57 protein-coding genes (2 of these 57 only partly in view) are annotated in these 57,671 nt (G+C 40.1%); 43 read left to right on the plus strand and 14 right to left on the minus strand.

Features of this window, described 5'->3' with window-relative positions; all coding sequences use genetic code 11:
- Positions 1–1,021 carry the end of a BglG family transcription antiterminator gene (locus tag FR7_RS01150; protein ID WP_017531288.1) on the plus strand. 1,046 nt of this gene lie to the left of the window's left edge, so only the last 1,021 of its 2,067 coding nucleotides appear in the window; its start codon lies beyond the left edge, outside the window; the stop codon is at positions 1,019–1,021.
- Positions 1,022–1,179: 158 nt separating this feature from the next.
- Here FR7_RS01150 and FR7_RS01155 read toward each other — a convergent pair whose 3' ends face one another.
- Positions 1,180–1,446, minus strand: a complete 267-nt coding sequence (locus FR7_RS01155) for a helix-turn-helix domain-containing protein (RefSeq protein WP_007937994.1) — start codon at positions 1,444–1,446, stop codon at positions 1,180–1,182.
- A gap of 289 nt (positions 1,447–1,735) precedes the next feature.
- Between FR7_RS01155 and FR7_RS01160 the strand changes: the two genes are divergently transcribed.
- Together FR7_RS01160 and FR7_RS01165 are read left to right on the plus strand one after the other, a co-directional pair.
- Positions 1,736–2,080, plus strand: coding sequence for a hypothetical protein (locus FR7_RS01160; RefSeq protein ID WP_007937996.1), 345 nt, complete (start codon positions 1,736–1,738; stop codon positions 2,078–2,080).
- A gap of 120 nt (positions 2,081–2,200) precedes the next feature.
- Positions 2,201–2,701 (plus strand): YbhB/YbcL family Raf kinase inhibitor-like protein, encoded by a 501-nt coding sequence (locus FR7_RS01165; RefSeq protein ID WP_007937998.1) that lies wholly within the window; start codon positions 2,201–2,203, stop codon positions 2,699–2,701.
- 75 nt (positions 2,702–2,776) lie between these two features.
- On the opposite strand, the gene FR7_RS01170 is transcribed toward FR7_RS01165, so the two are convergent.
- The gene (locus tag FR7_RS01170; protein WP_007937999.1) at positions 2,777–3,676 is read right to left on the minus strand and encodes a DMT family transporter; all 900 of its coding nucleotides are present in this window, start codon (positions 3,674–3,676) and stop codon (positions 2,777–2,779) included.
- A 305-nt stretch (positions 3,677–3,981) separates the two neighbouring features.
- Here FR7_RS01170 and FR7_RS01175 point away from each other — a divergent pair, with 305 nt between their 5' ends.
- The 3 genes from FR7_RS01175 (at position 3,982) to FR7_RS01185 (ending at position 6,915) form a co-directional block, all read left to right on the plus strand.
- Entirely contained in the window at positions 3,982–4,893 is a 912-nt protein-coding gene (locus FR7_RS01175) for a hypothetical protein (protein WP_007938001.1), read from the plus strand.
- Between the two features lie 87 nt (positions 4,894–4,980).
- Positions 4,981–5,211 carry a GlsB/YeaQ/YmgE family stress response membrane protein gene (locus tag FR7_RS01180; protein ID WP_007938003.1) on the plus strand — a complete coding sequence of 77 codons (231 nt, stop codon included), beginning with the start codon at positions 4,981–4,983 and terminating at the stop codon, positions 5,209–5,211.
- A gap of 228 nt (positions 5,212–5,439) precedes the next feature.
- Positions 5,440–6,915, plus strand: coding sequence for an alpha-amylase (locus tag FR7_RS01185; RefSeq protein ID WP_007938004.1), 1,476 nt, complete (start codon positions 5,440–5,442; stop codon positions 6,913–6,915).
- Positions 6,916–6,981: 66 nt separating this feature from the next.
- Here the strand turns inward: FR7_RS01185 and hsp18 are convergent, their stop codons facing one another.
- The 7 genes from hsp18 to FR7_RS01220 form a co-directional block, all read right to left on the minus strand.
- Positions 6,982–7,425, minus strand: a complete 444-nt coding sequence (gene hsp18, locus FR7_RS01190) for a heat shock protein Hsp18 (RefSeq protein WP_007938006.1) — start codon at positions 7,423–7,425, stop codon at positions 6,982–6,984.
- 184 nt (positions 7,426–7,609) lie between these two features.
- Positions 7,610–7,891, minus strand: a complete 282-nt coding sequence (locus tag FR7_RS01195; RefSeq protein WP_017531290.1) for a PDC sensor domain-containing protein — start codon at positions 7,889–7,891, stop codon at positions 7,610–7,612.
- A 125-nt stretch (positions 7,892–8,016) separates the two neighbouring features.
- A complete protein-coding gene (locus tag FR7_RS01200; protein ID WP_007938008.1) occupies positions 8,017–8,982 on the minus strand; it encodes an L-lactate dehydrogenase in 966 nt (321 codons plus the stop codon).
- 253 nt (positions 8,983–9,235) lie between these two features.
- Positions 9,236–10,012 carry an NRDE family protein gene (locus tag FR7_RS01205; protein WP_007938010.1) on the minus strand — a complete coding sequence of 259 codons (777 nt, stop codon included), beginning with the start codon at positions 10,010–10,012 and terminating at the stop codon, positions 9,236–9,238.
- A 255-nt stretch (positions 10,013–10,267) separates the two neighbouring features.
- A complete protein-coding gene (locus tag FR7_RS01210; RefSeq protein ID WP_007938011.1) occupies positions 10,268–12,847 on the minus strand; it encodes a heavy metal translocating P-type ATPase in 2,580 nt (859 codons plus the stop codon).
- A gap of 10 nt (positions 12,848–12,857) precedes the next feature.
- Complete coding sequence (locus tag FR7_RS01215) at positions 12,858–13,226, minus strand: ArsR/SmtB family transcription factor (protein WP_007938012.1); 369 nt, start codon at positions 13,224–13,226, stop codon at positions 12,858–12,860.
- Between the two features lie 138 nt (positions 13,227–13,364).
- Complete coding sequence (locus tag FR7_RS01220) at positions 13,365–14,102, minus strand: GNAT family N-acetyltransferase (protein ID WP_007938013.1); 738 nt, start codon at positions 14,100–14,102, stop codon at positions 13,365–13,367.
- Positions 14,103–14,321: 219 nt separating this feature from the next.
- On the opposite strand from FR7_RS01220, the gene FR7_RS01225 reads away from it, so the two are divergent.
- The 3 genes from FR7_RS01225 to FR7_RS01235 are packed head-to-tail and all read left to right on the plus strand — an operon-like array spanning position 14,322 to position 18,372.
- On the plus strand, positions 14,322–14,798 hold the full coding sequence (locus FR7_RS01225) for a complex I 24 kDa subunit family protein (RefSeq protein ID WP_007938014.1): 477 nt from the start codon (positions 14,322–14,324) through the stop codon (positions 14,796–14,798).
- The gene (gene nuoF, locus FR7_RS01230) at positions 14,799–16,673 is read left to right on the plus strand and encodes an NADH-quinone oxidoreductase subunit NuoF (protein WP_007938015.1); all 1,875 of its coding nucleotides are present in this window, start codon (positions 14,799–14,801) and stop codon (positions 16,671–16,673) included.
- Positions 16,674–16,677: 4 nt separating this feature from the next.
- Positions 16,678–18,372 carry a [FeFe] hydrogenase, group A gene (locus tag FR7_RS01235; protein WP_007938016.1) on the plus strand — a complete coding sequence of 565 codons (1,695 nt, stop codon included), beginning with the start codon at positions 16,678–16,680 and terminating at the stop codon, positions 18,370–18,372.
- A gap of 83 nt (positions 18,373–18,455) precedes the next feature.
- Here the strand turns inward: FR7_RS01235 and FR7_RS01240 are convergent, their stop codons facing one another.
- Positions 18,456–18,956: a hypothetical protein gene (locus FR7_RS01240; RefSeq protein WP_007938017.1), complete on the minus strand. Its 501-nt coding sequence runs from the start codon at positions 18,954–18,956 to the stop codon at positions 18,456–18,458.
- 508 nt (positions 18,957–19,464) lie between these two features.
- On the opposite strand from FR7_RS01240, the gene FR7_RS01245 reads away from it, so the two are divergent.
- The 15 genes from FR7_RS01245 to FR7_RS01315 all read left to right on the plus strand — a co-directional run bounded on the left by FR7_RS01245 (position 19,465) and on the right by FR7_RS01315 (position 36,502).
- A complete protein-coding gene (locus tag FR7_RS01245) occupies positions 19,465–19,770 on the plus strand; it encodes a PTS sugar transporter subunit IIB (RefSeq protein WP_007938018.1) in 306 nt (101 codons plus the stop codon).
- 74 nt (positions 19,771–19,844) lie between these two features.
- Positions 19,845–21,119, plus strand: a complete 1,275-nt coding sequence (locus tag FR7_RS01250) for a PTS transporter subunit IIC (protein ID WP_007938019.1) — start codon at positions 19,845–19,847, stop codon at positions 21,117–21,119.
- 173 nt (positions 21,120–21,292) lie between these two features.
- Positions 21,293–21,766, plus strand: coding sequence for a PTS sugar transporter subunit IIA (locus FR7_RS01255; RefSeq protein WP_007938020.1), 474 nt, complete (start codon positions 21,293–21,295; stop codon positions 21,764–21,766).
- A gap of 25 nt (positions 21,767–21,791) precedes the next feature.
- A complete protein-coding gene (locus FR7_RS01260; RefSeq protein WP_007938021.1) occupies positions 21,792–22,892 on the plus strand; it encodes an NAD(P)-dependent oxidoreductase in 1,101 nt (366 codons plus the stop codon).
- A 53-nt stretch (positions 22,893–22,945) separates the two neighbouring features.
- Positions 22,946–23,779, plus strand: a complete 834-nt coding sequence (locus tag FR7_RS01265) for a class II fructose-bisphosphate aldolase (protein WP_007951693.1) — start codon at positions 22,946–22,948, stop codon at positions 23,777–23,779.
- A gap of 240 nt (positions 23,780–24,019) precedes the next feature.
- A complete protein-coding gene (locus FR7_RS01270) occupies positions 24,020–26,920 on the plus strand; it encodes a sigma 54-interacting transcriptional regulator (protein ID WP_007938023.1) in 2,901 nt (966 codons plus the stop codon).
- Positions 26,921–26,982: 62 nt separating this feature from the next.
- The gene (locus FR7_RS01275; protein WP_007951696.1) at positions 26,983–27,288 is read left to right on the plus strand and encodes an antibiotic biosynthesis monooxygenase; all 306 of its coding nucleotides are present in this window, start codon (positions 26,983–26,985) and stop codon (positions 27,286–27,288) included.
- A gap of 353 nt (positions 27,289–27,641) precedes the next feature.
- Entirely contained in the window at positions 27,642–28,061 is a 420-nt protein-coding gene (locus FR7_RS01280; protein ID WP_007938029.1) for a MarR family winged helix-turn-helix transcriptional regulator, read from the plus strand.
- Between the two features lie 2 nt (positions 28,062–28,063).
- Entirely contained in the window at positions 28,064–29,965 is a 1,902-nt protein-coding gene (locus FR7_RS01285) for a heavy metal translocating P-type ATPase (protein WP_007951697.1), read from the plus strand.
- Positions 29,966–30,186: 221 nt separating this feature from the next.
- On the plus strand, positions 30,187–30,858 hold the full coding sequence (locus tag FR7_RS01290) for a Crp/Fnr family transcriptional regulator (RefSeq protein WP_007938032.1): 672 nt from the start codon (positions 30,187–30,189) through the stop codon (positions 30,856–30,858).
- Positions 30,859–31,020: 162 nt separating this feature from the next.
- On the plus strand, positions 31,021–32,982 hold the full coding sequence (gene cooS, locus FR7_RS01295; RefSeq protein ID WP_007938034.1) for an anaerobic carbon-monoxide dehydrogenase catalytic subunit: 1,962 nt from the start codon (positions 31,021–31,023) through the stop codon (positions 32,980–32,982).
- Entirely contained in the window at positions 32,979–33,791 is an 813-nt protein-coding gene (locus FR7_RS01300; RefSeq protein WP_007951700.1) for an ATP-binding protein, read from the plus strand. The genes cooS and FR7_RS01300 overlap by 4 nt, the downstream gene beginning before the upstream one ends.
- A gap of 262 nt (positions 33,792–34,053) precedes the next feature.
- Positions 34,054–35,007 (plus strand): ABC transporter substrate-binding protein, encoded by a 954-nt coding sequence (locus FR7_RS01305; protein ID WP_007938039.1) that lies wholly within the window; start codon positions 34,054–34,056, stop codon positions 35,005–35,007.
- Positions 35,007–35,759, plus strand: coding sequence for an ABC transporter ATP-binding protein (locus FR7_RS01310; protein WP_007938040.1), 753 nt, complete (start codon positions 35,007–35,009; stop codon positions 35,757–35,759). Before FR7_RS01305 ends, FR7_RS01310 begins: the two co-directional genes overlap by 1 nt.
- Positions 35,756–36,502, plus strand: coding sequence for an ABC transporter permease (locus FR7_RS01315; protein ID WP_007938041.1), 747 nt, complete (start codon positions 35,756–35,758; stop codon positions 36,500–36,502). Before FR7_RS01310 ends, FR7_RS01315 begins: the two co-directional genes overlap by 4 nt.
- 222 nt (positions 36,503–36,724) lie before the next feature.
- On the opposite strand, the gene FR7_RS01320 is transcribed toward FR7_RS01315, so the two are convergent.
- Together FR7_RS01320 and FR7_RS01325 are read right to left on the minus strand one after the other, a co-directional pair.
- Positions 36,725–37,645: a response regulator gene (locus FR7_RS01320; RefSeq protein ID WP_007951702.1), complete on the minus strand. Its 921-nt coding sequence runs from the start codon at positions 37,643–37,645 to the stop codon at positions 36,725–36,727.
- Between the two features lie 4 nt (positions 37,646–37,649).
- Positions 37,650–38,942: an ATP-binding protein gene (locus tag FR7_RS01325; RefSeq protein ID WP_007951703.1), complete on the minus strand. Its 1,293-nt coding sequence runs from the start codon at positions 38,940–38,942 to the stop codon at positions 37,650–37,652.
- Between the two features lie 221 nt (positions 38,943–39,163).
- Between FR7_RS01325 and FR7_RS01330 the strand changes: the two genes are divergently transcribed.
- From FR7_RS01330 to FR7_RS01360, 8 genes are all read left to right on the plus strand, one after another.
- The gene (locus FR7_RS01330; RefSeq protein WP_007951704.1) at positions 39,164–40,429 is read left to right on the plus strand and encodes a cation:dicarboxylate symporter family transporter; all 1,266 of its coding nucleotides are present in this window, start codon (positions 39,164–39,166) and stop codon (positions 40,427–40,429) included.
- 163 nt (positions 40,430–40,592) lie between these two features.
- Positions 40,593–41,153, plus strand: coding sequence for a hypothetical protein (locus FR7_RS01335; RefSeq protein ID WP_007951705.1), 561 nt, complete (start codon positions 40,593–40,595; stop codon positions 41,151–41,153).
- Positions 41,154–41,203: 50 nt separating this feature from the next.
- A complete protein-coding gene (locus FR7_RS01340) occupies positions 41,204–41,698 on the plus strand; it encodes a hypothetical protein (protein WP_007951706.1) in 495 nt (164 codons plus the stop codon).
- A 317-nt stretch (positions 41,699–42,015) separates the two neighbouring features.
- A complete protein-coding gene (locus FR7_RS01345) occupies positions 42,016–43,014 on the plus strand; it encodes an NADH:flavin oxidoreductase (RefSeq protein ID WP_007951708.1) in 999 nt (332 codons plus the stop codon).
- A gap of 320 nt (positions 43,015–43,334) precedes the next feature.
- On the plus strand, positions 43,335–43,496 hold the full coding sequence (locus FR7_RS23750) for a hypothetical protein (protein WP_007938049.1): 162 nt from the start codon (positions 43,335–43,337) through the stop codon (positions 43,494–43,496).
- A gap of 38 nt (positions 43,497–43,534) precedes the next feature.
- The gene (locus tag FR7_RS01350; RefSeq protein WP_007938051.1) at positions 43,535–44,665 is read left to right on the plus strand and encodes a sodium ion-translocating decarboxylase subunit beta; all 1,131 of its coding nucleotides are present in this window, start codon (positions 43,535–43,537) and stop codon (positions 44,663–44,665) included.
- A 128-nt stretch (positions 44,666–44,793) separates the two neighbouring features.
- A complete protein-coding gene (locus FR7_RS01355) occupies positions 44,794–45,078 on the plus strand; it encodes a hypothetical protein (RefSeq protein WP_007938054.1) in 285 nt (94 codons plus the stop codon).
- A gap of 45 nt (positions 45,079–45,123) precedes the next feature.
- Positions 45,124–45,486, plus strand: coding sequence for an acyl-CoA carboxylase biotin carboxyl carrier protein subunit (locus FR7_RS01360; protein WP_007938056.1), 363 nt, complete (start codon positions 45,124–45,126; stop codon positions 45,484–45,486).
- Between the two features lie 240 nt (positions 45,487–45,726).
- Here FR7_RS01360 and FR7_RS01365 read toward each other — a convergent pair whose 3' ends face one another.
- A complete protein-coding gene (locus tag FR7_RS01365) occupies positions 45,727–46,146 on the minus strand; it encodes a thioesterase family protein (RefSeq protein WP_007938059.1) in 420 nt (139 codons plus the stop codon).
- Positions 46,147–46,577: 431 nt separating this feature from the next.
- On the opposite strand from FR7_RS01365, the gene FR7_RS01370 reads away from it, so the two are divergent.
- The 7 genes from FR7_RS01370 (at position 46,578) to FR7_RS01400 (ending at position 50,673) form a co-directional block, all read left to right on the plus strand.
- Positions 46,578–46,877, plus strand: coding sequence for a LysO family transporter (locus tag FR7_RS01370; protein ID WP_007938061.1), 300 nt, complete (start codon positions 46,578–46,580; stop codon positions 46,875–46,877).
- Complete coding sequence (locus FR7_RS01375; protein WP_007938063.1) at positions 46,874–47,479, plus strand: LysO family transporter; 606 nt, start codon at positions 46,874–46,876, stop codon at positions 47,477–47,479. The genes FR7_RS01370 and FR7_RS01375 overlap by 4 nt, the downstream gene beginning before the upstream one ends.
- Positions 47,480–47,712: 233 nt before the next feature.
- A complete protein-coding gene (locus tag FR7_RS01380; protein WP_007938065.1) occupies positions 47,713–48,246 on the plus strand; it encodes an RNA polymerase sigma factor in 534 nt (177 codons plus the stop codon).
- A gap of 12 nt (positions 48,247–48,258) precedes the next feature.
- On the plus strand, positions 48,259–48,642 hold the full coding sequence (locus FR7_RS01385) for a hypothetical protein (protein WP_007938068.1): 384 nt from the start codon (positions 48,259–48,261) through the stop codon (positions 48,640–48,642).
- 9 nt (positions 48,643–48,651) lie between these two features.
- A complete protein-coding gene (locus tag FR7_RS01390; RefSeq protein WP_007938071.1) occupies positions 48,652–49,032 on the plus strand; it encodes an HsmA family protein in 381 nt (126 codons plus the stop codon).
- A 50-nt stretch (positions 49,033–49,082) separates the two neighbouring features.
- On the plus strand, positions 49,083–49,274 hold the full coding sequence (locus FR7_RS01395) for a hypothetical protein (protein ID WP_007942515.1): 192 nt from the start codon (positions 49,083–49,085) through the stop codon (positions 49,272–49,274).
- Between the two features lie 274 nt (positions 49,275–49,548).
- Positions 49,549–50,673 (plus strand): DUF362 domain-containing protein, encoded by a 1,125-nt coding sequence (locus FR7_RS01400; protein ID WP_007938074.1) that lies wholly within the window; start codon positions 49,549–49,551, stop codon positions 50,671–50,673.
- A gap of 118 nt (positions 50,674–50,791) precedes the next feature.
- Here the strand turns inward: FR7_RS01400 and FR7_RS01405 are convergent, their stop codons facing one another.
- A complete protein-coding gene (locus FR7_RS01405; protein ID WP_007938076.1) occupies positions 50,792–51,409 on the minus strand; it encodes an outer membrane beta-barrel protein in 618 nt (205 codons plus the stop codon).
- A gap of 248 nt (positions 51,410–51,657) precedes the next feature.
- Here FR7_RS01405 and FR7_RS01410 point away from each other — a divergent pair, with 248 nt between their 5' ends.
- The 4 genes from FR7_RS01410 to FR7_RS01425 form a co-directional block, all read left to right on the plus strand.
- Positions 51,658–52,947, plus strand: coding sequence for a TolC family protein (locus FR7_RS01410; protein ID WP_007938077.1), 1,290 nt, complete (start codon positions 51,658–51,660; stop codon positions 52,945–52,947).
- A gap of 32 nt (positions 52,948–52,979) precedes the next feature.
- Positions 52,980–54,149, plus strand: coding sequence for an efflux RND transporter periplasmic adaptor subunit (locus FR7_RS01415; protein ID WP_007938079.1), 1,170 nt, complete (start codon positions 52,980–52,982; stop codon positions 54,147–54,149).
- A 13-nt stretch (positions 54,150–54,162) separates the two neighbouring features.
- Positions 54,163–57,276, plus strand: coding sequence for an efflux RND transporter permease subunit (locus tag FR7_RS01420; RefSeq protein ID WP_007938081.1), 3,114 nt, complete (start codon positions 54,163–54,165; stop codon positions 57,274–57,276).
- Positions 57,277–57,379: 103 nt separating this feature from the next.
- Positions 57,380–57,671, plus strand: partial view of a CBS domain-containing protein gene (locus FR7_RS01425; protein WP_007938084.1) — the 5' portion only. Its footprint extends 128 nt past the window's final position; the window shows 292 of its 420 coding nt (coding positions 1–292); its start codon is at positions 57,380–57,382; its stop codon lies beyond the right edge, outside the window.

Here is a 57,671-nt window from a genome sequence, read left to right on the forward strand (position 1 = left end):
GCCTGAATATCGGGAGATCATGGAAGAGATTGAAAGCGAATGCCATATTCTCGAAAAATATTTAGGTTATTCCTTTAGCAAGAAAATGAAATTGTCAATCTTTATTCATATTTGTGCAGCACTGGTGAGAAATAAGAAATTTTTATTGCCGCTGCATGTCATAATCGTCTGTCCGGGCAGCATGGCAACAGGTCGTTTTGTAGAAGCACAGATCAAAAACTATTTTGACTTTACCATTGAAGGAGTAATTTCGGTAGACAGGATTTTGTACATGCTGGAAAAAAATAAAGAAAAAATCGATTTTATCATATCAACGGTCAATCTTCCCGAGACGATGTATCCTGTAGTCAAGGTCAATCCAGTGTTGAAAATGCAGGATCTGAATAATATCCAAAAGCAAGCGTTTTCTCTCGGAGAAAATATTAATCTAAGCTTGGAAAAAAGAAAAAATGTCATTGTGAAAAAAGTTTCTGACAGTATCGGAACCTTTCACAATATTGATGATTTGGAAAGTTTTATCGATAGTTTGGATGCTTTCCTTAAAACACATATCAAGCAAATGGTCAGCAAAGATGTACATGGTTTGCGTACCATGCTCAAGAAAGAGATGATTTGTATTATTGATACACCTCTCGACTGGCGATTGGCAGTAGAAACGGTAGGCAGACTCTTATACCAGAAGGGACATATTGAAAAAGAATACATTCATACTATGATCTGCAATATCGAAAAATACGGACCGTATATTATTGTAGGTAAAGGAGTTGCATTAGCCCACGCCAAGCCGAATGAAACCGTACTTTCAGAAGGCCTCAGTCTTCTCGTTGCACCAAAAGGCATCAAAATGGATCCCGATGAAAAGAAAACAGTATATTTATTATTTGCTTTTTGTACACAGGGCGGTTTTGATTATATTGAACTTTTTAATCAAATAGCATCCATTGGGAGGAATCCTGCTTTATTCTCCAAATGTATACAGGCAAAAAAAACAGATGATATTTACCATCTGTTATGTGTATGATATTTATAAAATAAAGCTCTTATTATGTAAAAATAGCTTCTTTATGCACTTCTTTGGAGTTAGCTGCTATGAGGGAAAAATTCATCATAGCAGTTAATTCCAAATTTCTACATTCTCTAGAAAAAATAAAAACAGTTAAGAATTTAATCTAAACTGTTTTATTTATCCATTCTATACTTTTCAAAATCCTCTTCGTTGATCGGCAAAAGAAAAATTGCCGGATCAAGCTCTAATCCTGCAGCTATTGCAAATAAAACATCCAACGAATAAGGAACATCTGATTTAGGAGCTTCAATTTTACTTATGTAACTTTTGCTATAATTAATTTTTTCACCAAGAGCTTCTTGGGAAATACCTCTTTTATTGCGGTAAAAGGCTATTCGTCTGCCAATTTCCCGATACTTATCTAAAAAGTTATCCTGCACGCAATTCACCTCTCCTTTTATTATAGTTGCGGCAGGAGTCATTTATATTGCAATTATAATGACTAAAGTTGCAATAATATTGCAATATAGATATAATGAAAGGGTGAATTATGAATTTTGTCTAGTTAATGAGAGAAAAAATTAATAATAGAGATGCTGATATAACAGCTAATGGCTTTAGATTAGTGTAGTTTATAAATTCTAATAAGAATTATTTCTAAGGTTTGTTTAATTTTTGTCTATTTGTCGAGCCAAATATTTTACAGTAAAGCAAAAACGAGGTGTTAATATGGAAGTATATATTCGTGAACCATTTTCAGGGAGAGTATTAGCTTATTGGGACGGTAAATATGTTCGTAAACCATATAGTGGTGAGGTGGTTGTATCAATTGACGGGCACTATATTCGTAGGGGTGCCAGTGGCGGTATAGTACTCGCTAATCTTGATGGGGCCTTTATCAGGGAAGGTGCTTTAGGAGGGCGAATATTAGCAAACGTAGACAAAGACTATATTTGCGCGGGAGTATGCGGTGGCAATATACTTTATTTGATTGATAGTGGTGTATCAAATATCGAGAAATGTGCGTTGGCAGTGGCGGTTTTAATGGACAAAGATAAAATGGCTCGTAGCTGACGTTGCAGGGATTTTGTGATGGTAAAGATTATGGGCGTAATCTGATATATTGTACTTTACTGTTTTATGATTTTGGTATACATTTATTGGTAAAGAAAGAATTGAAAGGGGATTAATGTTATGATTGTTACTAGTACTGGTATTGTCAATGGTATTATCGACAAGAAATATGGAAAGTATGGAGAACAATTTTTTAAGGGTATGCCAACCTATTCTTTACCCCTAGAGATCAAAGAGTATCCTCAAAATACGAGAACTTTTGCGATTATTATGGAAGATAAAGATGCAATACCTCCTACCGGATTTTCTTGGATACATTGGTCTGCTGCAAATCTTACAGGTGATTCATTAGGGGAAAATGCGAGTGTGAATACCAAAGACTTTGTTCAAGGTACGAATAGCTGGTCAAGCGCTTTACTTGCGGAGCCGCTAGGAAAATATGAGGCCGCAAAATATGGCGGACCAATGCCTCCTGATAAGCCTCATACTTATGAAATACATATTTTTGCATTAGATCGTTCGTTGGATTTACAAGAGGGTTTTTATGTGAACGAACTCTATAAAGTGATGGAAGGACATGTTTTAGCTCACTATACGTTGAAAGGCATTTACTATAATTAAGAAGGTATTCAAAGAGCACGACTCACAACGAGTCGTGCTCTTTTTTGCCCTTTTAAAAAGATTAGAAAAATATTCTTATAGCAGATTTGTACCAAGGATACCTGCAATGATCATAATGGCTCCAATAATATGATAATATTCCAATTGCTCTTGTAGAAAGATTACCCCTGCAATCATAGAAATTAAGGTAGCTAAATTGCCGAATACACTCATTTTGGATGCTTCAATCTTAGATAACACGTAATTGGATAGCCAGGAAGTTCCCAGAGAGGATAGGATGCCTAAGTACAAAATGGAAACGAGAAAGATAGGTTCTGATAAAGGGTGAAAGTACTCGTTAATCGTACCATTCAGGCCATGGCGTATAAGCGCTAATAGATTGAAGGTGAAAAAAGCAATGGTAAGCATGATGAAGGTTAACTCCAGTGGCTTAAACTTTTGGGTTAATGGCCGGGCTAATACACTGTAGCCAGCAAAGGAAAGAGATGATAAGAAGAGCAGTGAAGTTCCTAGAACTTGCTCGGTTTCAAATGAAGCACCTTTCATGGCAAGAATGTAGATAACCCCTGCCACGGATAAGCCAAGGGAAATGTTTTGCAAATAATTATTTTTTTCTTTCAAGAAATAAGAGGCTAAAAACATTGTGAGTACTGGAGTAGATGCCAGAATAATTCCAGCTTCAGAAGAGGTCGTATATACCAGCCCTGAGATTTGAAAGCCGAAGAAGAGTGCTGGATATAAAAGTGCCAGGGGTAGAATTTGAATCATATCTTTTGTCGTAAAGCTTAAAGGGATTTTGCCAAGAAGGACGGGAATCAAAATTGCCAGAAAAGATGCAGTAAAGCGATGAGCGAGAGTATCGATGGGATCGGATACTGTTAAAGCTAATTTTACGAAGAGAAAAGAGAAACCTATAATAAAGGCATATAATACAGCTGCCACATAAGCGATATTCTTATGTTCCTTATCATCCATTGACGAAACCTCCGATTCAACTTGCTAACTCTACTATACTGGATAGTAGATTGCCTTACAACACAAATACAAATTTTTCATAAATTAGTAATTTTAATGGAAAATGAATTTATTATTTGACAATAATTATTATTATCGCTATAATGTGGATATAAGAAGTCTCACTTACATCATAAATAAAAGTATTAACCTCCGCGGGAAATGGGAAAGTTGATCTGCTGTGTACAGATACATCCTGTATACGCAGGAGGTTTTTTGTCCTATAAAAATAGACAATGAATATAAAAAAGAAAGGAGAATATAAGATGAAACGATTAAATTTGAAGAATATCTTACTATTTAGTTTAATATTAATATTTGGAGTAGGAGGGGCTGCATGGGCAGCGGTTTCCAGCGAAACAGCTCCAGTTAATCTGACTACAGAACAATGGAGAGGAAATAGTTTTACCTTTCTTGCTTTGCCAGCAGATAAGCAGGCTGCAGGATATGAAATTTTTCCAGTCGATCAGGCAGAACTAGGGTTCGAAGGTGATCGTTCCGTTCGCAGTTCTTATACCGGACATGTTGGCAAAGAGGCTGTCGTTACAGAGATTGTGTCGTTTCCAGCAGGTTATCAAAATGAATATCTGGTTTATCTAACAGTAAAAGATACGGGAGAAAAATTGGTGGGACGCACGATGCGTGGCCAATTAGACGGTTTAGTGTTAACAGCCGATCTGACGAACGCCAAGGAACAATTTTTGGGAAAAGTTGTTTACCCTAAATTTAGAGAGCTGTCAGGTGTATATGTACCCGGTATAAATTCAGCGCCAGGGACAGTAGCAGCCGCAATTGGCAGTCCAGCTACAGTGGTTGATGTGTATACGGGGAATCAAACGCAAGAACCCATCTGGTTGATACTTTCCATAAATGGAGAAAAGGCGATTTTACCTATCGCTTACAGTTGGACCAATATGCCAGTAGATTCTTTGACCCAGACTCCTCCTTGGCAAGATGCTTTATTTACGGAGGACCCAAGAGTTAGCTTTGGCTGGTCCTTGGACGCGTGGAACAAGATCGAAAGCGGTATTGTAGAGGAAGGTATGACCAAAGGACAAATTCGTCTTAGCTGGGGAAAACCTGTTAGTACACAAGAGGATGATACCGTTTGGATATATGGTACCAAAAAACTTGGCTTTACCGGAGATATATTGCACTCTATTGAAACGGTAGAATAGGTTTTCCACAAACACTTTTCAGTAGAAATTCATTAACGAAAGAGGTAAGCTTCCTCTTTCGTTAATGAAAAAGGGGAGGGGGCAAGTATGCTTTGGTTTTTAATTATTGGAATTATAGCAGGGTGGCTGGCCGGTAATCTTACAGACGGCAGAGGATTTGGTCTGGTTGGCAATTTAATTGTAGGTGTTATAGGATCTTTCGTTGGTGGTTTCTTGTTTAGTCTTTTAGGTTTAAGTGCTTATGGGACAATCGGTGAAATCATTACGGCAACGATAGGAGCGATTGTATTATTGTGGATTATGGGATTTGTTCGGTAATATTGCATAACTAATTATACTAAATGAGGGAAATAGACTGTCAGTATTCACTGATTTAGGGCTGATAAGGTACTAGTATAGTGAGATAGTTGGCTGGTTAGCCGCTATCTCGCTTTTATATATCTATATATCGATTTATAATCAGGAAGCAGTTTTTAGCCTTCAGCCAGAAAAGGTATTGGTCCGATAGTTATAGAAATAGCAGGTAGTCATAATTGAGGAAAGAAGATGATAAAGATGCAGCGAAATCATACAATGATGCAATTCTTTGAATGGCATATAGAGGGAAATGGACAACATTGGAATCGATTAAAAGAGCTTGTACCAGAGCTTAAAATGCGAGGAATTGATTCGGTATGGATTCCCCCAGCTACGAAAGCTCAATCTGTAGATGATCCAGGATATGGTGTATACGATCTATATGATTTAGGCGAGTTTGATCAAAAAGGAAGTGTTCGTACTAAATATGGAACAAAGGCTGAACTGCTGGCGGCTATCGCCGCCTGCCAGGAACAGGGCGTTGCTCTTTATGCGGATGTAGTAATGAGCCATAAAGCAGGCGCGGATGAAAAAGAGATCTTCCAAGTGATTGAAGTAAATGACCAAAATCGTAAAGAAGAAATTTCAGAGCCTTTTGATATTGAAGGCTGGACCAAATTTACATTTCCAGGACGAGGAGATCAATATTCTTCTTTTCAATGGAGCTTTGAACATTTTAATGGTACAGACTATGATGCCAGAGAAAATCGTTCAGGAATTTTTCGTATTATTGGTGACGACAAATATTGGAATGATCATGTAGATCATGAATTTGGAAACTATGATTATTTAATGTTTGCAAATATCGATTATAATCATCCTAAAGTAAAAGAAGAAATGATTACATGGGGAAAATGGCTGGCCAATACGCTGCAGTGTAATGGATTTCGCCTTGATGCGGTTAAGCATATCAGCCATGAATTTATTAATGAATTTGCAGCACAAGTCAAAGGGGAACGGGGCGAGGATTTTTATTTGGTAGGGGAATTTTGGAATCCTGATTTGGCAGCTTGTCAGCAGTTTTTAGATAAGGTGAATTATAAAATTGATTTGTTTGATGTATCTCTTCATTTTAAGTTAGAGGCTGCATCACATGAAAGTAAGGATTTCGATCTTAGAACGATTTTTGACGATACATTAGTAAAAACCCATCCTTTGAATGCTGTAACCTTTGTAGATAATCATGATTCTCAGCCTCATGAGTCCCTTGAATCCTGGGTAGAGGATTGGTTTAAGCAAAGCGCATATGCCCTGATACTCCTGCGGCAAGACGGCTACCCCTGCGTCTTTTATGGTGATTATTATGGTATTGGCGGAGATAAGGCAATTCCAGGAAAGAAGGAGGCGCTTGACCCGTTGTTGTATGCCCGCTATCATAAAGCCTATGGAGAGCAAGAGGATTATTTTGACGACCCTCATATGATTGGATGGATTCGCCGGGGTGTAGCTGAGATCGAGAGGTCAGGCTGCGCTGTTATCATTACCAATGGTGATGAAGGTGAACAACGTATGTTTGTGGGGGAGGAACGGGCAGGGCAGATATGGGTAGACTTGACGAATAGCAGAGAAGAGCATATTTCAATTGAAGAGGATGGCTTTGCAACGTTTCCCGTCAACGGAGGCAGTGTATCGGTGTGGGCTCTTCCAGAGTTGGATATTGAGTAAATGAAAAGACTTGGCAGCGAGACCAAGTCTTAAAAGTATATTATTTACTTAGGAGATACTATGGAATTAACGAATGGGAATGGTATTGACATTCTGAACCGCTTTATCTTTTTTAGGTAATGTAATGATTAGAACACCGTCTTTAAATTCAGCATCTATTCGGTCTTCCTGGACATTGCCGATGTAGAAAGAACGCTGAAATTCACCATAGCGGCGTTCTCTGCGCAGATAATTATCTTGTTTGTTTTCCTCGTTGTAATTACGTTTGGCAATAATGGTGAGATAGTTATTGGCGTATTGTAATGCAATATCTTGTTTTTTGATACCTGGTAAATCAGCTTCAATCAAATAAGAATCATCTACTTCTTTGAGATCGACACGAAAGTCGTTGCCGATTTTAGTTAGAGGAGCAAAAAAATCCTCTCTGAAGAAGTTATCAAATACTTGATTAAAGAAGTCCTCCCGTTTTTCTAATGGATGATTTTTACCAAAAGGAACTAGATTGAACATACTTTTTTCCTCCTTACAAAGATGTAATTTTTTTAGTAACCACCAGTGAAGGCAGTTATTTCTTGCTTCTGATTCCATTATAGTCAAAAGGTCAAATTTTTTCAACACAAGGAAGAATATGTAATCCTGTAAAAATAAAAGAAAAAACAATTAAAGAAATGATAAATTCGTATTGTAAAAATTATTAAGGAAATTTTCTTGTTTTTGGCCCTATTTTAAACTGATGGACGGAATGCTGCAAGTCTCCAGCTAAATTAGCTAACCCTTGGCTGGAAGAGGATATTTCCTGCATGGCTGCTGACTGCTCTTTGAAGCGCTTCATCAAATTCTTAGGAATCTTTTTCTGTTCCTTAATAATATCTTTGTTGGTATGGGCGATTAAGGTACCGTCTTCAGCAACAATGACAACGATTCCTGAAAACGCGACTTTTGCGATATAAAGATAAAGAAAGCAATAGAAAAGCAATGAACCGCAAAGATTGCTAAGAAATGTAAAAGAACACGAAGTATTAAGGAATATTTTAGTCTTCGTGTTCTTTGTATTTCTTCGTGTCTTCGCGGTTCAAAGGTTTTATTTTAGCCTATTGTTGCTTACTTTAGCAGTCCTACCGATTTCATGACATTTGAGATACTTTGGGCACTATGCTGGAGTTTTTTTATTTCTTCATCGGATAGGGCAACCTCAATCCGTCTTTCGATGCCTTCTTCTGTTATGATGCAGGGAAGACTCAGGGCAACATTGTGTAAGCCATATTCTCCTTGCAGAGTGGTAGAGACGGGGAATATGCTGCGTTCATTAAATAAAACCGCTCTGGCAAGATGACAAGCAGCCATTGCGATGCCGGAATTGGTGCAGCCTTTAAGATTGAGGACATCATAGGCGACAGAGATAACACCAGCCGCTGTCTTTTCCGTATCTAGAGGCTCATTTGGCTGAAAATAGCTGTCTAGCTGATTGTAGGGAACTCCAGCGATATTGACAAGGCTCCAGGCTGGGAATGCAGAATTACCATGTTCGCCAAGCATATAGCCATGAACATTTTTAGGATCTACCTTATACTTGTTTGCCATAATGCTTCTAAAGCGCGCCGTCTCGAGGGTTGTTCCGGTACCGAAGATCTTATTCTTGGGATAACCGAAGAAGTTTTCTGCATAATAAACCATGATATCCAAGGGATTTGTGATCATGATGATGACAGCATCTTTGGTATATTGGGTAATGGAGGTCATTACATCCTTCATCACTTCTACATTTCTGCCAGCAAGAGTTAAGCGATCAGGGATTTCACCTGGCATGATACTAGGACCGGCGGCGATGATAATCACGCGAGCATCTTTGCATTCTTCAAAAGTTCCGGCATGGATGTTTACATTTGCGCCGGTGGTAGAAAAAGGGATTGCATGAGTAGAATCCAAGGCTTCACCTTGGGCCTTTTTGTTAATAATATCGATAACGGCAATCTCGGATACAAAATTAAAGGATAAAGCACAATTTAGTACTGCCGAACCTACATTACCGGTACCAACGATGACAAGCTTATTTTTGGTTGCATTCATAGATGATTTCCCTCCAGTTTTAATTGATTCATTATAATATACAAAGTCATTCGATCCCAACTTTTCTTATAGACCTAAAAGTATAAGTTTTTAGGTGCGAAAAAGATGAGATCTTATGAACCACAAAGGCACAATGCCGCTAACGCGGCACACAAAGGAGTGCGCGAAAAAATAAATAAAACCCCTTTGTGTCCTTTGCGTCTTTGTGGTTCATTCGCTTTATCGATTTTTTAAAGGACGCGTAGCGTTTTTCTTATAGCAGATGATCCTCAAGTTGGAATTCATATGAGGACTCTTGCCACGAACTTTTAGAGGAATGATATTTTCGCTCAACAAAGGTAACCCATCTATCTTGTCTGATAAGTAAGATTGTAGAAGAGCGTGTTCCATACTCTGGACTTTCAATGAAGATCGAGGAGAGAGTACGCTCTAATTCCAAGCCGACGCCTGTGTTTGGCAGCAGATCATCAGCAGCTTGCTCTCCATTGGTCAAAATCTGCCATAACTCATCTTCAAAATCATCCTCTTGCATAAGGCAATGGGCTAACTGCTGGCGTCCTTTTTCAAGCTTAGGCCAGGGAGTATTCAATAGATGATTGCAAAGCCCGTGGACTCCAGGCACGACGGGATGTATTTGTCCTTGTTTGTTCCCATAATACCATAGGGATTGCAGATCGCCAACAAGGAGGTTAAAACCATTGTACTGATCAGCTTGTTTAGAAATTTTTTCCAAGTACTCCTGGGGTGATTGCTGATTCTTGAGATAATTGGCAACTAAATGTCCTCTAGACAGTGCATCTGACGTATGTTGGCGAGGATCCCGATAGTTGGTTAGAGCTGCAAAGCGTCCATGGACAGTGATTCCCATCCAAGTGCCAAGCTCTTTTAAATCTCTTCCAGCTAAAATATGAGGATCGTCTGACCAATATTGGGCTGGGGCAGTAGGGCGGGAATAAAACTCATCCCGATTTGCAGCAACAATCAAAGGGTATTTGGGATGATGTTTGTAAGCAAATAAAATTAAGCACATCGGACAATAACCTCCCTTTATTTTATGGTTCTCCAAGTAAATACCTGTCACCTTCAAAAAATAGTGAAAAAAGCTATTTTAAAAAGAAGGAATTTTAAAAGGTTTCCCCAAATAAGTGAAGCTCACTCTTACGTTGGTAAGAGTGAGCTTCATCAATATAAATAACCCCCTTTGTGTACTTTGCGTCTTTGTGGTTCAATTCGTTTGTATGTTTTAAAAGATGCGCAGCGTTTTTCTTGTTCTTTTCTTGTGCAGTTAATTTATTTTTCTCATCAATCGCATTCCATTTAATGTTACGAGGATGGATGAACCTGTATCAGCGAAGACGGCAAGCCACAAATTTGCCATACCAGTGAATGTTAAAATAACAAAAATGATTTTAACTATGATTGAAAAACTGATATTTTGCTTAATGATAGACAGCGTCTTATTGCTGAGTTTGATTACATAAGCCAATTTTCCAAGATCATCGGACATCAGCGCGATATCGGCTGTTTCCAGGGCAGTATCCGAGCCGGCGACCCCCATGGCAACGCCGATTGTGGAGGCGGCCATGGCAGGTGCATCATTGACTCCGTCGCCAACCATAGCAACATGTTTATAATTAGTTAACAGCTCGTTTATGGTTGCGACTTTATCTTGAGGCAATAGTTCGCTATAGATGGTATCAATATTCAGCTCTTTTGCGATGGAGCCAGCTACTTGGCGGTTGTCACCTGTTAACATAGCAATATGTTTTATGCCTGCTTCCCGGAGTTTCACAAGAGCATCCTTACTATTTTCCCGTAAGGTATCAGCTACCGCAATCATGCCATGGAGGTTATTTTGTGTTCCAAGCAGCATAAGGGTTTTACCTTGCAGCTGCAAATCGGTAATTTGTTTTTCGTATGGAGATACGTTTAATCCCAATTCTTCAAACAGGCGTGGATTGCCGATAAATACAGTTTGGTTATCGATATCTGCTTGTGCCCCTAGCCCTACCAGGGCTTTGAAATTGGTTACTGATTTTAAGGTTAACCCTGCCGATTTCTCTACAATTGCAACAGCCAATGGATGTTCAGACCATTTTTCGATGGAGGCTGCGGTGGTTAAAATATCTTGTTCATTGCTGTTCACAGATATAATATCTGTAACTCTGGGATGACCATGAGTTAAGGTACCAGTTTTATCAAAGGCAATGGCCTGTATAGAACCCATTTGCTCTAGGTAAGCACCACCCTTAATAAGAACGCCATTCCTAGAAGAGTTGCCAATGGCTGAAACGATGGAAACAGGTGTGGAAATAACCAAAGCGCAAGGGCAAGATATGACAAGAAGGACTAAGCCTTTGTAGAACCATGGAGCGAAGGGCTGATTAAAGAGCAGCCAAGGTACAACCATGATCCCTGCAGCAATTACTAACACTGCTGGTGTATAGTATTTCGCGAACTGATCAACAAACTGTTGAGAGGGAGCCTTCTGTGACTGTGCTTCTTCAACCAAGTGCATAATTTTGGCAAGAGTAGAGTCTGCAGCAATTTTAGTAACCTCGATTTCTAATGCACCATGCTCATTGACGGTACCTGCATATACTCCATCGCCAATTATTTTTTCTACCGGTAATGATTCTCCTGTAATGGTTGCCTGGTTTACGGCAGATGCCCCGTTCTTAACAATGCCATCCATAGCAATGCGTTCACCAGGCTTTACGATCATAATATCACCAATCACAATTTCTTCTACAGGAAGCTTTTGCTCCAGGCCGTTACGCAGAACTAAAGCTTCCGCTGGGGCTAATTCCATAAGTGCCCGTATTGATTGTCTTGTTTTATCCATTGTATAGGTTTGCAGCGTATTGCCAAAGGAGAACAGAAAAGCAACCGTTGCTCCTTCACCCCACTCTCCTATGGCGAATGCTCCGATGACAGCTACTGTCATCAGAAAATTCATATCAAAAGTAAGAGAGCGCAGGCTGTAAAAGCCGCTTTTCGCGGTATTGAATCCCCCTACAATGGCAGCTAGAACATATAAGGGAACAATGATTGTATCACCGATACCCAGCCAATCAAGTATCATGCTGACTGCTAGGACGATTCCGGAAAACATTGTAGACTGGGTTTTGGGGTTGGTCCACCATTCTGCTTGTATTTTGGTATGTTGTATCGTTTGCGTGTTAATTTCTGCCTTGTAACCTACTTGTGAGACCGCCTGCATAATAGCAGCGTCGGTAGTGGTATGCTCTACCGTTAATTTCGCAGCAGCAAAGTTTACATTTGCTGTGTGCACTCCTGCCAGGGTGGAGAGATGTTTTTCCAGCTTATTAGCACAATCGCCGCAATCAAGTCCAGAGACGGTAAAGACGGACTTATGAAATTGGGACTGCTTATTTGTATTGTTTATTAGAATGGCTTTATATCCAAAGCTGCTAACGGCTTTTGCAATTTCTGCAGATTGAATCATAGTATGATTATACGTTACTTTCATCTTTGCAGTGGCAAAGTTGACATTTACGTCCAGAATGCCTTTGTGCTTGCCGAGACCTTTTTCCAATTTAACAGCACAATCTCCGCAGTCGAGGCCGGTAATGGTGAAATTATTTACGATAATATCACTTTGGGCAATGGCTGGGGCAGCTGTATGCGAGCAGCAATCGCAATGGTCTTCAACGGCTGCTGCTGCTTCATCCAGGTGGTCCTCATGATTCATATCAGCATCAGTGGGAGAATCTTCTGGCGGGCAGCAACTGCAGGATGATATTGCCTCCGGCTCTATCAATGCTGCACTGGATTCAGAGCAGCAGCTATCGTTACAGGAATGTTTATTTGTTTCCTCAATAACTTGAGTTTTATTTGCCATGATATCACTCCTATCTGTGTTTAATATGGTCGATACCTTGGGAGAGTAATGAACGGACATGTTCATCATCTAAGGAATACCAAGCCATTTTTCCTTCACGGCGGTATCGGACAAGTCGAGCATTGCGTAGAAGCCGCAGCTGATGAGACACGGCAGACTGACCCATTTCGATCACCGCAGCAAGATCACATACACACAACTCCCGTTTGGTTAAAGCTTGTAATATTTTCACTCTGGTCGGATCACCAAGTAATTTAAAGATTTCAGCGACTTGCTGTGCCTCATGATCAGAAATAGATTCTTTTTTTGCGATACAGATAATTTGTGGATGCTCACAGAGCTGCTCACAAATATCTTCTGGACATTCTTTTGTTTGCAAGTTCTCACTCCCTAACGTATGAACACATATTCATATGTTGTATTATAAATGATTTATATGAGAAGTCAAGGCTAAAATGAATAATTTGATAAAAATAGGATTAGGAAACTAACCCCATAGAAAGTCATGGGGTTAGTTTCAAATCGTTGTTATAGTATAGCGCTGTTGAAGTGGAATGTGAGGTAAGGGAAAATACATAGGGATGCAGCATTCATGGACTGAAGTGTAAAGCACTTTCATTCCTTTTTTTTCTAACCGGCGAAAACCAAATTTTTGATAGAAGGCTACAGCCTCCGGCAAGGAAAACAGTGTAATAAATTGCACTCCTACCATCGTTTTAATTTTATATATTTGCTGGATTGTGTGATTAAAGATTGCTTGCCCGATGCCCAAATATCGATAGTGATCGTCAATGCATAATGCTGCTATTTCCACAGAAGGACAAAGGCTTATTATTTTTCGCCCCTTAATTTTTAATGATGAGCATTTTGTCGAACAAAATCCAACTAGTTCGTTCGCATTGCTTTCAAAGAATAAGGTAGTACATGTGTTGCCTATTTCCTCATAAAGAAATGCATCGGTCTGTAAGAATTGTAATAGTGGGGTATACGCAGAATTAAAACTCATAATTTGCTGCTGGTATTCATAAGATAAGGGCTTGTAGGTCAACGTAAGACCTTGGTCTGGGGAATCGATTTTAATGGGATCGGTTAGTAGAGAAAGGTTTTGAGGAGGCTTTAGATTCACGCTTCTTATGATAGGGAGATCTTCCAATAAAAAAGCAGCTGCTTGACTATCAACCCACTCGATGATTCCTCCGGGGATGGCTGTCATTTCCCAAGGATTGCGATTACCGACGATATCTTCACTACTCATGCAATCACCGCCATTTAAACTTACAGAAGCTGATATATTATATGCTACATAAAGAATATACGTAACACAGCTGCAACCTCTTTGGAAAATGATCCAAAAGGCAATCGTTTCAATTGGTAAGAGCAGGAATATTCCATTTTTGTGGGAATACATTCATATAGGTTGCTCACAAATCAGAAAAAGGAACCAATGATATGGTCAATATGGGGAGGGAATCGAGTGCCGGAAGTAGTTGATAACAAAGAAATGGACGAAATTCTGCAGAAGTATGGGTATGAGAAAAGCTGTATTATACCTATATTACAGGAAACACAAGCAAGATATAGATATCTGCCTAAGGAAGCCTTTTCTTATCTTTCAGAAAATTTAGGAATCAGCACTGCTAAAATCTATAGTATAGCTACTTTTTATGAAAATTTTTCTCTAGAGCAAAAAGGCAAATATGTAATAAAAATATGTGATGGAACAGCTTGCCATGTGAGAAAATCCATTCCTATCCTGGAACGGCTGAAAAGCCAGCTTGGACTTACTGCGGATAAGGTAACGACTGATGATCTTATGTTTACCCTTGAAACGGTTTCCTGTCTTGGGGCGTGCGGGCTAGCACCTGTGCTTACCGTAAATGATCAGGTATATCCTGCCATGACGCCGGACAAAGCACAGGAACTTCTTAAGAGGCTCAAGGAGGAAGAATAGATGTTTTTAAACAGAGAAGATTTTAGAAATGCCTGTACAACCTATACGGACTCTCTTGCGATGCAAATAAAGAAGATTTTGGTTTGTGCCGGAACGGGATGCGTGGCCGGCGGAGCCATTGAGATTTATGAACAATTGATAAAATCCAATGAAATGTATGATGTACCCTGTACGGTGACGTTAGAGAAGGAGCCTCATGACAAATCCATAGGAATCAAAAAGAGCGGGTGCCATGGGTTCTGCGAAATGGGTCCATTGGTACGAATAGAACCCCAGGGATGGCTGTATATAAAAGTAAAGCCAGAAGACTGTGCTGAGATTATAGAAAAATCAATCATTAATGAAACCTTTATAGAACGCTTGGCTTATAAAAAAGAGGGCGTGATCTATCCTACTCAGGAAGAGATTCCGTTTTATAAAAAGCAAACCCGGCTTGCGCTTGAACATTGCGGGCATATAGATGCCACATCGATCAATGAATATTTGGCAATTGGGGGATACCAAGCATTTACAAAAGCTTTATTTGATATGAGTCAGGAGGATGTCGTACAGGAAATTGATCTATCTAATTTACGAGGGCGGGGAGGCGGCGGATATCCTACAGGCCGAAAATGGAAGCAGGTAAAAGGGCAGAATTCCAGCATTAAGTATATTGTCTGCAATGGTGATGAGGGCGATCCGGGTGCATTTATGGATCGGAGCATAATGGAAGGCGATCCTCACAGGGTACTGGAAGGTATGATGATTGCTGGTGTAGGCTGCGGCTCATCGGAAGGCTACATCTATGTACGGGCGGAATATCCCCTTGCCGTCAGCCGTCTGGAAACAGCAATTGGTGAAGCGAAAGAGAGGGGACTTCTTGGCAGAAATATTCTCAGTTCAGGTTTCGACTTTGACATAAAAATATGCAAAGGTGCAGGAGCATTTGTTTGTGGTGAGGGAAGTGCTCTTACTGCATCAATTGAGGGTAAGCGGGGAATGCCAAGAGTTAAGCCTCCCCGAACAGTTGAACATGGTCTTTTTGATAAACCTACGGTCCTTAATAATGTAGAGACTTTTGCGAATGTTCCATTTATTATTCATAAGGGGGCTAAGTGGTATAAAGCAATAGGTCCGGAGAACAGTCCGGGAACAAAGGCTTTTGCTCTGACAGGAAATATCGAAAATACAGGTCTCATTGAGGTTCCAATGGGGACCACCCTAGGTGAGGTGATATTTGATATTGGCGGTGGAATGCGGGGTGGGCATGATTTCAAAGCGGTCCAGATTGGCGGACCTTCAGGTGGATGTCTGACCAAGGACCAGCTTGATCTGCCTTTAGATTTTGATTCTCTTAAAAAGGCGGGGGCGATGATCGGATCTGGCGGTCTCGTGGTAATGGATGAACATACATGCATGGTAGAAGTAGCAAGATTCTTTATGAATTTTACGCAAAATGAGTCTTGTGGTAAATGCATACCCTGCCGTGAGGGAACGAAACGTATGCTTGAAATCCTGGATCGGATCGTTTCCGGGCAAGGGCTCATAGAAGACTTGGATATGTTATTGGAGCTTGCCGACACGATATCAGCCACGGCACTGTGCGGTCTGGGAAAAACTGCAGCATTGCCTGTTGTCAGCACCATTCGAAACTTCCGCAAAGAATACGAAGCTCACATCGTCGAAAAGAGATGTCCCTCAAGAACTTGCCAAAAATTAAAAAGAATCTATATTGCTGCAGAAGCTTGCCGCGGCTGTTCAAAGTGTTCCAGGCTATGCCCGGTGGGGGCAATTAGCGGCAAAATAAAAGAACCGTTCTTGATAGATCCGGTTAAATGCATAAAGTGCGGTGCATGTATAGAGTCATGTGCCTTCAAAGCAATCAAGGAGGCATGATGCAATGAATACAGAATTTATGGTAATTGATAATATGCCCGTAGAAATAAATGGAGAAAGAAATATTCTGGATGTAATCAGAAAGGCGGGAATTGACCTTCCAACATTTTGTTACTACTCCGAATTATCTGTTTATGGTGCCTGTCGTATGTGTGTGGTAGAGGATCATTGGGGGACGATTCAGGCCGCATGCTCCACACCTCCAAAAGCTGGTATGGAGATTCACACGAATACGCCAAGGCTTAGGAAATATAGAAAGATGATTCTCGAGCTGCTGCTTTCCAATCACTGCCGTGACTGTACAACCTGTGAAAAAAACGGAAAATGCAAGCTGCAGGAGCTGGCGCAGCGTTTTGGCATAAAACAGGTGCGATTTCACAACACCTCGGAAGATTCAGAGCTTGATACCTCTTCTCTCTGCATTGTTCGGGATAAAAGTAAATGTATACTCTGTGGTGATTGTGTAAGAATGTGCAATGAAGTGCAGAATGTGGGTGCCATCGATTTTGCTTTTCGCGGATCAAAGATGTGTGTAAGTACAGCATTTGATGAACCTCTAGCCAATACAAAGTGTGTAGGCTGCGGTCAGTGTTCCGTTGTCTGTCCCACGGGTGCCATCGTGGTTCGAAATGACACAGCGAAACTCTGGAAGGAATTAAGTGATAAAAATACAAAAGTAATTGTACAGATTGCTCCTGCAGTAAGGGTGGGCATCGGAAAAGAGCTTGGTTTTTCAGAGGGGCAAAATGTGATGGGCAGGATTGTTGCAGCTTTAAGACGGATTGGCTTTGATGAAGTGTTTGATACATCTACAGGGGCGGATTTTACCGTATTGGAAGAAGCTGAGGAGTTTAGCAAAAGGCTGCTAACTGGAGATAACCTGCCGTTGTTCACCTCTTGCTGTCCTGCATGGGTAAGGTATGCTGAACTGAACTATCCTCAGCTGATCAAAAATATATCTACATGCCGTTCCCCAATGCAAATGCTGGCGTCAATTCTGAAAGAACATCACAGAAATGATGAAAAGAGGGTTGTTGTTGTTGCAGTCATGCCTTGTACTGCCAAAAAGCAGGAAGCTGCACGGGATGAATTTAAAGAAGATGGCGTTCCCTATGTGGATTATGTGATCACGACACAAGAACTGATCCATCTTATTAAAGAAGCGAACCTTATTTTTTCTGAAATAGAGCCTGAAGCTGTAGATATGCCTTTTGGAACCACCAGCGGTTCTGGGGTCATTTTTGGTGTAACTGGAGGGGTTACTGAAGCCGTCATCAGGCGGCTTTCCGATGATAAATCATCATTTGCACTGCGAGCAATTGCCTTTACAGGGGTACGGGGCATGCAGGGAGTAAAAGAAGCAAGAATTGATTGCAATGGTCGTGAGGTGAAAATTGCAATTGTCAGCGGTCTGAAAAATGCGGATGACTTAATCAGAAGCATACAACAAGGAGAAAAACAATATGATTTTGTTGAAGTGATGTCTTGTCCCGGAGGCTGCATCGGCGGTGCGGGTCAGCCGGTTACCAATCGGGATGGGAAGTATAATAGAGGCGCAGGGCTTTATAATGCAGACCGGATGAGCAATATAAAACGATCAGAAGAAAATCCGATTATAAAAGAGCTTTACGATGGGATGCTAAAAGGGAAGGTACATAAGCTGCTTCATGTGAATTATCGAAAATCGGAGATGTATTGAGTTCCAAAAATAAGATGATTTTGATAATAAAGAACAATGACAATATTGCTTGTTCTTTAGCATTTGGAAAGCTGTATTGGCATTTACCACTGTTTGTAGCAATATTGATTGATGATATCTTGTGAAATGATTAAGTGGATTCCAGGGGCCCAAGTGGGGAGTAAGAGAGAAGGGGCGTCAATCCCCATGATCTGTCCCAGGGTATTAAACACAGAGTTGCAGTTTTTTTTGTGAAAATGCTCCCATAAGTTAGGGTAACGCAGCTGTAATGCATTAATGGCAGGAATTGCATTGACTGCTGCTTGCCATCGTTCTTTTACCTCTTCTTCATCACCTATAATACAGGATTTCGTTGGCTGATTGGGCTGCAAGGACCAAGGGATTCCAGCATCACGAAATACTTGCAGACGATCAGCCGAGCTGCCGATCGCCTTGGTTGTTTTCGTTTCTATATGAAATGCGAGACCATGAATTTGATCTGTTACTCTATGAGCGGAATTGGTTAATACCCAGAAGTTATGGCTGAAAGGGGTATAGGGAATCAGAAAAGCACGTGCTTGGATATCCCATTGCTGCCTGTTCATTGCTATCGCTTCACCCTCTCTTTTTACTAATATAGAGATATATACTATATTAGTTATAGAATGTCCTGATGGATCATGTATCCTTCGATTTTGATACCTATAAGTTAGTATATACGTACCTTACAATATATTACTATGCTAATTTAATTTTTTTGGTTGACGTAGTATATTTCACATACTATAATTTGACAAGATTACAGAACTCTGCAGCAAATGATGAATCATGTAAAATAGTGTATGGTATAAGGACGGGAAATAAATGCTTCTCCAGACCAAGTAATTGAGGCTAACATCATTTAAATATAAAACTCCTACAAGAATGTGGGAGTTTTTTGTTTTTGATTAGTTTTGTATGTTTTCGTGCCAATAGTATGAATCGTTATGTAATTACATTTATGTTCAAAATCGATAGTAACAGTGTTTACAAGGGGCTTACCTGCTTAATTTGTAACTGGCACGATAGTTGCATATATTTATAGGTGAAATAAAATCTGGAGGAGATGAGAGCATGAAAGAAAAAGTGACAATCCTTTGCTGCTGCGGAGCAGGCATATGTACATCCAATTACTTAAAAGAAGAAATTGAAGATCGAATTAAACAGGAAGGTCTAAAAAATGTCAAAATCGTTTTATGCAGAGTGAGTGATGTAGACGAAGCGATCAGCGGGGCTGACTTGCTTGTTACAACTGTGGAAATGAAGGCAGCATACCCCGTACCAATGATAAGGGCTTTAGGGATCATGTTAGATGATAAGGCTGCAAAAAAGGCACTGGATCAAATTGTGAATGAAGTGAAAAAAATTATGCAAGAATAAATGGTTCTGATAGCTGGATTTAGATATTTTAAGATAGTGTGATGGTAACGAGAATATGTATGGAGGGTAAAAAGATGGAATTTATAGATTCAATCACCAATGGGCTGTCTGCGTTCTTTAGCTTTGATTCAACCGTCACTATACTAGGTATTATTATTGCCATCTCTCTGCTTGTGAAAGTACCAATCAAGAAAGCTATACTCGGTGCCTTGAAAGTTTCTATCGGGCTTACAGGTCTATTCTTAATTGTAGATTTGATACAGACCGCCATGGTAAATCCAATAAGCAATATGATCTCTCTGTATGGCATCAATAAAAGTATAGTAGATATTGGCTGGGGTTCTGTAGGATATGCTTTTGGCAATACATATGGTTATTTTGGGGTGCTCGTATTTTTAATCGTAAATGTAATATTAGTGTCTGTGCGATTTACCCAAACCATTTATGTTGATGTTTTTAATACATGGAGAGCGATGCTTCTGGCAGGAATGATCGGTGTTACTACCGGAAACTTCTGGATAGCCACGTTTGCTGTTGTAATCTTTCTTATCATTGATGTAAAAGCTGCAGATATTGCGGCGCCATATATAGAAAAAATCAATAATTTTCCTCCTGGAGGCTCATGGCCCCATGGCAGTCACTTTTCATTTCAGGCATGCATTGCCATACCAATTGAATGGGTTTTAAAAAGAATACCCGTTATTAAGGATATCAATATTAAGGCCGAAACAATTGAAGAAAAATTTGGAATCTTTGGAGAGACAACAGTCATGGGAGCAATACTGGGCATTGTCATTGGGCTCTTTAGCCAAGTCGGTATTATGCCCTCTCTGTTACTTGGAGTGAAGATGGCAGCCGCATTTCTTCTTCTTCCAAGAATGGCGGCCATACTTGTGGAAGGTTGGTTCCCCGTGATTAAAGCTGCAAGACAGATACTGGTAAGTAAGCTAAAACGGGATGATGTGCGTATCGCACTTGATTGTTCAACGGTTATTGGACATGCAGCAGTTGTCCCTACAACACTCATTATGTATCCGTTGGCATTGCTGATATCGGTTATACTTCCAGGCAATCAGATGATTTCATCCGTAAGTCTAATCATCGTTCTCTGGGAGAGTGCAGCGGTGAATGCGATCACAGAAGGAAACATATTTCATAACATTATCATATTATCCCTGATCGTTTGTCTCTTCTGCTGGGGAGCTACTTTCATGGCGGGCCCTATGACTCATTTGGCGGTTTCCATGGGATATGATGCTGCTAAAGGTCTAGTGTCCAATTGGGATGCGGCAGGGACTCCCGGACTGGTTTTAGTATATGGATTATTTTCTTGGATATTTGGTTTTTAACGCTTGGCGTGTAAATGAGATTGTTATAGTAAGATTTCTTCATATTGGCAGCTACATAGCTAAGGTATGAAAAGATACGCTTACACATCAGGGGCTCATAAGAGAAAGTTCATTATAAGAAGATGTGTAAGCACATGATCAGCAAACAGCAAAAGACTAGGAGGAGGGGAAATATGAGCAATGAAGCAGACACTATATTTTATGATGTAGTAATGTTGAAGAACATAACAACAAAAGAAGCAGCAATACATTCTTTAACAAATCATTTGCTGGAGAAAGGGTATGTCAATGAACATTATGAACATGCAACAATTGAAAGGGAAGATGCCTATCCTACTGGTCTTCCAACCAAACCGATTGCTATAGCAGTTCCTCATTCTAAACACGAGAATGTAATAAAGCAGGCGGTTGTACTGGGGATATCCGATCACCTGATCGAGTTTTCAGAAATGGGAAACAGTGACTCCAAACTGAATGTTGGAATCCTATTTTTACTGGCACTAAAGGGTGAAAATGGCCATATTAATTACTTGAAGAATATTGTTAATTATTGCAAGGTGGAAGAGAATATTACAAAACTCTATGGTGTAAAATCGGCAGAGGAAGGGTTACAAATATTTGTATCTGAGATCGTAAATGCTGATTAAAACAAAATAAGAGGAGGATGTTAGTATGGATAAAGGTAAAAAAATAAAAGCATTAGTCGTGGGAGACGATTGGGTAAAAACGAAAGATCTGATTGAAGCTACCAAGCGTGTATTAGAAGGTTATGATTATGAAATCGATTCGTTTGATCAAGTAATGGATAAACCGATGAGCAGAGAAAAAAAAGACGATATAGGCGATGACAGTGTTACCGAATATTGCGGGCATCCCCAAGAACTGATCAGCAGGATTGATGGCGTCAATCTGCTGGTGGTTCATACATCTCCTGTTACAAAGCAAGTGATTGAGGCAGGCAAGGATCTTATTGCGATTGGCTGCTGCAGATCTGATGCTGTAAGTGTAAATGTAGACGCTGTTACGGATAAAGGAATTTATTTCTTTAATGCTCCAGGACGGTCCGTTGAACCCGTATCGGATCTGACGATCACCTTCGCTTTGGCCCTTTGCAGAAATATATTAAGAGCTGACCGGTACGTAAAAGAGGGCAGATGGGCAGGCGATCTCAATAGAGAAGTACCAAGCTGGGAAGAGTTTGAAAGCTTTAGAGGGCTTACCCTTAAAAATAAAAAATTTGGCGTGGTTGGCCTTGGTAAAATAGGGCGGAAAGTTGCCGAGAAGGCAGCCGGACTTGGTATGGACGTACAAGTGTATGATCCGTTTTTAGATAAAAAGATAGTAGGTGAGTATGGCACGGTATGTACTCTGGAGGAACTGTTTGTAAACAGCGATTTTATAACCATTCACATTCCCCCTGTTGAATCAAACAGAGGTATCATCAGCAGAGAACTCTTTAATAAGATGAAACCTTCCGCATACTTCATCAATGTTGCAAGAGGAGAAATTATTGACGAAGAAGCGCTGATTGATGTATTACAGAAGGGGAAAATAGCGGGAGCAGCCCTGGATGTATATTATACAGAGCCTCTGCCTGGGACCAGTCCTTTAGTCAAATTGGACAATGTGATTCTAACTCCTCATTTAGCAGGGCAAAGGAAAGATGTTTCAGAAGGGTCAGCCTCCATATTAGAAGGAACGATGAAACCATTCTTCCAAGAAAACAGCCTTGCTACTTGCTTTAATTCCGCTGAAATTAAGAAAAATAAATAAGCGGCAGGCGTAAGTGCCTTAGAATAAAATATAGAGAAAATGAAGGTGAAAGTATGCTTACAGATATGAAAAGCATTCTGGCAGATGCCAAGAAGAGGTCTTACGGGGTGGCAGCTCCTAATGCATGGAATGAAGATAGCATAAGAGCAGCAATCGGAGCTGCCGAAAGAGAAAAAGCGCCAATCATTATTGCCCTTTATCCTGTAATGGCTGATATTTTTGAATTTGGTAAAATTGCCGTAGAAATGGCTAAGAACGCATCGGTACCAGTTGCAGTTCATTTAGATCATGGACAAGAGTTAGAGCAGGTAGTGAAAGCTATACGTGCCGGTTTTACTTCGGTTATGGTTGATCGTTCAACCTTGCCTTTTGACAAGAACGTAGAAGCCGTGAAAGAAATTGTTACGTTTGCTCACGCCGTAGGAGTAACGGTAGAAGCAGAATTAGGTCATGTTGGGCAGGGGTGTGACTATACCGAAACCAAGGATCAAGGACTTACAGACCCAAATGAAGCAATCCAATTTGTAGAAATGACAGGTGTGGATTGTCTTGCTGTTGCTGTCGGAACTTCCCATGGTGTGTATAAAGGAAAGCCAGAATTGCAGTTTGATTTGCTGGATAAGTTAAATCATGCAGTAGATGTTCCTTTAGTACTTCATGGATGCTCAGGCACGGGAGATAAAAACTTAAAAAAGGCCATCGGGTATGGAATAACAAAACTCAATTTATATACTGATTTGGATATGGCAGGATATACTTTATTTCAAGAATCGATAAAAAAACAAGAAATAAGTAAAATAACAGAAGCTTGCAGTTTTATGTTTAAAGGCTACTCTGATAAACTGACACACTACATACAATGGTTTGGAGCAAGCGGTAAAGCATAGTAATTTAATACAGTAAAAAATTATTTCTATTTAGAGATATGTAAGCTTACTCCTATCAGCTTGCATATCTCTTTTAGAAAATAGAGAGTAGACTAATTTTTTCTAAATGGACCAGCGATTTGTAACTTAGTGTAAAAAAATGTGGAAAAATGTAATGAATTTCTGTATAAGTATAACTTGAAATTTCTAATTTGCGTTATAATAATGTCATTACATCACTATTTTGATAAGGAGAAAAATATGGCGGAAGGCAACCGGAAGGACATTAGGGAATTAATTAAGAATGAATGCCCCCAAGAGCCATTAACGGATGAGCAAATATCACAAAAGTTATCCATCTTGCGGGAAACCGTTACTAATATTAGAAAGAAACTGAATATACCCAGTTCTCGAAACCGGAAAAGAATGAACGTGAAAAAGGCTGTAGAACTAATCAAGACAAAAAAATCGGACATAACGATAACGAGTCTTGTAGCCAAGCTGAAACAGCAGGGGTTTACAGTGTCAAGAAGCTATATCGGGGAGATCATCAATAGTGAAGGCAATGAAATAACAAAAGAATTAGAGTCACGTGCTGAAGATGAAAATGAAATGGATAGCTTTCAGAAATTAACAGGCTATGATGGAAGTCTTTCCAATAATATTAAACAGGGCAAGGCATCCGTATTATATCCCCCATTTGGCCTCCCTACCCTTATTATAGGGGAAAGCGGTACTGGCAAAACCTTGTTTGCAGAATGCATCTATCAATATGCGGTGCAGAAGAAAATAATAGAAGTGGATGGTCCTTTTGTATCCCTAAATTGTGCTGACTACAGTGATAATCCTCAACTTTTGCTTTCCATGCTGTATGGATACAAAAAAGGGGCCTTTACAGGAGCGAATCAAGATACAGAAGGTCTTGTAGAGCGCGCCAATAAAGGGATCCTTTTCTTAGATGAAATACATCGCCTGCCTCCTAAGGGACAGGAAATGCTATTTTCTATTTTGGATAAAGGAAAATTTAGAAGACTTGGTGAGGTTGTAAATGAGCGAAAGTCTCAGATTTATTTTATCGGTGCAACCACTGAGAATATTGAATCCTCCCTGCTGCTAACCTTCAGAAGAAGAATTCCTATGATCATAGAACTGCCATCCCTAAAGGATCGATCCATTAAAGAGAAAATTCAGCTGATTTATAGTTTCTTTCAGGAAGAAGCAAATCGGACTCATTTAAAAATTTATGTAAAGGCTAAAATTATGGAAGCCTTTGTTCTGAAAAAATATTCAGGCAATATAGGTCAACTTAAAAGTGAAATTCAAGTCACCTGTGCAAATGCTTATGTTGAGAAAATGAATAACAGCAAGGATGAAATTAATATTGGCTTTAATGAGATGTTATATCATAATTTCTTTAACAATAATACAGAAAATTCCGAAATACAGACAACAAAGCTCACAATTACCTTTAAGGATATGTTATTCATTCCAAATGCAGCGAATAAAGGGGAACACTTTGTTACTGCAAATGATAGTCATTACTCGCTGCCAAAAGATATTTATGAAAAAATCGAAGAAAAATATTATGAACTGAAAAAAGCAGACGTTACATCTGCTGAAATAGAAAAAAACATTTGGAATTTTATATTAAGTAATTTCAGCATGATGGGAATTGATTCAAATAACGATAAAAATGTAACGTCTCTAGATGAATTAAAATATCTTGTGGGTGAAAATATTGCAGTAGTCGTAAAAGAGTTCATAAAAAGGATTAAAAAAGATCATTCTCAATTGCAGGTAAATGAAAAGGTTGCGATATACTTAGCGATTCACATCAGTGAAGCGATGAAAAGGATTAAATTTAAACAAGATATCATTAATCCCAATCTTGTCTATATAAAAGAAAACCTCAAAGCAGAATATGATATGGCATGCAGTCTGGTACATGATTTGGAGGCCAATAATAAAGTCAGGATTCCTGAAGGGGAAGTCGGGTTTATTGCTATGTATATTAATGAGCTGTTAAAACCCAGGAGCAGCAAAAGCAGAATCACTATAATTGTCATTTCCCATGGAAAAATAGCGTCAGAGATGATCGCTGTTGCCAATAAAATGATGAATGTAGATTTCCCAATTGCTGTGGACATGCCTTTCAATGTGAATCCAATAAGGATCTTTGAACAAATCATTGAAATTTCTAAAACCTTAGATAGCCAAAGCGGTATACTGTTTTTTGTAGACATGGGATCGCTGCTGAATGTTGGAGAAATTGTTGAAAAAAGAACCGGTATTAAAACTCGCACCATTGACAGGGTAGACCTTGTTTCTGTCATGGAAGCGATTCGAAAAATATATATATCCGAGGAAACCCTTGATGACATTTATTACGATATAATGAATTCTAAACACACCTATCATATGGTGTCAACAAATCATTCGGATAAGCCCTTAGCTTTAATTGCTATGTGTCTTACAGGTCATGGAGTTGCTATAAAAATAAAAGAACTTTTATCTGCAAATTACCCTCATATAAAAGTAATCTCCTTAAGCATATTAGATGCTAACGTAAAGCAGGAAATACACAATTTAAAACAACAATATACGATTCCAGCGATTATTGGTACGATGAATCCTTACATAGAAGGGATTAACTTTATACCCTTTGAAAGCAATTTTACCCAGGACAAAAAGATGCTTCTTGATCAGGTATTAAAGCAGAAAAATTACAATAGTCTTAAGAAGATTTTTAGAGATGATTTTATCATGATTGACCTAGCATGTAAAACAAAGCAGGAAGTAATCGAAACCATGAGTATGGTTCTTTTTAATAACGGTTTTATTAAAAAAGGTTATATAGACTCCGTATTTGAAAGAGAGAATATGAGTAGTACGTGTTTTAAGAAGAATGTAGCCATCCCCCATGGATTACCCTCATTTGTTAATGAAACTTCGATCATTTCTGCAAAACTAAGCCAAGCCATTGAGTGGGATGACAGCAAAAATTTAGTCAATTTGGTATTTTTACTTGCAGTAAAAGATGATGATATTAATATTATCAATGATTTGTTCAGGTTACTGAAACAAAAAAATAATATAGATGAATTTTTGAAAGCAAAAAATCGTTTTGAATTTATAAAAGTATTGTATGATTCCTTTTCATAAATTCTGCATTGTAGAATTTTTGATGATGGTATTCAATAATATACAAAAGAGAGGGAATACAGATGATTGTTACATGCGTTACTATTTATGTAAAAGAACCGTTTATATCTAATTTTATTGAAGCTACTCTTGATAATCACAGAAATTCAATAAAAGAGGAAGGAAATCTTCGCTTCGATGTACTGCAATGCACTAATGATGAAAGCAGATTTTTTCTTTATGAAGCCTACTCCACGGAGGAGGCTGCCGCAGCCCATAAAAAGACAGCTCATTATTTAAAATGGAGAGATACAGTTGCCGACTGGATGGCACGACCACGAGCAGGAGTAGCACATTCTGTTATTGCTCCTCTTGAAAAGGATTTTTGAGAAAGTAAGTAATTTCAAATGGAGTGTAGTAAGGGACAGGTTCAACGAACCTGTTCTTTTTATTTTAGCATTCACTAGAATTTATAAATTTTATAGAGACGTTGAACACAGAGGACACAGAGTTCGCAGAGAGCACAGAGGTTTTAACCCTTATCTATTTTTTCTCAGTGTTCTCTGCGCCTCTGCGGTTCGGTTTACTTTCTATGTTTTAAAGGCTGCGAAGTGTTTTTCTTATTTGCCTTATATTTTTGAATAAATTTAAATTGACAAAGTAATATCAATAAATTACAATTAGTTTGAATATCAAACAATCATAAGTTAAAACAATAAGATGATCAAAGGAGTAGTGAATAATGGATTCTTTAGATGAATTGACACATGAGTTATTTACTTTTTTTAATGGTTTTTCATCATGGGAAAACTCCGTAATAAAGACGAGTGAACTGTCTGTTTCAGAAGCCCATGCCATAGAGATATTGGGAACACATGGTCAAATGAAGATGAAAACTCTTGCAGGGCATCTGGGAGTCACGACCGGTACCACTACGGTTACTGTTGATCGCCTGGAAAAGAAAGACTATGCCAGAAGAGAGTCTGTGAAGGAAGACCGCCGCATTCATTTAATTACGTTAACGCAAAAAGGTCAGCAGGCTTTTGCTGAGCATCATCAGTATCATTCGAATTTGACCGAACAGATACTTTCTGTTCTTTCCAGTGAGGAAAATGAACAATTGATAAATATACTTAAAAAAATTAATGCGGAGGCTTTTTAGGTATGGAAGTTGAAAGCAGACAAATGGCAAAAGCAGAAATTACTGAGCACGCTGATATGGAACATGGGGCAGGAGGCCATGTTCGAGATTATGTGGTCATTGCATCCACATCGATTTTGTTATTGAGCAGTTGGTTTCAGTGGCTGCCACAAATTTTTGGCATTGATACAACGCTGATTGCAGCTATCATCGGTGGAGTACCCATTGTGAAAGAAGCAATTACAGCCATTTATAAAAGGGGAGATACCAGGGTTGGTCTCTTAGTAAGTATTGCAATTATTGCTTCCATTGCCATTGGTGAATATTTAGCTGCTGCTGAAGTGGCTCTTATTATGACCATCGGAGAGATGTTAGAACACATTACCTTGGAAAAATCAAATACTGCATTAAAAAAACTTGCGGAACTATCACCATTGCAAGCTCGTATTATAGAGAATGGAATAGAACGAGAAATTGCAGCCGAATTAGTACGGACTGGGGATAAGCTGTTGATAAAACCTGGAGAAAAAATCCCGGTTGATGGTATGGTAGTCAATGGCCAGGCTACAGTCGATCAGGCTACGATAACGGGTGAATCAATACCCGTTGAATGCCGTAATGGTGCGAGTGTCTTTGGCGGGACGATTGTAACTATGGGGAGTATTGAAATTGTAGCGACGAAGGTTGGGCAAGATACGGCTTTAGGTCATATTATTCGAATGGTAAAAGAGGCTCAGGCCAATAAGGCGCCGAGCGCGCGAATCATCGATCGCTGGGCAAATTGGTTTGTTCCATTAAGCTTGGCGATTGCACTATTAGTTTACCTGGTAACGGGAGATATTGTACGAGGCGTTACAATTTTAATTGTATTTTGTCCGTGTGCAATGTTATTGAGTACACCTACCGCTGTGGCCGCAGCCATTGGGGCGGCAGCTCGTCGGGGTATTTTAATTAAGGGCGGGGAAATATTAGAAAAAGTGGGAGCACTCGATACGATTTTATTTGACAAAACAGGTACAATCACACTTGGGAAGCCTTCATTAAAAGAGATTCGCGGCTATAATGGCTGGCAAAGAAATGAACTGCTGGCCATTGCAGCAGGAATCGAAAAGCGCTCCGAGCATCATTTGGCAAAAGCAATTATTGAGGAGGCCCAAAAAGAAAACATATCTTTTGTTGAGCCATCTTATTGGGAGCCTGTCATTGGTCAAGGTATAGTTGCAGAAAAAGATAGTGATCATTTCTTATTGGGAAATCAATCCTTGATGGAATCCAAAGATATAGAGCTTACACCAGAACAGCAGGCATATTGTTCTGAAAACCAAAAATCAGGAGCCACCGTCGTTTTTATAGCCGTCAATGGCATGATAAGCGGAATATTGACAATACAAGATCCCATTAGGACGGGCTCGAAAGAGGCAATAAATGCCTTAAAACGTGAAAAAATTACAAAAATAGTGATGCTGACGGGGGATGCCTCAAGGGTTGGAGAGGCTGTCGGGAAACAAGTGAATGTTCCTATCGTTCATGGTGATCTACTGCCTACAGATAAAGTCAGCTATGTGGAAACCTATCAGCGTTTAGGCTGTAATGTAGCAATGATTGGGGATGGAATCAACGATGCTCCAGCGCTGGCCAAGGCAAACATTGGGATTGCCATGGGATACTCTGGAACGGATATTGCTATTGAGGCTGCAGATATTGTACTACTGTCCGATGACCTGAAAAAGGTGCCTGAGACAATACAGAAAAGCCGCAAGGCGATTCGTACCATTTGGCAGAATATTGTAGTAGCAAATGTGATTAACTTTGCCGCCATTATTTTGGCTGCTCTTGGTCTGTTAGGACCGGTTGCCGCTGCCATTGTGCATAATGTTGGTTCAATTTTAGTCGTATTGAACTCTGCGCGTTTATTGCGTAATTGATAATGTAGAGTGAACAAGAGCTGTGGTTGTCCTGCAGCGTATACAACAACTCCTGTAAGGTGAGATTTTATCTCAATTTTGCAGGAGTTTTGCATTTTTATGGTAATATAGAAAATATAAGTTTTGAGGGTAAAAGCACGGTGCAAAATGTTTTTTGCATTTATGTTCATGAGAACGCAAAGTATTTTTATACCCAGATCGAAATAGTGGGAGGGCTGATAATGAAAAATCTAGGAGGACCCCAGGGAAAACAATTATTTAGCCAATTGCCTGTACCGATTGTAACCAAATATTTAAGCCACTGTCTTACTAAAAAATATAAAAAGAAAGCAGAGATTTTTGGACCAGAGGAGCATTCTGAGTATATTTATCTTGTGGTTAGCGGCAGAATTCGTGTGTATTTGCGGTACCCGAACGGTAAAGAGTTCACTCTCACGCTGCTGGATGCGGGCGATACTTATAGTGGTCATACCCGTGCTTTTGGCCAGGCGATTGCCGATAGCGAAATTTTATTTATTCCTGTAGAGACGTTTCGAAATTTGCTCATGGAAGTTCCTTCCTTTGCGATGAGTGTAATCGGAGTGCTGGGAGATTCCTTAAAAAATTCAATTAACACCATTGAAAGTCTTGTTTTTAAAGAAGTAAATAAGCGGCTCTACCAGTTCATTTATAGCCTGGCTTTGTCTAGTGACAGACAAGAATTACATTCTTTCCAGGTTAATATCGGGTTAACCCATCAGCAGATTGCTACGATTGTAGGAAGCACGCGGCAGACAGTGAATACATTCTTTAATAATCTGCAGAAAGAAGGAGTACTCATTCTTGGAAAGGATAAGATCATCATTCAGAAATTTGATATCATTATGGAGCGAGCCAAGGATGATGATGAATAGAAATATAAAAAAACATAAGATTCTGTCAGCTAGCCGACATTTTTATTTCCGTCTCTCTGCTAGTGTATAGATAAGTAGACTAAAGAACCGGGTGGATGTTTTTCTCCAGCTGGTCTAAAGTTGAACTCATTTTAGGATCAATTTTGAGGGGGAGGATTTACAATGCCTAAGGCTCAGGATCACAATCATACGCAGAGGATCTCTTTGGATCATGACTTTGAAGTTCTTTACGAGAAGGCTTGTGAAGCAGGTATTGAGACAGCATTTTCTCGGGCAAAACAAACCCCTGTTCCTTGTCCTTTTGGCTCTGCAGGAGTTTGCTGTAGACACTGTTTGGAAGGTCCATGCCGTATTGGATTCAATGGCAAAGGGCCCCAGGAAGGCATATGTGGAGCGAATGGAGATACGATTGTTGCTCGCAACTTATTAACGATGATGATCGAAGGTGCGGCAGGACACGCAGAGCATGGCAGAGAGACGGCGTTGGCCTTATTAGAAGCTTCAGAAGGAAACTCCGATTATCAGATTAAAGGTGTAGAAAAGCTATATCAGGTAGCTGCTGGTCTGGGAATTGAAACGAACGGCAAAGCAGTGGAGGATATTGGAAAGCAAGTGGCTCTCAAGGCATTAGAAGACTTTCAGAAACAAGCAGGGGCGATGAATTGGCTAACGCTTCACGCTCAGCAGCAATCAATCGATAAGTGGGATGAGCTTGGCATAACCCCTGTTAACGTTCATTTAGAGATTTCCAAAGCTGTTACCCGAACATCAATGGGATGTGATGCTGATCCGGTAAACCTTCTTTTGGGCTGTTTGACCATGGGATTGGTAGATGGTTTTGGCGGTCTGCATTTGTCTTCGGATTTACAAGACATTTTGTTTGGTGTACCTAAATTGGTCAAATCCAATTTTAGACTCGGTGTAATAAAAAAAGAAATGGTTAATATTGCAGTACATGGTCATGTGCCTTTATTGTCGGAGAAAATCGTAGAATGGTCTCGGAAATTATCGGAAGAAGCAAAAGCTGCTGGAGCCGCAGGCATTAATGTTGTGGGGATTTGCTGTTCGGGCAATGAAGTGCTCATGCGTCATGGCATACCTGCAGCTTCCAGTTTTTCATCTCAGGAACTGGTCATTGTAACGGGGATGCTCGAAGCAATGGTCGTAGACGTGCAGTGCATTATGCCTGGCATTCAAAAAGTAGCGGAATGTTATCACACCGAGATTATTACAACTCTGCCTTATGTTAATATTGCAGGATCTACCCATGTTGATTTCCACACGGATAAGGCGGATAAAGCGGCTCAGGATATCGTTCGCAAAGCAATTGCCAACTTTCCCAAGAGAGAGCATCAGAAAATTACCAGCTTTACAGGGACTGTAGAAGCATATGCAGGCTTTTCCAATGAACAAATCATAGAAGCGCTAAGTGCGTTAAATAAAGAAGATCCCCTTAAGCCCTTGCTTGATGCAATAGCAAGCGGAGCAATCCGGGGTGTTGCGGCCATCGTTGGCTGTACAAATGTCCGTGAATTTCAAGACTGGGGAAATGTTACTGTTGCCAAAGAGCTGCTCAAGAATAATGTTCTGGTCGTTGCTACAGGTTGTTCGGCTCATTCTTTAGCAAAACATAACTTGATGAACATGCAAGGCCTGGAATACTGCGGTGAATCCTTGCGGGGTGTCTTAAAGGCGATTGGGCAAGCTGTTGGTCTTGAATCTCTGCCGCCGACTCTTCATATGGGAAGCTGTGTTGATAATTCCCGTCCTGCCGATCTGTTGACGGCTGTGGCAAATCGATTAGGCGTGGAAGTGAAGGATTTGCCTGCTGTTGGATCTTGTCCGGAAACCCATAGCCCGAAAGCATTGGTCATTGGAACATACTTTTTAGCCAATGGGGTGGATGTTCACGTTGGTGTGAATCCTCAAGTATCTGGTTCCCAGTTTGTCACAGATGTACTATGCAATGGTGCGAAAGATGACGGTTTGAATTTAGAAAAGCTTTTTGGCGGTAAATTGATCTATGAAAAAGATCCGGTGAAGGCAGCAGCTATTTTGCTAAGACGAATTGAAGAAAAGCGCCTGGCACTGGGTCTCAGTTCAAAATTGGAGTCAGGAATATGAAAGAAAAAGGGATAAAAATTGCCATATCCGGTAAGGGCGGTGTGGGTAAAACAACGCTGGCATCACTGCTGTGCCATAGTTTATCCCAACGGAAAAACAAGGTGCTTGCCGTTGATGCAGATCCTGATGCCAATCTTGGTATGGCGCTGGGATTCAGCTCAGGGCTTCTTGCTCAGGCAACAACCATTGCCCAGGATGAGAAGCTGATTGAAGAACGTACTGGAGCAGTTCCGGGAGAATTTGGAGGCTGGTTTGCACTAAACCCTCTTGTGGAAGATATACCGGAGAAATATGTAGTAAAACAAGGGAATATCAGTCTATTGCAGATGGGGGCTAAATCCACAGGTGGTGCAGGATGCGCATGTCCCCAAAGTATATTGCTGAAATCTCTCTTAAACCATTTGGTAGTAGAGCGGGATGAAGCAGTTATCGTTGATATGGAAGCAGGTTTAGAGCATTTAGGGCGGGGTACTGCCGAAGGTGTAGATGCCTTTATTATCGTAGTGGAGCCTGGGCAGCGCAGCTTTGCTACCGCACGTGCTGTTGCCAAAATGGCCAGAGATTTAAATGTTCAAAATGTATATGTAGTTGTGAGTAAGCTTCACGGAGTCAATCCATCCTCTATTAAAGATGAACTGCAGGATTTAAACGTAATTGGTTTTCTGCCCTATAAAGTAGAGGCGGTTTACGCCGATCTGCAAGGAAAGACGATCTTTGATTTGTGTCCCGACCTGGTAGAAGAAGCCGCTGCTATTCTAGATCGAATTGATAAAGAACTGGCAGAGGCTAATGAAAACAGCCAAGTGTAAATAAGTAAATAGGAAGAAGCCAGGAGTATCAATTGACCATACTCCTGGCTTCTTCCTATCTACAGTATAGAATTTATGAAATAACCCCTTTGTGTCCTTCGCGTCTTCGCGGTTAAAAATCGTTTTATTTTACCCTATCTCTCTTTTCTCTGTGTTCTCTGCGCCTCTGTGGTTCGGTTCTGTTTATATGTTTTAAAAGATAACTATTCTATGTTATTATGGATGAAGAAGAATTATTATATGAAAAATGGAGGATTATGAAGTGAAAAAAATCATTGTATTCCTACTCATATGTGCTATGACGGTTGTTCTCGGAGCTTGCGCTAACAGTAAAAAAGAAGGCGCTGATTCGAAGTCGGGACAACTGCAGAATATTACCATTGGACTTATGCCTGACGTGGATTCCATTCCCTTCATCATTGCCCAGGAAAAAGGGTATTTTAAAGAAGAAGGCGTAACGGTAATACTCAAACCATTTCGAAGCGCTGTAGACCGGGATAGTGCCCTGCAAAGCGGCAATTTGGATGGAGCGATTTCGGATATGCTGGCAGAAGCCTTTGCTAAGGAAGGTGGATTTGATACCGTGATTACCTCTTTGACAAGCGGCAGTTATAAGCTGGTCATTAACAAAGATGAAAAGATTACATCCATTAAAGAGCTGAAAGGCAAGGATGTTGCTATATCAAAAAATACAATTATTGAATATGTAACAGACAAGATTATGGCAGAAGGGGGACTCACTCCAGAGGACATTCATAAAGTTGTGATTCCTCAAATTCCCACAAGGCTGGAAATGCTGCAAAGCGGCAAGGTGGCTGCTGCCACTCTGCCCGAGCCCATGGCAAGTATTGCTGTGCGCAATGGCGGCAAGTTGCTTAATAGTTCAGATCAACTGGGTATCAATCCTGGAGTTCTGATTTTTACTACTAAGGCAGTGAATGAAAAAGATAAGGAACTTCAAGGGATGTATCGAGCCTACAATAAAGCCATAGAGTATCTATCAAAGGAGCCTATGGACAATTACATTGACCTGTTAATTGAAAAAGGCGGTTTTCCTGAAAGTGTGAAAGGTGCTCTGGTCCTGCCTCAATATAAGAAAGCCATGGCACCAGGGGCAGCCGATGTTGAAGATTGTGTGACATGGCTTAAAGCCAGACAACTGATTCAAAAGGTCTATCCCTACAAAGAATTGGTTGATGATCGGTTTGTAAGGTAATGATTCAAATTAAGAACTTAAACGTTACCTATGAAGCCATGGGAGAGGGATACGCTGCTCTTGAAAATATTAATCTGGAGATTGGAGCAGGAGAGACCTGCGCTATTATTGGACCATCCGGCTGCGGCAAGTCCACGCTTTTAAAAGTATTGGCAGGAATTATCAAAAAATATGAAGGCGTAGTAGAAATAAATGGACAGCCTATTACGCCGATGAAGCAGAAAATTGGCTTTATTCCCCAAAACTATGGACTGCTGCCTTGGAAGAATGTATATGAAAATATCCGTTTGAGTGCCAAAATTAAAAATAAAAAAGATAGCGATCATTCTAAAGAATTAGATTTTTTTATTCAGCAGTTAGGACTGGCAGGCTTGGAAGGCAGGTATCCTGGAGAATTAAGTGGAGGGCAGCAGCAGCGGGTTGCTTTGGCTCGCTCCTTTTTGCTAAAGCCGGATTTGCTATTAATGGATGAGCCCTTTTCTGCTTTAGATGCGATGACGCGAGAAGAAATACAAAATGTTTTCCTGGATGTTTGGCGCAAATATTCCGTTTCCACCATTCTTGTCACTCACTATGTAGAAGAAGCCTTGTATTTAGGACAAAAGATTGTAATTTTATCTGGTATTCCCGGTACGATCAGTAAAATAATTGATAATCCTCTCTTCGGCATAGACGATATTCGAAACCATCAGGATTTTTTCCAACTCAGCCTTGCACTGCGAAAAATGATAAAAGAGGATTGGTCAAAATGATAGAACAGCGAAGGGGAGTTTGGTATCTTTATGGCATACTGATTTTTTTCACGTTATGGTATATGGCTGCCAGCTTAGTAAATCTGCCAATTATCCCAACGCCTTGGATTGTGATGAAGAATTTGCTGGGGATTTTTGTTCCCAAAATTCTGATTCACGGTTCCTATAGTTTATGGCGTATTGTGGCGGGCGTTATTTTAGCTGTGATTGTCGGGGTTCCTGCAGGTCTATGCATGGGGTATTTTCCAAAATGGGACAGAGCCTTATCACCCATTGTCTATTTAACCTATCCCATACCTAAAATTGCCTTATTACCGATTATGATGCTGTTGTTGGGATTAGGAGAAGTATCAAAAATCCTTATGATTTTTTTAATCATTATTTTTCAGGTCATTATAGCCGTACGGGATGGAGTCAAAAGTATACCCAAGGAAACTTATTATCCTCTATATTCATTAGGGGCTACATTTGCTAATATTTTCCGGGAAATTCTTATACCTGCTTCCATGCCTAAATTTTTGACATCCATACGAGTGGCTATGGCAACGGCAATTTCCGTGCTATTTTTTACAGAAACATTTGGCACTGAGTATGGGATGGGATATTTCATCATGGATGCCTGGATGCGGGTAAATTATTTGGAAATGTATTCAGGTATCGTGGTGCTAAGCTGCATGGGGCTGGTTTTATTCGGTGTGATTGATTATTTGGATCGAAAAATATGCCACTGGCAGTATAAATAAAGCAGAATGTAGCGTACATTGTAAAGTCCCAGCAATATTTTCTTGTAGAAGAGAATATCGCTGGGACTTTATTGTGGTGTATTCTGGAAAATAACCATATATAGCCGTAGCCAGGCAAAGGATAAGCATAACTATAAGCGTAGGTTAAGTACAAGGTTGGAGCGTTAGTTATGCTTATCCTTTGCCGTTCTAAATAAGGAGGCAAGTATGCAGCTACTGCTGTCAGAGCCTTTTTTTTGATTCCAGATACAAAACTTTTATAAATTTTTTAATATTGATATGAGAATTGGAGATGGAAGGTTTTATATTATTTTGTAAGTTGAGCATCATTTTTCGGACTTCAACAAAATCATAGAACTTTGGTGCATATTCTTCAAATTTTGGATTGGCGTAATCCGTAACGCCGATGGAAGACAGATGATGCAGTCCTTGAAAGATAGCGCGGCGCACTCGCTGCTCTAATGCTTTTGTTTCTTTTTTTATATCATTCGGGTCAGACAAGCCCAGCTTCTTCATTGCTACATTCATAAAGATATCTTTTAAAGAAGGAAATTCCTGCTCTAATGATTGATGATTCTCATAGCTTTTTAGATAGTCCAGCATGCCTAACAAATCGTTGCAGCCATTTTCTCCGAGCATTCCCAATTCAGCTAGCAGGTTTTGTCCCGATGCTACAATGGAATGTTTACTTACTGCAGCAGTTCCAGATGCAGGAGGATTTTTTTCTGTATTGAGCACATTCAGGTTTTTTTCAATATTATGGATCACATTCTGCAGCCTTACATGTTCCATTACATTTTGAATAATGCCGATAACTTCCAGGCGATTAATCGGTTTGGTAATGTAATAGTTTACTCCTAGTAAATAGGCATTGCCGATCATTTCTTTATTATCTACTTGGGAGAGCATGATAATTTTTCCGCCAAATCCGGGTTTTATTGCACGAACCGTTTCAATTCCATCTCGCACGGGCATGAGTAGATCAATCATGAGAATATCAACAGCTTTCACGTTTAACAGATGATCATCAATGGCAGCGCCATTTTCCGCTTCTCCTACTACAATTCCGAGGTCATAATCTTCAATGATTTCTGACAACATAGAACGGATTGCCTCATCATCATCAACAATAAAAAAACGCATGATATTATCCTTCCCTTATTAAATGTTGTGGTGGTAACGTTATGGTGAAAATGGTTTCATTGCCAGGGGAATTTTCTTCGAGTGTAAGACTGCCCTTTAGACTATTGGCTAAATCTTTACTATATGGCAGGCCCATACCTGTAGACGGATTGCCTGATTCATCAAACTTAGTAGTGTAGCCAGGTTTGAAAATCAGATTTCTTTTTTTGAGTGGAATTCCTGGCCCTGTGTCGGCTACCTGAAAAGCGATGAATTGTTCCTTGCGATAAAACAAGATTCTGATACAGCCAGAATCTTGAATGGATTCTACGGCATTGGATACCAGATTATTAACGAGAGATAAAACGGTATACACGTGCAATGGTGGCAGAGTTTTTTCAACCTGCAGGTCAAAGGCTATATTCTTGCCCAAGGAGCGGGCATATTTTTGATGGGATTGTACGATAATTTCTGCTAGTTCCGAGGCAGTCATATAGTCATGCAATTCACCGTCTGAGATTAACTGGGTAAGACTGGCATAGATTCTTTGGTTATCTTTTTTTATTTCATGTACTTGCCCGGCTATTTCCAGTATGTTCTGCGCAAGCTGGTTTTTAGTAAGCAAAAAATGATCATCATTTACATCTTTATATAATTTATAACAGTCTCGCGTAATATTTTCTGCATTTTGCAGAGACTTTGTAAGTTGAATGGCTTCTTCATATAAACCGGAAATTAATAGTAATATATGCTTGTTCTGTTCTTTTTGCTGTTCAGCGGCAAATTCCGCGTGGCGTAAGTTTGTGATAAAAAAGAAGCTAAGAACAAAAAAGCTGCGTATAACGGCAGCAATTAACAGCTTACTAATAATCGAAAATGTAAGTATAAAGGCTGCACTGGAATAGGTAAGGGGGAGTAAGAGTTCTATCATACTAGCGGTAATTTCTGCTAGTATGGACAACATTCCAATACGTAAGGGGCTGCTATATAAATCATTGGCTTTTGCTAAATAAAAGATCCCTGCATAAATCACATAATAAAGAAATGCTGGCAGGTGAAGCAAAAAACTAGAAGTCCAAGAACCATCTCCGGTGCTCCAGTCTAAGAGCATGCGAAAGACTAAAACGGACAAACCTGCAAGTAAGCCTGGCAGCATAAATGAGGTGCTGCGCAGCCATAATAGAAAAAATAAAAATGCTGGTGAGCCAAAACTAACACGGAAAGAGTGAAATTCCCCTTCAAAAGGATAAAATTTTAATTCGCCGGCTAAGGGAACAATGAACATCATTAGTAAAATCGCAATATAGTGTTTCTTCATTTTCGGGTACACTTCCTTGAAGAGAATCTTGGCAGTGCTGTTGGTGCTCTTTACAGAATAACAGAAAATATAACTGTCTTCCAGGCATTCTTTTTAAAGTTTTCAGTAGCTTTCTAGTATTATGTTGGATTTTATAGGCTGCATGATACAGTAAAATCAGAAAATTGTATTACGTTAGACTTTTCCATCATACCAGAGAAAATAGAAAGGAAGATGAAAAAATGAAGAAAATAAAATTTGGATTAGGCTCACAGATTCTGGTTGGCCTTATATTAGGTGTTGCAGTCGGCGCTGCTTACTATGGTGATCCAACGATTGAAGGGTATCTCAAACCCTTAGGCGACATGTTTATCCGGTTGATTAAAATGATTGTGGTACCCATCGTGGTTTCCTCCCTGATTGTTGGAATTGCGGGTGTTGGTGATGCCAAGAAGCTTGGGAAAATAGGCGGTAAAACTATTCTTTTTTTCGAAATTGTCACAACGATAGCCATTGTTATGGGACTTATCATTGCCAACGTAGTGAAACCCGGAATTGGCATTGAAAACAGCGGCACTCTTGCTAAAACGAATATTGCCAATTATGTGAATACTGCGGAAAATATGAGTCAGCATAGTTTTGCCGATACCTTTGTTAATATTGTTCCTACGAATGTGTTTGATGTACTGGCTAAGGGTGATTTACTGGCGATTATATTTTTCTCCGTTATGTTTGGTTTAGGAGTAGCAGCGATTGGAGAAAAAGGAAAACCTGTTCTTAAGCTTTGCGAAGGAATTGCAGAAACCATGTTTTGGGTGACGAACCAAATCATGAAATTTGCACCCTTTGGTGTATTTGCTTTAATTGGCTCAACCGTTGCTAAATTTGGTCTTCAATCTTTGATTCCTCTGGGGAAACTGGTTATTACAGTTTATGGAGCGATGTTTGTATTTGTATTCGTGGTACTGGGCGGGATTGCCAAACTTTATGGTCTGAGCATCATGAATTTTATTAAGGTACTGAAGGATGAATTAATTCTTGCTTACACAACAGCAAGTTCAGAAGCTGTTCTGCCTAATATTATGTTGAAAATGGAAAAAATGGGCTGTCCCAAGTCGATTACAACGTTTGTAATTCCTACAGGTTATTCATTTAATCTAACTGGTTCGACCCTTTATCAGGCAGTTGCTGCTATTTTCTTAGCCCAATTATATGGTATTGATTTGTCCATTCGCAGTCAAATTGACTTGATGCTGGTACTTATGCTTACCTCTAAAGGCATAGCAGGTGTGCCGGGCGCATCCTTTGTTGTATTATTAGCAACCCTTGGTACCGTAGGAATTCCAGCAGAAGGATTGGCCTTTATTGCAGGGGTTGATCGCTTTATGGACATGGCAAGAACGGTTGTCAATGTTATTGGAAATGCATTAGCTGCGGTAGTAATTTCTAAATTGGAACATCAATACGATACTAAAAAAGAAGAAGAAATACTTCGTAAAATTGCATAGGATTGTTATTGTGCTTTTATAAAAAATAGTCTGAGACTTTGAAAATAAGGTTTCAGGCTATTTTTATTTATAATGATAATAAAATAGAAATTTAAAAGGGAATTACAAAGTTTATCGATTATAATGACTTAATAATTATAAATATGGGAGAAGTGATATTCGCATGGTTATCATAAAATGCCTATTGATATCCCAAAAAAAGAAATGGATAAATAACAATATATCAATACTGCTGATAACGGTGTTTTTGCTGACGGGCATAATGGCGCCTACTCATGCACAAAGCAACCTGATGGCGATTACTACCAGGGAACCTGGAACTGTTTATTTGGATAATACAAGAATCACCAAATATGTTAACAGTGGAATCATGGATGGCTGGGTAAAAAAAGTAGTTACGGACAAAGAAAGAAAAGCAAAGCTGCAAAGTATCAAAAAGGCTAAAAAGGCATCGAAGAAGGAAAAGGCAAAGGCCAAGGCCAAGGAAATAAAGGAACTCTATAAAAAGATGTCTTATCAATACATACATATTCAATTTGATTCTAAAAATTTTAGATACAAAGCTCTAGAATCCTATTACTATGATAAAGATTCCCAGCTTATTTCTAGAGATACAAACTCATCTGACTGGGTTGCAGTTCCTGTTGATTCAACAGAAGCACAAATTATGAAAAATATGACAGACTATATTCAAAATAATATTGAATATGTCACGATGAAGTAAAGCTAAAGAGTAGTGAGGTAAAGGCAGTAGATAGTTGGGAGGGAATTTAGTTGAAAAAAAAAATAATAACTTTTATATCTTTCCTTTTACTCAACATGAATAGTGTATCTGCCACGCCGATCAATGATCTGGAAAGAGAAGATACGGCTGTTGGTGTCATTAGCGGCAGCAAGAATAGTATGTACTATATGGAAATGCAAACTACGGATAATCTGATTCTTGGTATTTCTTACCGTGACTTAAGAGATGACAAGAGTGCAACGGATTATTATGCCCAGATTAGAACGGATAATGAAACATTGAGAGTGATCGTTGGAAATCGAATTTCTGACTCTCATTCCAAAGGATATTTGGGTGGAGCCGTACAGAGGGAATTAGCTGATGATCTAGAAGGCTACGCTTCTTTAATTGCTGGAAATGGACTACAAGAACTGCAGCTGGGTGCTAACTATCGATTGACGGATACCAGTGATCTAAATATCAATTTGTCCACTCTTTCTGGTAATAAATCCAGTATTGGCATAGGTGTTAGTTGTAAATTTTAATCCAGACTCCTAGTCGTTATTAACTCCCACTGACAGCAGGTGGGAGTTTTTATTATGGGATATTTTAACTTCGTGTCCTTCGTATTCTTCGCGTCTTCGCGGTTCAAAAGATTTTATTTTTTAGAAGCGAAACGTTTTTCTTATGGGAATGTGAGATAGAATATCCTAAATCGATAATCAATACTCGGTATATATATGGTTACTATGATACTAATAAGTTGGTACTTGTCAAAGAGTATTCTATTACTTATCATTATAGTAGCAGATACTGGGAATAATGAAATTAGAAAACCATATTTCATAAGGGGGATTTATCGATGTCCTATTTACTTAAACCTTTACAGGCAGGATCGCTGGCATTGGCGAATCGCTTAGTAATGCCTCCTATGGCTACGGCAAAAGCTGGAGCTGATGGGAGCGTAAGTCAGGATGTATTAGACTACTATGCAGAAAAAACGGAGGGCGGTTACTTACCCCTAGTTATTATTGAGCATAGTTTTATTCATCTAACAGGAAAGGCTAGTGAACGCCAACTGTCCATTGCTGATGACAAGGCCATTCCAGGATATAAGAAATTAGCAGATGCCATTCATCGTAATGGCGCAAAAGGAATCGTACAAATCAATCATGCAGGCAGTGCTGCTGATCAGGAGGTAACGGGAAAGGCTCCAGTAGGACCGTCAGCGATAGCCAATCCGCGGAAAGGAACGATCATACCTCATGAACTGACTGCACAGGAGATTCGCGAGCTTGCAGCTGACTTTCAACATGCTGCCCGTCGGGTCAAAGAAGCTGGATTTGATGGTGTAGAAATTCACTCTGCTCATGGATATCTTCTGAATCAATTTTTTTCTCCCTTGACGAACCAACGTAAGGATGAATATGGTGGAACAGTACTAAAGCGCATTCGTATTCATCTGGAGGTTATTGCTGCAGTTCGGGAAGTTGTAGGAAAGGACTATCCAATTTTATTGCGCTTAGGGGCATCCGACTTTACTGCTGGAGGAAGCACTATTGAAGACAGTATTGCCGCAGTACAGGAATTTGAAAAGGCGGGTGTAGATATTCTTGATATTTCCGGCGGATTTTGCGGGTATACTATACCAGATGGCAGCAACGAGCAAGGATATTTTTCTCCATTGACAGCCGCAATCAAAAAAGTTGTATCCATACCAGTTATCCTTACCGGGGGGATTACTCAGGCACAAGCTGCAGAGGAGCTGCTGGCTGAAGGAAAAGCCGATTTGATTGGCGTGGGCCGGGCCGTACTGAAAGATTCCAATTGGGCACAGCAGGCTGTAAATAGCCTTTTATAAATACATCCAAGATCATAAAAGAAGATCCTGCATCCTTGCAGGGTCTCTTTTTAGTTAGAAAGTATAATTTTCATTGATGGAAAAAGATGAGATTTTATGAATCACTAAGGCACAATGCCGCTGATGCGGCACACAAAGGAGAGCACAAAAAAATATAAATAAAGCCCATTGTATCCTTTGCGCCTTTGTGGTTCGGTCCGTTTTATATGTTCTAAAAGCTATATTTAATATTCATATTTTCTTACGAATGGTAGTACTATTAATAAGCGACTGTCATAAGGACAACGGCATTTGCTTAGAAAAGAAAGGAGTGAGGACAAATGACAGTACCCGATACAATGGAGGGTGCCTATATCTTAAGTGTGATTGATTTTCTCTTAAGTTTTGTAATTATCTGGGGTATGAGTCTGGTATTATATATTTTCCCGTATTTAAATAAACTGGGACACCTGGATGATAGTAAATTAAGGGGCGGGCATTAGAACGAAATTCGGTTGAAGATATATTAGGGGGAACATACATGTTTCAGCAAATCCTATCTCTCATGGGAAATCTTGCAGAACAGACTGGACTGGCCCAAATTTGGTGGGGCAATATTTTCATGATCTTTGTAGGCGCAATACTTGTCTATTTAGCACTTTATCGAAAATATGAGCCATTTTTGTTACTGGGAATTGGATTTTCGTGCATTGTTGCCAACGTCCCAGGATCGGATCTTACCCAGCCTGGAGGATTGTTTTATTATGCGTATCAGGGGGTAGAACTGGTCATTATACCCCCTCTTATTTTTTTAGGCGTAGGTGCGATGACTGATTTTGGCCCCATGATTGCAAATCCTAGTTTAATGATTCTTGGCGCAGCCGCTCATTTAGGAATTTTTATTGCTCTGATTGGTGCAAAAGCACTTGGCTTCACATTAGCTGAAGCTGGTGCAATCGGCATTATTGGTGGCGCTGACGGTCCTATGGCGATCTTTGTTACTATGAAGCTTGCGCCCCATCTGCTGCCGCAAATTGCTGTGGCTGCCTATTCCTATATGGCTTTGATGCCCCTTATTCAGCCGCCTATCATGAAATTGCTGACTTCCCCGGCAGAACGGCAGATTGTTATGGTGCAGAGCCGCAAAGTGAGCCGCTTGGAGAAAATCTGTTTTCCTTTCGTTATGGCGATCATTGTGAATCTTTTGCTGCCGCCAGTTGCTCCATTGATCACGATGCTCATGTTGGGCAATATGCTGCGGGAAGTACTATTGGTTGACCGTTTGGCAAGTACGGCAGCCAATGATCTAATGAATGTAATTACCATTACGTTGACGGTAGCTGTCGGATCAACCATGGAGGCAGATAAGTTCTTGAATATAAAAACGCTGCAGATTATTGTTCTTGGATTAATTGCCTTTATCGGAGGGACTGCCTCAGGGGTAATTGGTGCGAAAATTATGAATTGGTTCAGCGGTGGGAAGATCAATCCACTGATCGGCTCTGCGGGCATTGCTTCTGTACCCATTGCAGCCCGGGTTTCTCACGTGGTAGGGTTACAAGAAAATCCTTACAATTTTTTAATCATGCATGCGATGGGGCCCAATCTTGCAGGTGTTTTTGGTACCGCGATATCTGGCGGTATCATGCTAGCGCTTATTGGCGTTAAATAAGAAGCTTTCTAAAATAAAAGGCAGGTGGAAATCATAAATACAACAGCATTTGTTTTGGCATTGGTGGTAACTTTAGGCTATTATTTCTTTTCTGCATATAGAGAAAAAAGATAAAGGGAGCGGTATAGATGATGTGGCTGGTATTAGCCATTTTTGTAATCTGTGTGATCGTAGTATTGCGGAAAAATAGGTCACAGAAAGAAATTGTCATGCAGCCCAATCATGGGCATCATGGAATTCTAGCAGCGTCTGCTAGTACTGAGGCAGATGTGGAAGATGAGTATATCATTGCCGCCATTACAGCAGCCATTCATGAATTTACTGGCTCAGGAGAATTTGAAGTGGTGAGGATTAGGCCGACTGCACAAAATTGGATACTAACGGGTCGGCAGAATCTACTTGCAAATCGCTAAGGTATAGAAAAAGGGACACCAACCCATAAATATTGGAGGCGGATTATGACGAACTATACGATAGTGGTAAATGGAAGATCCTATGATGTTACTGTACAGAAAAAAAAGACGTCTGCTGACGAACTCGTGAGTACTGGTAAAACGGCTGCTCCTATCCCAGCAGCCCAGCCAGCTTTGCCAGCTGGTGATGAAGGCGAAAAGATTACAGCGCCAATGCCAGGTAAGATCATTGAAATACATGTACGTCTGGGAGAACGTGTTAAGAAAGGGCAAGCCTTATTAATTATGGAAGCAATGAAAATGCATAATCCAATTCTTGCAGCGAATGATGGTACGATTAGTAAGTTATTTGTCAAAGTGAATGATTCAGTGCAAAGTGGCCAGCCCTTACTATCCATTGGAACGTAATAGCAAAAACCGCTCCGAGGCATTAGCTAAAGAGCGGTTTTTTTATAAAGTTTTGTAAGTGCAAAAACATAAAAAAATTATGAACCACAAAGGCACAATGTCGCTGCTGCGGCACACAAAGGAGAGCACAAAAAATATAAATATCCCCCTTTGTGTCCTTTGTGCCTTTGTGGTTCAATTCGTTTATATGTTTAAAAGACTCGAAGCGTTTTTCTTAATCTTTGGTACCCGTTTATCCTGTTAGGACAATCGATTATTGATACGCTGGTCTGCTTTTTCAAAAAGACGCTTGCGATTGACGACAGCCCGCTGGTGCCGCCCACGGCCAACTTCGCCATAATCATCAGAGGCTACGATATCAAATATCAGATTTTCGCCGTTAATTTCAACGAGGGTAGATTTTACCCGCAGAGTCATACCCATGCAGGTGGGGGCATCGTGAGTAAACTCAAATGAGGTTCCTACCGTTGTAAAGCCTTCTGGGAGACGATTTTCTACTGTTGCAATTGATGCATCAATCATTAAAGAAACAAATGCAGGAGTGGCAATCAAGGTCCCTAGTGAGCCTCTGCCATAACGTGTGGCAGTATCAGACTCATCCACTAATTTCTGAACCGTATTATTCATACCCGGCAGTAAGGTACTTCTCAAGTCAAACATATGGATAGCCTCCCTTTTATATATGATAGAGAAAGAACTATAAATCTATTATATAGCAAAACACATTAATATTCCAATATATGTAAGATGTATACATCAAGAAGTAAAAACAAAAAATTCCAATAGAGTATACACTAGCTTAATAATAAGAGGAAATATAGAGAATTATGGAAGGAATGCAGGGATTAACGTGGAATAGAAACAGCTGTTGATATTAAGCTTTCTCATGATGAAATTAAAAAACTGGACCAAGCAAGTGACTATTAGGAAAAGAATGATATAATAACAGCATGATCACAAAAGAAGCTACTTATATTTAAAAAACATAAGTAGTTTTTTGCTGCTATATAAAAATACGTCCAAGAATATAGGCCATTTTGCTATTATTTGAAATAATAATATAAATAAAAAGGATAAGGTGAGGGGATGAAGTGGAAATTGTAATCATCAGCTTACTGGCAGGTTGTTTATTGGGGGCTAGTAATATCATTTCTGAAAAATGGATTGGGCATTTGGATCAAATCGTAATGGCAATTGTTTTTGTTTTATTAATTGCTGTTGGTATTGGAATTGGCAGCAATCGAGAGCTCATTGGAAACTTAACGCTGTTAGGCTACAAAGCAATGGTGATCGCAGGTTTAAGTACGATTGGCAGTGTGCTGGCATTATGGTTTGCCGTTCTAAAAGTAGATTTTTTTCAACATCACAAGAAAGAGGAAGGGCAAGTATGAAAATGATTAGCTGTATTGTGGCAGCAGTTTTGGCAGGCATTGCTCTTGGATGGATGCTGCCTTCTTTGATGAACCCCGAGGTGTTGGATCAGGTAATCACCTATGTATTGGCGGTTATGCTATTTGGTGTAGGGATCAGCATAGGATATAATCGCCGGGAGTTGGTAAAAATAAAAGCAGTTGGCTGGCGTATTGTAATAGTACCAGCAGCGATTGCGGGAGGAAGTCTTTTGGGAGCTTCGATTGCCAGCATGTTTTTAAATATGTCCTTAAAAGAAGTGTTGGTTGTTGGGGCGGGATTTGGCTGGTATAGTTTATCCAGTGTGCTCATTACGCAGCTTTATAGTGCGGAGTTAGGGGCTATCGCATTTTTGGCCAATGTTTTTCGTGAATTAATGGCATTTGTCTTAATTCCCTTTTTGGCCATTCATATTGGTAAGATTGTAGCGATCGCTCCCGGCGGTGCGACAACCATGGATTCTACCTTGCCGATTATTGCCAAGATGACGGATACACCAACGGCAATGATTGCCTTTGTAAGCGGTTTAATATTAACAACAATGGTTCCATTTCTGATTCCCTTATTATTGGCGATTTATTAAAGTAAGTGTGTCTTTTTAAATAAAAAAGCTGGGGAAGCGCGGACCCAAAGATACCTAAAAATTGCTCTAGAGTGAGATGACTCTGGGGCTTTTTTTGTCTATTCATTAAATGAAAAAAGTCATGCAATAAATTGGCTGTTATTTCGTCATGTATAATAGTGGTACAATAGGAAAGAGGAGTAATGTTGTACGAATCATAGAATTCTGGCTAGGTTGGGGGGAATTCAAATGCTATGTATAAACAAGAGAATGATGTAGTCGAGATCATTGTTAAAGAGCAGAAGAATTTCTTGCAATATGTTCGACGCAGAATAAAAAATATTTCAGATATGGATGCAGAAGACATTGTAGCCGATGTAGTATTTAATGTATATAACAAAGTGGATATCCAACACCATATAGAAAATATTCTCGCATATATGTATCGTTCCATTAAGAACAAGATGATTGATTATCTTCGGCAGCCTTCTAAGCCAATTTCGCTGCATCAATCCGACGAAGCTTCGGGTAGAACTATATTAGAATGCATCGTAGATGCGAGTGCTGATATTGATACAAAGATGCAGCAAGAAGAATTGCAGAACCAATTGTATGGAGCACTTATGAAACTTGAGCCTAAGCAGCGTGCAGTGTGGATTGCCACTGAAATAGAAGGCTATACATTTAAAGAGCTGGCGGCTAAATGGGAAGAGCCCATTGGGACATTGTTGTCCCGAAAAAGCAGAGCAACCAAAATACTGCGAAAGTTACTCAAAGATAACGTATAAGGAGGAATCAATATGCAGGCGGATAATAATCCATGTATAGCAGGGGGGAAGCTGCTCGTAATTCATGTTTTCGCAGGTATCATCATGGCTTTTGCTTTTGGTCTTATTTTTGGCTATTTTGTCATGCTGCTATGGAATTTTCTAATGCCGGATATCTTCGGCTTAAAAGAAATTACCTTTTGGCAGGGCAGTGGTCTGGTAATCCTGTGCCGACTGCTTTTTGGCACCTGCGGCTATGGGAAACATGGAGACCATGCTAAAAAATATTATAAAATGCAAAAAAGAGAACATCATCAGCTGTGGTGGGAAAATGAAGGAAAGGAGGCTTTTGAAAAATACATAGAAAAAGAAAATACAGATGCAAACTGTGATGCAGCAAGAATCAAGAAAGAATGAGGCGTTAACATGTCATATGGGATATTATTCATAAACGGTGCCTTTGTATTATATACAGTTGGAGTTTGGAGTGAGAAGATACAAGGCAGATTAAAACGAGGACATTTAATCCTTTTCTGGTTAGGAATTGTATGTGATGTTCTAGGAACATCAGCCATGGGAGAAATCGCTAAAGGACATGTTGCTAGTATCATACCCATAACCAGCGGTTTTCACAGTTTAACCGGTATTATAGCTCTGCTGTTAATGCTATTGCATACATGCTGGGCAACGGTCATTATCGCAACTCATAAAGAAAGCTGGATTCAAAAGTTTCATCGATATAGCTTAATCGTCTGGTTGATTTGGCTGCTGCCTTTTATTAGTGGAGCAATGGTCCATTTTCTATAAATAAGCCAGCAGCCAAGATGGTATAGCAAAAAGGCTTTGGATTCATACTTTTGAACCATCCCATTGGAGAAAGATTGCAGGGCATATTACAAGAAAAATTTCCTGAAATTCTGGCAGGGGATGATATTAAATGGAACTTCACCAAATTCCTTATTGACCGCCAGGGCAATGTTGCAGGACGTTATGAACCGACAAAGGCGCCTTTGAGTATGGAAAAGGATATTGAGAGGTTATTAAAGTAGCGCAGAAGTCCATAGAACGAGTGATTGAACCGTAGAGCACAGAGAATTTTAGCCCGACCTATCTTTTCTCAGCGCTCTCTGTGCCTCTGTGGTTCAATTGCTTTATCGGTTTTCTTCGTAGTCTTCGCATTTTCGCGGTTCAAAATATTGTATTTTGCCTTCGTAATGATTGCTCTTGCAGGAAAATGTCTTTGAATGGTAAATAAAACATAAATAGCGGTTGTGGATTACTTTTCCAAGTGTCTATGATCATGAGAACAAGGAGGAAGATAGTATGGAAAAATCAAAGGTTTATTTTACAAATATGCGGGCAACTAGCAAGATGAATTTGCTGCAAAAGCTAGAGCGGTTAGTAAAGAAAGCTGGAATTGAGCAAATTGATTTTAAAGGGAAATTTAGTGCTATCAAAATACATTTTGGTGAACCTGGTAATCTTGCATATCTTAGACCGAATTACTCTAAAGTGATTGCAGATGTAATCAAAAGTTTAGGCGGCAGGGTATTTCTTACGGACTGTAATACCTTATACGTCGGAAGACGTAAAGATGCTCTTGAGCACTTGGATGCAGCATATGAAAATGGCTATAATCCCTTCACTACAGGCTGTCAAATCATTATAGGTGACGGTTTAAAAGGTACAGATGAGTCATATGTACCTGTGCCTGTTGGAGAATATGTGAAAGAAGCGAAAATTGGCCGTGCTGTAATGGATGCGGATATTATTATCAGCCTAAGTCACTTTAAGGGTCACGAGCTGACAGGGTTCGGCGGTGCGTTAAAGAATATCGGCATGGGCTGTGGTTCAAGGGCTGGCAAAATGGAAATGCACAGTGACGGTAAGCCAAACGTTCGTACAAAAAGTTGTGTAGGATGCGGCGCCTGTGTGAAGATTTGCGCTCATAGCGCCATAAGCCTTATCGACAAGAAGGCTCAAATTGACCATGCAAAATGTGTTGGCTGTGGAAGGTGTATCGGGGTTTGCCATTTTGATGCGATTGGCGCTGCCTGGGACGAATCCAATGACGTCCTTAATAAAAAAATGGCCGAATACACTTGGGCGGTTTTAAATGGCAGACCGCATTTTCATATCAGCTTAGTAATTGATGTATCACCAAATTGTGACTGCCATTCTGAAAATGATGTAGCCATCATTCCTGATATTGGTATGTTTGCATCCTTTGATCCCGTGGCCCTTGATATGGCCTGTGCTGATAAAGCAAATGCGGCGCCTGCCATCGCGGACAGCTATCTGGCAGAGCAGCTAAAGAATAAAAATGGCTCGTCGAATGACCATGATCATTTCCAAACGGCTCATCCTGAAACCAATTGGATGTCCTGTGTTGATCATGCCGAAAAAATAGGTATTGGTACCAAGCAGTATGAGCTTATAGAAGTTTAAAGATCAATAATGATGATCCTAGAGGCGCCTGCTCATGAAATGGATGAGCAGGCGTTTTGGCATGACTTAAAAAACTCCCTAAACATAATGATTTAGGGAGTTTTTTGCTATGTATGGATTACAGTTTAAAATGAACACCGCCAACAAAACCTTTTGAAATGACGTCATTTTTGGTATTATCTTCAAATGTTAAATCTTTATATTTAGTATCATGATAACCAAGGTTAAAGTCAGTATCCTTGGCGATCCGGTAGCTTATGCCAATTTCATAGCCTCCTAGGTGATTGCCTGTGCTAAGTACTCCGTAGACTTTCGTTTTTGGTGCAATTGGAACATTCGCAGCAATACCCACGACGAGTCCATCTTTTTGAGATCCGCCAACTGCCTCCGTTTGTGAAATACCTCCAAATACAGAAACATTGGCAATAGTGTCAAATATGTTACTGATTACATTTAGCTGCTGGGCTTTAATCTCATTGCTTCCATTAAGAGGCGACTTTGTTTTGAAATTATTATAGGTATATTGTCCGGCAAAACCAAATCCAACCCCTGCTGTTACGCTGTATCCTACATTGTATTTTCCGTCAGCTTTTCCACTGTCATTTGTCAGGTCCGGAGCACCTAAATTCATGTCAATTGAGATTTCCCCCAAAGAATAGTTTGGTACAGGGCTGGCCGAGCAAAGAGCGGAAGTGAAAATGAATAATAAAAAGACCACATAAATGATTTTTTTCATAGATAAAACCTCCCTATTGTTGTATAGAATGATCTTTTGCAAAAAAGAAATACAAAGCAATTTTATATGGATTATAACAAAAGATTATTTTATTTGTATTTGAAGACACGATATAAATCGTATCTAGCTGCTTTTTGTCGTTTTATAAAAAAAATAAGGATTGTGACAGAATCGACACATAAGTTACAACTAAATGTAATTTTAGGTTGGTATAATTTACAGATCTAAGATTCATTAGGAGGTAACGTATGAACATACAGCGATGTTTCACAGCATTAGTCCCCATCATCCTCATTCTGACTTTCAGTCAGGCTGCGTTTGCAAACCCCATAGAGCTGTCATTGGATGATAGCATAGCATTAGCTCTGCAGAATAATCATGATATAAAGTATGCACAGTCCTCGCGGGAAAAGTCGTATTGGGCTGTTAAAGAAGCTAAGAAGAATAAAGGCGTTTCTATTGACTATAGTCACATAAGTGAAAGGTACAAGACAGCACCCACAGTGTTAACACCGGCATACACCTACACTACTGAGTTTGATAATACCTTATCCCTTAGTCTGCCGATTTACTCGGGCAATGAATTAGAGAGTAAAATTGATCAGGCTAAACTGAGTCTTAAAGTAGCCGAAATGGAGATTGACTTGGCGAAACAGCAGCTTAAATTAGAAGTAGTTACAGACTACTTTACGGTATTGGAATATCGCAACGAAGTACAAGTTAATCAAGAAACAGTGAATAACTATGTAGACCATTTGAACTTAGTAAAAACAAAATATGAGTTAGGTCTTGTTGCTAAAACAGACGTTCTGTCAAGTCAAGTTGATTTGGCAAAGGCTCAAGATAGCCTGATTCAAGCTCAAAATAATTATAATAATGCAGTAGCTGCACTCAATAATGCAATTGGGTTATCCCATGATACAGATTTGAAATTAAAAGACAGCTTTACATATGAGAAATATTCACAAACCCTTGAGGAATGTATTGAATATGCAAAAAAACATCGATTGGAGCTGGCGCAATATGAAGCAAACATTGCCAGCGCTCAATATGATGTTAAAATTGCCAAAAGCGGCTATCTGCCCACTGTTGATCTGGCAGCTACAGAGAATTGGAATGATACGCATCTGCCTGGTGCTGAAAATAACAATTGGACGATAAAAATGACGGCATCCTTCAATGTATTTGATTCCGGATTAACCCATTCCAAAGTGCAGCAAGCACAGCATAATGTGGATATGGTGGAAGATAAGGCAAAGACAGAACGGGATTCTATTTTGCTAAGTGTTCGCCAGTATTATTTAAGCATGTATGAAGCAGAAAAGAGGATTGAGACAAATAAAGTATCCGTAGAGCAAGCCGAAGAAAGTCTTATGATCCAGAAAGTTCGTTATGATGTGGGAGTGGGTACCAATCTGGACCTTCTTGATGCAGTCTTATCGTTAGATTCCGCCAAGAAAGATCATATTCAGGCTTTGTATGACTACAATACCAATAAAGCAAAGTTAGAGCAGGCTATGGGAATGCCAGTGAAATAAATCACCAATGTTGTTATTAGGAGGAATCGTAAGTGAGCAGTAAATATTCAACTAGAACATATGCCGCGATCATGATTTCGGCAATCTTAGCAGGTGCTGTAATTGTACATTTTGGCTGGTTCTCAAAGACACAAACCACCCAAGCTCCACAAGCAGTAGAAGTAAAAGCAACGAAAGTAGTACAGCGTGATACTCCGATTCAGTATGAATTCGTGGGACAAGTAAAATCAAAAGATGAAATCAGAATTATGTCTAAAGTATCTGGCAACATTGTAGCTAAAATGGTCAATGGCGGAGATTTAGTTTATAAGGGGCAGCCATTGTTTCAGATTGATGACAAGCAGTATCGATCAGCCATAAATTCTGCTAGGGCAACCCTCAATAAATCGAAAGTGACCCTTCGCAATTCCCAAAAAGATGTGGAAAGATATCAGAAATTAGCAAGTGTAAATGGCATTGCCCAGCAAACAGTAGATGCCAACGTATCCCAAGCCGAAGAAGATGCTGCTACCGTTGACGTGAATCAGGCCAATTTGCAGCAGGCTGAACAGGATTCACAAGATACGTTGATCGTCTCACCAGTTGATGGACGAATTGATGTAAATGATGTAAGCAACGGGTATTATGTAGTGGCGGGATCCACTACTATGGCTACCGTATCATCAATGGATCCTATTTGGGTGCAATTTAGTATGAGTGAGAATGAATACTTAAACTTTGCTCAGCTAGGGAATGGTACGCTGCCAAGTAATTTTAAGGACAATCTCAAGCTGACGCTTAGTAATGGAGTAGAATATCCATTAATTGGTCGTATTGAGCAAATTGATAAAGGCGTAAGTGATACTACGGGAACCATTACACTAAAAGCAGCTTTTAGTAATCCGCAAAAACTTCTTTTGCCCGGAATGTTTGCCCGGATATCAGCCCAAGGAGATGTTCGCCAGGGAGCGTTGCTAATTCCCCAGCGGGCGGTAAAAGAATTGCTGGAAAATACATTTGTGACTGTAGTGACAAAAGACAACAAAGCCGAAAGCCGCAGCGTGAAGATGGGAAATAAGGTCGGCAACATGTGGATCGTAGAAGAAGGACTTACGGTTGATGATTGTATTGTTGTAGAAGGAATCGATAAGGTTAAACAAGGAACGACGTTAAAAGTAACCATGATAGAACCGGAGGATTTACAGACTCCGGCGAAGCAATAAGGGGGAGATTTCAATGGCTAAATTCTTTATTGATCGCCCTATTTTTGCGATTGTTTTATCAATCATCATAACAATAATAGGCGTAACCGCTGCCTTCAGCCTGCCTGTGGCGCAGTATCCGCAAATCTCGCCGCCGACAGTAAGCATTAGCACAAGCTATCAGGGGGCAAATGCAGATGTTGTAGATCAAACGGTAGCACAGGTAATTGAACAGCAAGTAAATGGCGTAGAAGGTATGTCTTCCATGGCTTCCACCAGTACAGATTCAGGTTCCTATTCCTTAACAGTTCAATTTGAATCTGGCAAAGACTCTGATACTGCAGCCGTGCAGACACAAAATCGTGTATCGGAAGCCAATGCATCATTACCAACTTCTGTTCAGACAACAGGCATTACAACTCGAAAAGCATCCCAAGATATGTCCATGATTTTTAATCTCTATTCTCCAGATGACACCTATGATGTGAATTTCTTAAAGAATTATGGAAGCATTTACTTCCTTGATGATATTAAACGAGTCAAAGGTGTCGGCGATGTATCGGCATTTGGTTCCGATTACAGTATGAGAATATGGCTGCAGCCTGAAAAAATGGCGGAGCTGGCGATATCTACAAGTGAAGTGACGTCGGCTATTGAAAAGCAAAATGTCCAGGCTGCTGCTGGTTCTCTTGGAAAAATGCCGGTTGCATCTGATCAGGAGTTCCAGTATACGGCCCGGGTAAAGGGACGTCTGAGTTCTGCTAAAGAGTTTGAAAATATTATTATTCGTTCCAATTCCGATGGCTCAGCGGTTTATATCAAGGATGTAGCCAGAGTCGAGTTCGGCAGCAAAGAGTATACCTATGACAGTTTGATTAACGGGCATCAAAGTGCCGGCTTTGCGATTCAGTTAACCAGCGATGCAAACGCCTTAGAGACAATCGGCAATGTAAAAAAAGTTCTGGAAGAAGCGTCAAAGAATTTCCCTGTGGGGCTGCAATACAAAATAGTCGTTGATAATACTAATTTTGTACGGCAATCAATGATAGAAGTTGGGAAAACCTTTGCCGAAGCACTGCTGCTGGTAGTCATTGTTGTATTCCTCTTTTTGCAGAGCTGGCGTGCCACATTGATTCCTACCTTGGCAATTCCCGTATCCTTGCTGGGAACATTCGGCGCTTTTAGTGCCTTAGGATTTACCATCAATACATTGACCTTATTCGCCATGGTGCTTGCCATTGGGCTTGTAGTCGATGATGCGATTGTTGTAATTGAGGCAGTTGAGCATCATATGCGTTATTCAGGACTGACTCCTTTAGAAGCTACGAAAAGGGCGATGAGCGAAGTTTCCGGACCGGTAGTTGCCATAGCCTTTGTCTTGGCATCTGTATTTATTCCAGTGGCTTTTTTTGGCGGAATGATGGGGATTTTATACAAACAGTTTGCTATAACCATTGCAGTATCCATGGCTCTATCTGCTGTTGTTGCGCTGTCCCTTACACCGGCACTTTGCGTACTGCTATTGAAACCATATGATCCCAATAGTCACAAGGGGGCTGTTGGCAGATTTTTTGATAAATTTAATGACTGCTTTGACAGGGCAATCGAAAAATATGGAGCAGGCTTAGCAAAAATCATTGGGAAGGCACGTTTGTGTATGGTTTTGCTGTTGATTGTATTTATTTTGATTGGCGTATTGTATAAGCTGGTTCCCACCTCTTTTGTGCCTGATGAAGATCAGGGATTCTATATGACTTCTCTTACTTTGCCAGAAGCATCGAGCTTAAATCGTACGATTAGTGCAATGAAAGGTTTAACCCAGACCGTGTCCTCTCAAGGAGGCGTTGTAAATGTGATGTCCTTATCGGGAATGGACATGCTAGGTGGAGGAACCAAGCCAAATGCAGGTGCAATGTTCATTTCATTGGCTCCGTGGGAAGAAAGGAAAGATGCGCAATTACAAGTGAAAGCAGAAATTGCACAAACCTTTATGAGCGGAGCTCAATTACCGGAAGGAACTGTAATTTCGTTTGCTCCTCCTGCCCTTCCAGGACTTGGGATGGTGGGCGGATATAGTTTCATGCTGGAAGATCGAAGCGGCGGTTCACTGGATGATTTAGACAGCATATCCCAGAAATTTGTTGCTGCGGCACAGCAACGTCCTGAAATCGGGTCAATTGCGTCGAATTTCAAAGCTAATACACCGGGATATGAATTTGAAGTAGACCGGGCGAAAGCTGAGAAAATGGGTGTAGATGTTGACGATGTATTTACGACATTACAGATATTCCTTGGTGGATCCCAGGTAAATGATTTTAATAAATTTGGACGTACTTACAAAGTCACCGTACAGGCAGACGCCGCATTTCGCAGTGATGAAAATGCCATGCGATATCTGTTTGTAAAAAGTTCAAATGACACAATGGTACCCTTAAATACCTTGGTAAAACCCAAGAAAGTAAGTGCTCCTTCGGTCATTACAAGATACAACGGTGTTAAGTCTGTTAAAATCAGCGGCAGCCAGGCGGCAGGATACAGTTCCGGTCAGGCAATGACAGCTTTAGAAGAAGTAGCGGCAGAAGTATTACCTGACGGCTATACCTATGAATGGTCAGGTCAAAGCCGGGAAGAAAAGCTTTCCGGTGATCGGGCTCCTATCGTATTTGGCATGGCAATGGTATTTGCATTTCTGTGTTTAGCGGCACTTTACGAAAGCTGGAGTGTTCCCTTTGCAGTGCTGCTTACCGTTCCTGTAGGAATCTTTGGCGCGTTTTTATTCCAGTATGCGCGTAATTTAGAAAATAGTGTGTATATGCAGATCGGCCTGGTGATGCTCATTGGCTTGGCTGCAAAGAATGCAATATTAATTGTTGAATTTGCTAAAGTCAGGGTTGATAAAGGCATGGACCCCGTACAGGCTGCCATAGAATCAGCCAAGATCCGTCTGCGTCCGATTCTGATGACATCCTTGGCATTTATTATTGGCTGCTTTCCCTTAGCAATTGCCACGGGAGCCGGGGCTGGTGCCAGAAATTCTATGGGGACGGCAGTGGTTGGTGGAATGTTTACCGCTACGACTCTTGGGATCTTTTTAATTCCTGTTCTTTTTGTAGTGATAGAAAAAATTGCAATGAGGAAGAAGGCATAAAACCAGGAAAAATGATGGCTCGTGTAGAATAAGTAAAGTATGCCATAAGGGCAATTTAATGTACTGCGAGCAGGACTAAATCGAAGTTGGAGGATTCTTTTCCATGAACATTGCATTTTTCCTGATTCCCAAAAATGAAGTCGTTCATTTGCCAGTGAATAGTACAATGCGGCAGGCCCTTGAAAAAATGGAATATCACCGTTATTCGGCTGTTCCACTCATTGATGAGGATGGTAAATATGCCGGGACAATTACTGAAGGGGATTTACTATGGAAAATGAAAAACACACCAGGCTTAACCTTTGCTGATACAGAGCGGGTTATGATAAACGAAATTCCTTGGCGGATAATCAATAACCCAGTGCGTGTAAATGCTCAAATAGAAGGACTGCTCT

Source organism: Pelosinus fermentans DSM 17108 (assembly GCF_000271485.2).
GTDB classification, from domain to species: Bacteria; Bacillota; Negativicutes; order DSM-13327; family DSM-13327; genus Pelosinus; species Pelosinus fermentans.

What these genes read in the sequence shown, in the direction of transcription:
- FR7_RS01160 (WP_007937996.1), top strand. Translation starts at nt 1,736, where the DNA reads ATGGAAGTATATATTCGTGAACCATTTTCAGGGAGAGTATTAGCTTAT.
- FR7_RS01165 (WP_007937998.1), top strand. Translation starts at nt 2,201, where the DNA reads ATGATTGTTACTAGTACTGGTATTGTCAATGGTATTATCGACAAGAAA.
- FR7_RS01170 (WP_007937999.1), bottom strand. Translation starts at nt 3,676, where the DNA reads ATGGATGATAAGGAACATAAGAATATCGCTTATGTGGCAGCTGTATTA.
- FR7_RS01175 (WP_007938001.1), top strand. Translation starts at nt 3,982, where the DNA reads ATGAAACGATTAAATTTGAAGAATATCTTACTATTTAGTTTAATATTA.
- FR7_RS01180 (WP_007938003.1), top strand. Translation starts at nt 4,981, where the DNA reads ATGCTTTGGTTTTTAATTATTGGAATTATAGCAGGGTGGCTGGCCGGT.
- FR7_RS01185 (WP_007938004.1), top strand. Translation starts at nt 5,440, where the DNA reads ATGATAAAGATGCAGCGAAATCATACAATGATGCAATTCTTTGAATGG.
- hsp18 (WP_007938006.1), bottom strand. Translation starts at nt 7,425, where the DNA reads ATGTTCAATCTAGTTCCTTTTGGTAAAAATCATCCATTAGAAAAACGG.
- FR7_RS01200 (WP_007938008.1), bottom strand. Translation starts at nt 8,982, where the DNA reads ATGAATGCAACCAAAAATAAGCTTGTCATCGTTGGTACCGGTAATGTA.
- FR7_RS01205 (WP_007938010.1), bottom strand. Translation starts at nt 10,012, where the DNA reads ATGTGCTTAATTTTATTTGCTTACAAACATCATCCCAAATACCCTTTG.
- FR7_RS01210 (WP_007938011.1), bottom strand. Translation starts at nt 12,847, where the DNA reads ATGGCAAATAAAACTCAAGTTATTGAGGAAACAAATAAACATTCCTGT.
- FR7_RS01220 (WP_007938013.1), bottom strand. Translation starts at nt 14,102, where the DNA reads ATGAGTAGTGAAGATATCGTCGGTAATCGCAATCCTTGGGAAATGACA.
- nuoF (WP_007938015.1), top strand. Translation starts at nt 14,799, where the DNA reads ATGTTTTTAAACAGAGAAGATTTTAGAAATGCCTGTACAACCTATACG.
- FR7_RS01235 (WP_007938016.1), top strand. Translation starts at nt 16,678, where the DNA reads ATGAATACAGAATTTATGGTAATTGATAATATGCCCGTAGAAATAAAT.
- FR7_RS01240 (WP_007938017.1), bottom strand. Translation starts at nt 18,956, where the DNA reads ATGAACAGGCAGCAATGGGATATCCAAGCACGTGCTTTTCTGATTCCC.
- FR7_RS01245 (WP_007938018.1), top strand. Translation starts at nt 19,465, where the DNA reads ATGAAAGAAAAAGTGACAATCCTTTGCTGCTGCGGAGCAGGCATATGT.
- FR7_RS01250 (WP_007938019.1), top strand. Translation starts at nt 19,845, where the DNA reads ATGGAATTTATAGATTCAATCACCAATGGGCTGTCTGCGTTCTTTAGC.
- FR7_RS01255 (WP_007938020.1), top strand. Translation starts at nt 21,293, where the DNA reads ATGAGCAATGAAGCAGACACTATATTTTATGATGTAGTAATGTTGAAG.
- FR7_RS01260 (WP_007938021.1), top strand. Translation starts at nt 21,792, where the DNA reads ATGGATAAAGGTAAAAAAATAAAAGCATTAGTCGTGGGAGACGATTGG.
- FR7_RS01265 (WP_007951693.1), top strand. Translation starts at nt 22,946, where the DNA reads ATGCTTACAGATATGAAAAGCATTCTGGCAGATGCCAAGAAGAGGTCT.
- FR7_RS01270 (WP_007938023.1), top strand. Translation starts at nt 24,020, where the DNA reads ATGGCGGAAGGCAACCGGAAGGACATTAGGGAATTAATTAAGAATGAA.
- FR7_RS01275 (WP_007951696.1), top strand. Translation starts at nt 26,983, where the DNA reads ATGATTGTTACATGCGTTACTATTTATGTAAAAGAACCGTTTATATCT.
- FR7_RS01280 (WP_007938029.1), top strand. Translation starts at nt 27,642, where the DNA reads ATGGATTCTTTAGATGAATTGACACATGAGTTATTTACTTTTTTTAAT.
- FR7_RS01285 (WP_007951697.1), top strand. Translation starts at nt 28,064, where the DNA reads ATGGAAGTTGAAAGCAGACAAATGGCAAAAGCAGAAATTACTGAGCAC.
- FR7_RS01290 (WP_007938032.1), top strand. Translation starts at nt 30,187, where the DNA reads ATGAAAAATCTAGGAGGACCCCAGGGAAAACAATTATTTAGCCAATTG.
- cooS (WP_007938034.1), top strand. Translation starts at nt 31,021, where the DNA reads ATGCCTAAGGCTCAGGATCACAATCATACGCAGAGGATCTCTTTGGAT.
- FR7_RS01300 (WP_007951700.1), top strand. Translation starts at nt 32,979, where the DNA reads ATGAAAGAAAAAGGGATAAAAATTGCCATATCCGGTAAGGGCGGTGTG.
- FR7_RS01310 (WP_007938040.1), top strand. Translation starts at nt 35,007, where the DNA reads ATGATTCAAATTAAGAACTTAAACGTTACCTATGAAGCCATGGGAGAG.
- FR7_RS01315 (WP_007938041.1), top strand. Translation starts at nt 35,756, where the DNA reads ATGATAGAACAGCGAAGGGGAGTTTGGTATCTTTATGGCATACTGATT.
- FR7_RS01320 (WP_007951702.1), bottom strand. Translation starts at nt 37,645, where the DNA reads ATGCGTTTTTTTATTGTTGATGATGATGAGGCAATCCGTTCTATGTTG.
- FR7_RS01325 (WP_007951703.1), bottom strand. Translation starts at nt 38,942, where the DNA reads ATGAAGAAACACTATATTGCGATTTTACTAATGATGTTCATTGTTCCC.
- FR7_RS01330 (WP_007951704.1), top strand. Translation starts at nt 39,164, where the DNA reads ATGAAGAAAATAAAATTTGGATTAGGCTCACAGATTCTGGTTGGCCTT.
- FR7_RS01335 (WP_007951705.1), top strand. Translation starts at nt 40,593, where the DNA reads ATGGTTATCATAAAATGCCTATTGATATCCCAAAAAAAGAAATGGATA.
- FR7_RS01345 (WP_007951708.1), top strand. Translation starts at nt 42,016, where the DNA reads ATGTCCTATTTACTTAAACCTTTACAGGCAGGATCGCTGGCATTGGCG.
- FR7_RS23750 (WP_007938049.1), top strand. Translation starts at nt 43,335, where the DNA reads ATGACAGTACCCGATACAATGGAGGGTGCCTATATCTTAAGTGTGATT.
- FR7_RS01350 (WP_007938051.1), top strand. Translation starts at nt 43,535, where the DNA reads ATGTTTCAGCAAATCCTATCTCTCATGGGAAATCTTGCAGAACAGACT.
- FR7_RS01355 (WP_007938054.1), top strand. Translation starts at nt 44,794, where the DNA reads ATGATGTGGCTGGTATTAGCCATTTTTGTAATCTGTGTGATCGTAGTA.
- FR7_RS01360 (WP_007938056.1), top strand. Translation starts at nt 45,124, where the DNA reads ATGACGAACTATACGATAGTGGTAAATGGAAGATCCTATGATGTTACT.
- FR7_RS01365 (WP_007938059.1), bottom strand. Translation starts at nt 46,146, where the DNA reads ATGTTTGACTTGAGAAGTACCTTACTGCCGGGTATGAATAATACGGTT.
- FR7_RS01375 (WP_007938063.1), top strand. Translation starts at nt 46,874, where the DNA reads ATGAAAATGATTAGCTGTATTGTGGCAGCAGTTTTGGCAGGCATTGCT.
- FR7_RS01380 (WP_007938065.1), top strand. Translation starts at nt 47,713, where the DNA reads ATGTATAAACAAGAGAATGATGTAGTCGAGATCATTGTTAAAGAGCAG.
- FR7_RS01385 (WP_007938068.1), top strand. Translation starts at nt 48,259, where the DNA reads ATGCAGGCGGATAATAATCCATGTATAGCAGGGGGGAAGCTGCTCGTA.
- FR7_RS01390 (WP_007938071.1), top strand. Translation starts at nt 48,652, where the DNA reads ATGTCATATGGGATATTATTCATAAACGGTGCCTTTGTATTATATACA.
- FR7_RS01400 (WP_007938074.1), top strand. Translation starts at nt 49,549, where the DNA reads ATGGAAAAATCAAAGGTTTATTTTACAAATATGCGGGCAACTAGCAAG.
- FR7_RS01405 (WP_007938076.1), bottom strand. Translation starts at nt 51,409, where the DNA reads ATGAAAAAAATCATTTATGTGGTCTTTTTATTATTCATTTTCACTTCC.
- FR7_RS01410 (WP_007938077.1), top strand. Translation starts at nt 51,658, where the DNA reads ATGAACATACAGCGATGTTTCACAGCATTAGTCCCCATCATCCTCATT.
- FR7_RS01420 (WP_007938081.1), top strand. Translation starts at nt 54,163, where the DNA reads ATGGCTAAATTCTTTATTGATCGCCCTATTTTTGCGATTGTTTTATCA.